A 57,671-nucleotide genomic window follows, 5' to 3' on the forward strand; every position below is an offset into this window, starting at 1 on the left:
CCCGCCGCCGGACGTACGCCACGCCCAGCGCGGGCAGGACACCGGACGCCGCGATGAGCAGGGCGGTCGTGCCGGTGGGCGGAACGCCGCCGAGTACGACGGCCACAGCCGCCCAGAGCACACCGAGTACGGCCACGAACGCCAGGTGCCAGGCCTGCTCGGAGCCGCGAGCACGCCGGGTCGCGAGGCGGGCGAGCGTGGCGGCCGGCATGGTGTGCGCCGCCGCGTGCAACAGGCCAAGGACGGCGAGGAGCAGCGGGCCGAAGACGAGCATGCACAGCAGACCGGCGGCGGCGAGTCCACCGCCGGACCCCGCGCCGTGGGTGTCGTCGTCGAACGTCCCGACCCACCAGATCGCGCAGGCCACCGCCAGCTGCGCCGCGCAGACCGCCGCGGCCGCGTTCAGTTCGGCGTTCGCCCAGCTCAGTCCGGAACGCTTGGGCCGCCATGTGTCTCCCCACCCCATGGGGCGAAAGATACGTGGGGGTGCGCGGGAGGGGCACGGGAGGGGCAAGGCAGGGGTTGCACCCCTTCCTATCTGACGATCCGTCAGCTTCAATGGTTGATGTGATGGGACACGCAGGGATGGCGGCCGCCGCCGTCCGCTACCTCAGGTCGGCCGGGGCCCCCACCGTCGCGGGGCCCGTCGAGGCGTTGCCACGCCCGGATCTGCGCGCGGTCGGCGACGACGAACGGGCGCCGGTCGATCAGGCCGAGTTCCGCCGCGTGCTGGGGAACTTCGCGACCGGCGTGACCGTGGTGACCGCACCGGCCGGCGATGGCGAAGACAGGGTGGGCCCGGCCGGTTTCGCCTGCCAGTCCTTCTCCTCCCTCTCCCTCGACCCTCCGCTGGTCTGCTTCATGGTCGGCCGTGCGTCGACGACCTGGCCGCGGATCGCCCGCGCGGGCGTCTTCTGCGTGAACGTCCTCGGCGCCCACCAGGGCGAACTGTGCCGCGGCTTCGCGGTGAGCGGCGCGGACAAGTTCGCCGGGGTCGTGTACGACGCGGCGCCCGTCTCCGGCTCGCCCCGCCTCGCGGGGGCCGCGGCCTGGATCGACTGCACGATCCACGCGGTGCACACGGGCGGGGACCACCTGATAGTGGTCGGGCGGGTGAACGCGCTCGGCACCGGGGGCGGCGCCGACGACATGGCACCGCTGCTGTTCCACAAGGGGCGCTTCATCTAGCAGTGCTTCGTAAGGGCTCTGGTTCTGCTTGTGGTGAGGGGGCGGCGGCAAGTGGTGCAGGTGCCGGTCCAGCAGCGCAGCAGGTCCCGGAGGGCGTCGAGGACCTGGTAGAGGGTCAGGCCGGGGTGTGGGCTTTGGGGTCGAGGCGCCGGAGGGTGAGGAAGGCCTGGGCGGCGGTGACGAGGGTGACGTGGTGGTGCCGGCCGCGCCAGATGCGGCCTTCGAAGTGGTCCGGTCCGAGTCCGTGTTTGAGTTCGCGGCAGTCGTGCTCGATACGCCAGCGCATCTTCGCCCACCGCACCAGGTCCTCAACGGGTGTGGTGGCGGGCAGGTTCGATATCCAGTAGCCGGTCGGGGCGTCCTGGCAGGCGGGCCACTCCATCAGCATCGTGCGTGCGGGCAGGACACCGTCCCACTGGTAGTGGCCGCCGCCCGTCTCCTGGGCGGCGGCCGGGGATTGCTTGCCCGCGGGCCGCGCCATGAACACGGCGCACCGTGAGCTCATCCGCCCTTTACTGCCCTACCGCCAGGTCACCTCGGCGAACCCGTCCGTGGTGATCTCGGCCGCGTCAAGGGAGAGGGATCGTGGCGGGGTTCAACAGCGCGGCAGGTCAGGACCAGTCGGTGCAGGAGTTGAGCTTGGTGTCTCCTTCGAAGCGCGCCACCTCGACCCCAGTGGCCCAAATGCCGTACTCATCCTGGGCGGTGGTGCTGAGTGTGAGGGTGTTGCCCGAGCCCGTGGTGAGGGAGTGCCACTTCCACGTCCTGGTTGCATCGCTCCCGACCTCCTTGCTGAGGAAGCGGACCCGTACGTGGTGCCCGTCGGCGGACGTGTCCGTAACCGACAGCGCGATCTTGAACTCGTCGTACATCCAGTTGTCCCCTGAGGGATAAGTCGCCCCCATGCTGCCTCGCGCCCCGGTCGTCGAGCAGCTGGCGGTCTCCGTCGCCGCGGACGCCTGACCGGTGAACGCGATCGTGACCACAGCCGCCGCGGCGCAGGAGGTGGCTATGCGCGTGCGAGTTCTCATATTGCTTCTGCCTTTTGGTTGCCGGTGGCCCCGATCCCCCTCGGACGGTGGCCTGCCGGTGATCGACGCCGATGGTTACCTAGACGCTTGGGCAACTACAATCCATATACCGCACAGTTGACCGATATTCAGCCATTTCACTTGCTGTGGGCGGACAGCTCGAGAACCTTGCAGGCGGACAGGTGAGCCCCCTCTCCGCGGACAGCCGATCTCCCTCTCCGTGGACTTAGTCATGTCGATTTCGAACAGATGATCCCCCCCCGGGGGTTGGTTCAGTACTGCCTGACAGTGAGACCGACCGCACCCCGAGGGACCGTGAAGAAGTCTGACCGGAAGATCATGGAGATCTTCCGGGCTCTGGACGCCACCGAGCGCGCGGATTCGGCGTCTGCGCTGGTGGGGGCGACCCGAAGACCGTGCGCCGGTACGCACGGATGAGGGACACCGGTCACCCGGTCACCGGCCCCGTTCGATGACCGAAAGTGATCGTTCCGGCAGGTCGATGAGTGCGCGGGCTTCCTCGGGGTGCTAGCGCACGAGCAGGCTGCTCGCCCACGCCGACCGGGTCGGGCGGCGCGGCGCCTCGATGGGCTGCTCCGCCTCCTGGTCCTCTGCCGTCCGGGCGGCCTGGGCGCGGTCGTTGCGGGCGGCGGTGAACTCGCTCGGGGGCCGCTCGTCGGCGACAGCGTCGACGTCCGGATGTGGTCGTAGAGCGTCCCGGAGGACCGGGCGGCCACTCTTCCAGAGCCATCAACGGCAACCGTCTACCAGCCACACCCGGCCCTCCCGGACCGCCTCATATTCTTGAGGACGGTCCATGAACGCCACCGGCTGTCGTCGGCCGCCGGCACCTGGGAGCGTCTGCTGCGGCAGGTCCAAGCGGCGGCCGACGCCGCAGGCGGGATCGCCTGGGACCACGCGGTGGACTCCGGAGGACCAGACACGCTCCATCCCGTCGGCCGCGGTCAGGCCAGGGCCGTCGCCATGCGAACCGGTCGCCGACGGATCACCAGCGCCATCAGCGCCGCCGCCGCGCACAGCGCGCCCGAGGCGTACCAGACGACGTTGTACGAGCCGAACGTGTCCCGTGCGACGCCGCCGAGGAAGGCGACGAGGGCGGCGCCGACCTGGTGCGAGGCGAGGACCCAGCCGAAGACGATGGCGCTGTCCTCGCCGTACTGCTCGCGGCACAGGGCCAGGGTGGGCGGGACCGTGGCGACCCAGTCGAGGCCGTAGAAGACGATGAAGAAGATCATCGGGGGGTGCACGGTCGGGGCCAGGAGTATCGGGAGGAAGAGCAGCGAGATGCCGCGCAGCGCGTAGTACACCGCCAGCAGCCGACGGGGGTCGAAGCGGTCGGTGAACCAGCCCGAGGCGACCGTGCCGACCACGTCGAAGACGCCGATGACCGCGAGAAGCGAGGCGGCGGCCGTGACGGGCATACCGTGGTCGTGCGCCGCGGGCACGAAGTGCGTCTGGACCAGACCGTTCGTCGAGGCGCCGCAGATCGCGAAGGTGCCGGCCAGCAGCCAGAAGGGGCCGGTGCGGACCGCGGAGGCCAGGACCGTGACCGCGCGGCGGGCCGCGCCCGGGACCGGCTCGGGCTTCGGCACGAACTCCTTCGCCCCGTACGGCTTCTGGCCCACGTCCGCCGGGTGGTCCCGCAACAGCAGCCATACGAAGGGCACGACCGCGAGGGCCGCGAGGGCCACCGTCACCGCGGCGGGACGCCAGTCGTGCTCCGTGACGATCCAGGAGAGCAGCGGGAGGAAGATCAGCTGGCCGGAAGCCGAGGCCGCCGTCAGGATGCCCGTCACCAGACCCTTGCGCTCGGTGAACCAGCGATTGGTGACCGTCGCCGCGAAGGCGAGCGCCATCGAACCGGAGCCCAGGCCCACCAGCAGGCCCCAGCAGAGCAGGAGTTGCCAGGCCGCCGTCATCCACACGGTCAGCCCGGAACCGAGCGCGATCACCGTCAGGGCGACCGCCACCACACGCCGGATGCCGAAGCGGTCCATCAGCGCGGCCGCGAACGGCGCCGTCAGCCCGTACAGCGCGAGGTTGATCGAGACGGCCGCGCCGATCGTGCCGCGCGACCAGTGGAACTCCTGGTGCAGCGGATCGATCAGCAGCCCCGGCAGCGAACGGAAAGCCGCCGCACCGATGATCGTCACGAAGGTGACGGCGGCGACGAACCACGCGCGGTGGATACGGGGGCGGCCCGGGACAGAGGGCTCCTGTGTGGGGGTGATGGCATCGGTTGTCTGGGTCACGTCATAGAGCTTCCGGGATCGGGACCCGTCGAACCACTGGCCCGAGGGACAGCATTCGCTAGGATCGAGCCATGGCCGAACAGCAGGCACCCTCGTACAGCGCACACGCTCGTACGGCGCCCTCGCAGAAGGCACACGCGCACACGGCGGCGCCCTCGCAGAAGGCACAAGAGCACACGGCGGCGCCTTTGGAGGAGGCACACGCGCACACGACGCCGTCGCAGCAGGCACCCGCACCGGCAGCGGCCCCCCGGCAGCTCGGGCCCTCCAGGCACCGTGTCGTCGTCCTCGCGCTCGACGGGCTGCTGCCCTTCGAGCTGGGCATCCCGCAGCGCATCTTCGGCAAGGCGCGCGACACGCAGGGACGGCCCCTGTACGACGTCGTCACCTGCTCGGTCCGGCCGCCCGGCCCGGTCGCGACGGACGCCGACTTCGCCGTCCTCGTCGCGAACGGCCCGGAGGCGCTGGCCGCCGCCGACACCGTCGTCGTCCCCGCCTCGTACGAACGCGGCCCCGTCCACGAAGAAGGCGTGCTCACCCCCGAACTGGCCGCCGCCTTCGCCCACATCCGCCCCGGCACCCGCCTCGTCTCCATCTGCACCGGCGGCTACGTCCTCGCTGCCGCCGGCTGTCTCGACGGCCGCCCGGCCACCACGCACTGGATGCACGCCGAGCACTTCCAGCAGCTCTTCCCCAAGATCAAGGTCGACGCCGATGTGCTCTTCATCGACGACGGGGACGTCCTCACCTCCGCCGGTGTCGCGGCCGGGATCGACCTGTGCCTCCATCTCGTACGCCGCGACCACGGCGCCGCCGTCGCCAACGAGGTGGCCCGCCGCACCGTCGTACCGCCGCACCGCGACGGCGGCCAGGCGCAGTACATCCAGCGCCCGGTGCCGGACGCCCAGGCGGCCACCACGACCGCCGCCCGCGCCTGGGCGCTCGGCCGCCTCCACGAGCCGATCCAACTGCGCGACATGGCCGAGCAGGAGTCGATGTCCGTGCGCACCTTCACGCGCCGCTTCCGCGAGGAGGTCGGCGTCAGCCCCGGGCAGTGGCTCACCCAGCAGCGCGTCGAACGGGCCCGGCACCTGCTGGAGTCGAGCGACCTGTCGATCGACCAGGTGGCGCGGGACGCCGGCTTCGGCACGGCCCAGTCGATGCGGCAGCACCTACAGGCGGCGCTCGGTGTCACTCCCACCGCATATCGGCGCACGTTCCGGTCCGGGACGGGGGCCGGCGGGGCTTCCGACAACGCCCTTGTTTCCTCGGGGGGCTGAGCGCTCACCGGCGCTCGCCATGCTCGTCGCCCGGCGGCTCTCCCCCAGTGCGCCCACGGCGGTGAGCAGCAGTGTGAGTCCGACGCCCGCCAGGATCGCGGTCGAGGGCGCCACGAAGTGGAGCAGGGCGCCCGCGAGGGAGCCGGTCGCGGCGTAACCCGCGCCCACGGCCGCGTACATCACCGAGTAGCCCGCGGCCAGCGCGCTCGGCGGAAGGATCTCGCGCAGCGACAGGTTGCGGGTGAGCATGGCGCCCGCCTGCAGCACGCCCGCGAGGACGAGCGCCGCCGCCATCCAGGCGAGGGCCGGTATCAGCGCGACCAGCACCACGCACGCGGACATCGCGCAGAGCAGCAGCACGCTCCGGGTGCGCAGTTGGCCCGGCCAGTCGCGCAGCCCGTACAGGAACGCGCCCGCCGCCGAGCCCAGCGACAGTCCCGTGAGCAGCGGGCCCGCCCAGCCGACGCCCGTGCCGCGCTGTTCGAGGAGGGCGGGCAGGACGAGTTCGGCGAGGGCGAGAAGGGAAAGACCCGCGGCGCCCGTCACGTACGCCGGCCAGGCCCTCGACAGGATCCGTGCCATCGACTCGCCGTCGCGGTCCCCCTCGTCCGCGGCCCAGCCCGCGGGCAGCATCCACAGGCCCGCGACCGACGACGCCATCAGGGCGGCCGCGAGCAGCAGCGGGATCCTGGGGGCGACGCCCAGCGCGAGGCCGGTCACCGCCGACGGGGTCAGGGACCATATGCCGAACGTCAGCATCGACTCGGCGGACAGGGCCTGGGCCACGGCGCGCTTCGGGACCATGGCGGTGAGCAGGGCGCGCAGGCCGCCGGGGGCGGCGGAGGGGGCAGCGCCGGCGAGGGCGGCGAACGCCGCGAGTATCGCCGGGTGCGCGTGCGGGAACGCGGCCAGGCCCGCGAAGCCGGTGGCGCCTCCCGCCAGGCCTGCGGCCAGTTGGGGGCGGGCTCTGTGGGGGCGCATGCGGGTGCCCAGGAAGGGGGCACCCGCGATTTCGCCGATCACGTACGCCGCCGCCAGGGCTGCGCCGAGGGGGTAGCCGCCGGGGCGCTCGCGGGTCAGGAACACCAGGGCCAAGGGGGCCATGGCTACCGGCATGCGGGCGCCGATGGCCACGACGGCCCAGGCCAGGGCCTGTTTTGAGGCGACGTCTCGGTAGGTCATTCGATGACGGTACGGGGCGGGGCTGACAGGGGCCCATGGGATTTCCCGGCCTGTGGACAACCTCGCGCGCAGCGGCCGGCTGAGGGGTCTTCTCGCCGCCTCCGCCCCTACCCGTCCCGTCCCTGGGGGCACCGCCCCCAGACCCCGTATCGCGCTTCGCGCTCGTCCTCAAACGCCGGGCGGGCTGAAAATCAAAACGTCAGCACCGCCCTCGCCACCCTCCCCTCATGCGCGTCCTGGGCCGCCTTGTCGAAGTCCTCCACCGGGTAGGTGGCCGTCACCAGTTCGTCCAGAAGCAGGCGGCCCTCCCGGTACAGGTCCGCGTACAGGGCGATGTCGCGCTGTGGGCGCGACGAGCCGTAACGGCAGCCGAGGATCGACTTGTCCAGGTACATGGAGGAGACGAGGAAGGAGGCCTCGGCCGTCGCCGGGGGGACGCCGAGGAGGACCGCTTGGCCGTGGCGATTCAGCAAGTCGATGGCCTGGCGGATGAGTTCGGTCCGTCCGACGCACTCGAAGGCGTGGTCCGCCCCCTGGGGGAGGATGTCCTTCACGCCCTCCGTCGAGGTCAGGAAGTGCGTCGCGCCGAATCGGCGGGCCACCGACTCCTTCGCCGGGTTGGAATCGACGGCGACGATCTTCAGTGCTCCCGCGATCCGCGCGCCCTGGATGACGTTGAGGCCTATGCCGCCGGTGCCGATGACCAGGACGCTGTCGCCGCGGTCCACGCGGGCGCGGTTCAGGACGGCGCCGACGCCTGTCAGAACGCCGCAGCCGATCAGCGCGGCGGACGTCAGAGGGATGTCCTTCGGGATGCGGACCGCCTGGACCGCCTTCACCAACGTCCGTTCCGCGAAAGCCGAATTGGACGCGAACTGGTACAGCGGCCGGCCGTCCCGCGCGAACGGCTGCTGCGGCATTCCGATGGCCTTGCGGCACATCGTCGGCCGCCCCCGGTCGCACTCGGCGCAGGCCCCGCAGTTGGCGAGCGTGGACAGCGACACATGGTCGCCGGGCTCGACATGGGTGACGCCCGCGCCCACCGCCTCCACCACACCCGCGCCCTCATGGCCGAGCACCACAGGAACGGGGAACGGTATGGTCCCGTCCACCACAGACAGGTCGCTGTGGCACAGCCCGGCCGCGGAGATCGCGACCCGTACCTCCCCCGGCCCCGGATCCCGTACCTCCAGATCGTCCACGACCTGGGTCTGCTTCCCGTCGAAGATCACGCCTCGCATCGCGACTCCCTCAGCCCTTCGGCTCCCTAGGCAGGCCGAGCACGCGCTCGGCGATGATCGTGCGCTGAACCTCGTCCGAACCGCCGTAGATGGTGTCGGCCCGGCTGAACAGGAACAGGTGCTGGAACGCGTCCAGTTCGTACGGTGCCGCCGCCGACCAGTCCGCCGGGCCCACGGCCGCCCCGGCCCCCCGCACCTGCGCCGCCAGCTCACCGAGCCGCCGGTGCCAGCCGCCCCACAGCAGCTTCGCCACGCTGGGTGCCCCGGCATCTCCGGGGCTGCCGGAACTCCCCAGCGTGCGCAGGGCGTTCCAGCGCATCGTGCGCAGCTCGGCCCACTGGCGTACGAGCCGGTCGCGTACGACGGGATCGGCGGCCGCGCCGGTCGCGGTGGCCGTCTGCACCACGCGCCCCAACTCCTCGGCGAATCCGATCTGTTGTGCCAGCGTCGACACGCCTCGCTCGAAGCCGAGAAGGCTCATCGCGACGCCCCAGCCATTCCCTTCGCCGCCGACCACGTGCTCGGCGCGGGCCAACGCGCCGTCGAAGAAGACCTCGTTGAACTCGCTCGTGCCGGTCAGCTGGCGGATCGGGCGGACCTCGATGCGGCCCGGCTGGTCCATCGGGACGAGGAGGAAGGACAGGCCGCGGTGGCGGGTGGAGCCGGGTTGCGTACGGGCGAGCACGAAGCACCAGTCCGCCTCGTGGGCGAGGGATGTCCAGATCTTCTGGCCGGTGACCCGGTAGGAGTCGGTGTCACGGTCGCGTACGGCAGCGGTGCGCACGCCCGCCAGATCCGAACCCGCGCCCGGCTCGCTGTAGCCCTGGCACCAGAGTTCCTCGCCTTGGGCGATGGGGGGCAGGAAGCGGGCCTTCTGTTCCTGCGTTCCGTGGGCGACGAGGGTCGGCGCCAGGAGGTTCTCGCCGATGTGGCCCGAGCGGGAGGGAGCCTTCGCCCGGGCGTACTCCTCGGCCCAGACGACCTGTTGGGTCAGGCTGCCTCGCCGGTTGCCGTACCCGTCCTCGTCCCAGCCGAGGCCGATCCAGCCGTCCCGGCCGAGCTCTCGTTCCCAGTCCCGACGGGCGGGGGCACCGGTGAGGTGCGCCTGCAGCCAGGCCCGCGCCTCACCCCGGAACGCCTCGTCCTCCGGGCCGAATCCGAACTCCACGGTTGCCGCCTCTACGTTGGCCGACTGGACGTCTCTCGCCTGGGCGCCGAAGGTGAGGGCTTGGCTTGGGGCAGGTCGTGCAGCCCGGCGCTTACGGGGTGCCGACTGCGCCCACCCGCGCCGCCCCAGCGGCACGATTGCCCGCAGCCAAGGCGGCCACCAATCCACAGCTACGACGACCGCCCCACCCCTTACGCATTCGGCCGCGCCCGCTCTGACGCCGCCCTCGCCATCGCCTCCACCCGCTCCAGCAGCGGCATCGGATCCACCCCCACGGTCCCCGGCAGGAAGTCCGCGATCTTCTCGGGGGTCCAGGTGCCCTCGGCGTATCCGGCGCGCAGTTCCCGGGGCTGGGCCCACACCGCGATCTTGGGGCCGGCGATGGTGTACACCTGCCCGGTGATCCGTTCCTCCCGAGCACGGTCCGACAGCAGGTAGACCACCAGCGCGGCCACATCCTCCGGTTCGCCGATCTCCTTCAGCTCCATGGGGACGTTCGCCGACATGCGCGTCCGCGCGACGGGGGCGACCGCGTTCGCCGTGACCCCGTACTTGTGCAGGCCGAGCGCAGCGCTCCGGACGAGGGAGATGATTCCGCCCTTCGCGGCGCTGTAGTTGGCCTGCGACACCGACCCCTGGTGATTGCCGCTGGTGAAACCGATCAGCGTCCCGGAGCCCTGCTTGCGCATCACCGCGGAGGCGGCGCGGAAGAGCGTGAACGTGCCCTTGAGGTGGGTGGCGACCACCGGGTCCCACTCCTGCTCGGACATGTTGAAGAGCATGCGCTCGCGCAGGATGCCGGCTACGCACACCACTCCGTCGATGCGCCCGTACGAGGTCAGCGCCGCGTCGACGACCCGCTGCCCGCCGGCCATCGTCGAGATGTCGTCGGCCACCGCGACCGCGTCACCGCCCGCCGCCTCGATCTCCTTGACTACGGCGTCGGCGACCGAACTCGTCGGCTCCGCGCCCTCGATGGAGACGCCGTAGTCGTTGACCACGACGCGCGCGCCCTCGGCCGCCGCGGCCAGGGCGACGGCACGGCCGATCCCCCGCCCCGCCCCCGTGACGGCGATGACCTTGCCTGCCAAGAAGTTCCCCACGCCCGGCCCCTTCCCGCAGTTTCTGACGGTCCGTTAGATTCAACTCGGATTCTACGACCCGTCAGATACCTGGAGACAAGCCCCCGGGGAGGACTCATGTCACTGCCGACGCTTCATCCGGAGTTTCACGAGATCGCCAAGCGCGTGAACAACTGGGGGCGTTGGGGGTCCGACGACGAGATCGGGACCCTGAATCTCATCACCGATGACGTCGTACGGGAGGCCGCCGCCTGCGTCCGCAGTGGCCGCCGCGTCCCCCTCGCCCTTCCCCTCCAGCAGGACGGCGTACAGACCGGCATGATCCCGGGGCGCGTCAATCCGCTGCACGCCATGGTGCAGATCAACCAGGAGCTCTTCGGGCCGGGCACCGTCGCCTGCAGCGACGACGCCGTGACCATGGGGCTCCAGGCGGCGACCCACTGGGACGCGCTCACCCATGTCTCCCACTCCGGGAAGCTCTACAACGGCCGCCCGGCCGAGACGATCACCCCGCACGGCGGCGCCGAGTTCAGCGGGATCGACAAGCCGCGGCACATCGTTTCGCGCGGCGTGCTGCTCGACGTCGCGCGAGCGCGGGGCATGGACCGGCTGGACGGCGGACATGCCGTGACACCCGAAGACCTGGACGCGGCAGAGGAGTTGGCGGGGACGCGGGTACGGGCGGGCGACATCGTCCTGGTACGGACCGGGCAGATCCAGGTGTATCTCGCGGGCGACAAACACGGATACGGGTATCCGTCACCCGGGCTGTCCGTCCGCACCCCGGAGTGGTTCCACGCGCGCGATGTCGCGGCGGTCGCGAACGACACCCTCACCTTCGAGATCTTTCCGCCCGAGATCGAGGACCTCTGGCTGCCCGTCCACGCGCTCGACCTGGTCGAGATGGGGATGCTGCAGGGCCAGAACTGGAATCTCGAAGAGTTGTCCACAGCCTGTGGAGAAGAGGGGCGCTACACGTTCCTGCTGTCGGCGATGCCCGAACCCTTCGTGGGCGGCACGGGCACACCGGTGGCGCCGGTCGCCCTGCTGTAGAAGCTCTGCGGCACAGGCCGCTCAGGAGAGGGCCGTCCGATCAGGCCCACCCGGGGCAGGGCCGACTGGACAAGCCCGTCCGGGAGAAGGCCGACCGGACAAGCCGGCCCGGAAGAGGGTCGGCTGGCGGCGCGTCACTGCTCGCCCCGAGCACGGCACCGCGCGCCGCCATCCGGCTCCGGCGTACCCGCCCTGCTCCTCCTGGCCCTGTAGGAGCCGACGCCGAATCGCGACCCACACTCGCCGAGGGCTCCCGTCACCGAAACCCTCGCCGTCCCCTCGCGGCGAATCGCTGAACACAAGCGTGATCAAACGGACACGTCACGTCAACACCCGTTCGGGGAATTATCAGTTTACGTCCCATTTATGACAGCACGCACAGAAGCACTCCCCGGCGCATTCAGCCACAACCGAGGTTCTGTACACGGGTTTCGTGCATACATGCATGAACCCGTGCGCCCACCACAGAGTCCGCTGCCTAGACAGCCTCGTACGCGAAATCCTCGCACGCCGGATATGCGGCCCCCGCCGAAGCTCCCGGCGTGCAGCGGTCCACCTCGCACCAGATGCGCTTGCCGGCGCCCTCGGGGTTCCATCCCCAGCGGTCCGCGAGGCCGTCGACGAGTTCCAGGCCGCGGCCATTGGTTTCGTCGCCCTCGGCATGCCGGGGGCACGGGGGCCGGGCGCTGGAGTCGGCCACCTCCAGGCGAACGGTGGCGGCCTCGGCCCCGCCCGGCAGGGACAGCCGCAGCACGGCCGGACAGCCGGTGTGCACCACGGCATTGGTGACGAGTTCGGAGACGAGCAGGATCAGCGTCTCGGCGAGCGGTTCATCTGCCCCTATCCCGGACCCGGCGAGCCGCGAACGGGCCCACCTCCGGGCTCGCCCCACCTCTTCGGGGTCAGGCCGGATCTCCAGCTGCACTTGAAGCACCTGCACCGCTCACACCATCCGAACCGGCGGACACATCGCCTCGCGCCTCACAAGGGCCACGATCGTAGCCATTTTCTGCATGGCCAGAACAAGGATCACGGAACGTGATTCCCTTGCGAGACAGCATGGTTGACGTACAGTCACCCCAACAAGCGCTTCGGGCATATTCCAGCGCGAAGGAGTACGCGTGCGGCATACTGTGCGACGCTCGCCACGGGGTGCCGAACAGGCAGGCACGGGGGTCCGCCCTGCCTTGCGAGCGGCATGCATCGCCGGGTCCGGCGCCGCCTCAGGGGCAACACCGGGATGGCTCAGCCTCAGAACCACTCGCATCCCACACAAGGTACCCGAGCACGGCGCCGACTCCAGGCCGTGACAAGTCACGCCTAGGACACAACCCGATATCAACGCTCCGTAATTCCGGTATGCCACGATCCGTGACATTCGTGTGCGCCCTTCGCGCGACGTGCCTGCACAGAGCCCCTTCAGCCCGCTCCGGCCAAGAGATCGCCCGCCAACACATCCTCACTCTCTGTCACTCCACCCGCACGCTGCGCTCGCACCCATGCCCTCTTGAGGTACAGATGGACATCGGACTCCCAGGTGAAGCCCATGCCGCCATGCACCTGGAGGCAGTCGCGGGCGCCACACACGGCGGCCTCGTCGGCGAGCAGCCGGGCCGCGGCGACATCCGTCGGGTCGGCGGTCACGGCGGCCGCGTAGACGGCCGCGCGCGCCACCTCCACCCGCACCAGCATCTGGGCGCACAGGTGCTTCACCGCCTGGAAGGCCCCGATCGGCTGCCCGAACTGCTCCCGCGTCCGGGCGTGTTGCACGGCCAGCTCGCAGGTACGGGCGGCGCCGCCGAGCTGTTCGGCGGCGGTGAGAAGCGAGGTGAGGAGTACGGCGTCGGGGTCGGCCCCCATGGATACGCCGGACGTGCGCACCCGGTGCAGCGGCGTCAGCGGGTCGACCGACCGCATCGGCTCGGCGCCGGTCGCGTCCCCTCGTACGACATCGGCCTCGGTCAGCCACTCCACCAGCCCCCCGTCGACGGCGGCCACCACGGTCTCGCCGGTGGCCGCCCCGTCCACCGCGCCCGCCGCGAGGTGCGTCGCGATCAGCGGGCCGGGCAGCAGCACCCGCCCTGCCTCCTCGAAGGCCAACACCGCTTCCGGCAGTCCGAGTCCGACCCCGCCGTCCGCCTCCGGCAGCCGCAGCGCGAAGAGCCCCGCCTCGCCGAGCTCGCGCCACAGCACCCGGTCGAGCCCCGGCGGCCCGTCGTCCGCGGCGGCCCGCAGCCGCTCCCGGCCGAAGCGCGCGGTCAGCAGCTCCCGTACACCCGCCTTCAACGCCCGTTGATCATCCGTGAGTTGGAAATCCACTTCGGAGAGTTCACCGCCCCTTGGGAAGGCCCAGGATCCGCTCGGCCACGATGTTCTGCTGGATCTGCGAGGTACCGGCCGCGATGGTGTACGACAGTGACGAGAGCCGGTCCAGGGTCCACTCCCGCCCGAGGTCGAGCGCATCGGGGCCGAGGACCTCGGCGGCGGCGTCGTACAGCTCCTGACGCGTGTGCGAGTACCGCAGCTTGAAGACCGAGCCGCCGACTCCGGGCACTCCGCCCGTCCTCTGCGACTCGCCGACGTTCCACTGCGTGAGCCGCCACAGGGCGCGGAACTCGGCGTTCAGCCGGCCGAGCCGGCGGCGCAGCGCGGGATCGTCCCAGCGGCCGTTCTTTCGAGCCTCGCGGGCGAGTTCGCCCAGCACACGCCGGCAGGCGACGACCTCTCCGACGAAGGCGGTACCGCGCTCGTACGACAAGGTCACCATGGTCACCCGCCAGCCGTCGTTCTCGGCGCCGACGCGGTGGGCGACCGGGATGCGCACCTCGTCGAGGAAGACCTCGGCGAACTCGGTGGAGCCCGCCAGCGTTCGCAGCGGCCGGACGGTGATCCCGGGCGCGTCCATGGGCATGGCGAGCCACGAGATGCCGCGGTGCTTGGGGGCGGTGGCGTCGGTGCGGACCAGCAGCTCGCACCAGTCCGCGACCTCCGCGTGGGAAGTCCAGATCTTGGACCCACTCACTACGTAGTCGTCGCCGTCCCGCCACGCGCGCGTGCGCAGCGCCGCGAGGTCCGAGCCGGCGTCCGGCTCACTGAAGCCCTGGCACCAGACCTCCTCGCCGCGCAGCACGGGCGGCAGCCAGCGCGCCCGCTGTTCGGCACTCCCTTGGGAGGCGATGGTCGGCCCGGCGTGCAGCAGCCCGACGAAATTGGCCCCTACGTAGGGAGCGCCCGCCTTTTCCGTCTCCTCCAGGTAGATGAGGTGCTGCGTCGGGGTGGCGCCCCGGCCGCCCGCGTCGACGGGCCAGTGCAGGCCCGCGTAGCCGGCGTCGTACAGCATCCGCTGCCAGCCGAGGTCGTAGGCCCGTCTGCCCGGCCAGTCGTCGGGGGACGGCTTCGGGGGCAGTGACGGGAGCACCTTGGCGAGCCACTCGCGCAGCCGCGCGCGGAACTCCTCCTCTTCCGGGGTGTACGCCAGGTCCACTAGAGGCCCCTGTCCACTAGAGGTCCAGTTCCAGCATCCGGATCGCGTTGCCGCGCATCAGCTTGTGGACGGTCTCGTCGTCGAGGCCCTTCACATGGTCGAGGGCGACCTCCTTGGTGTTCGGAAAGGTCGAGTCGACGTGCGGGTAGTCGGTCTCGAAGGTCGCGTTGTCGCGCCCCACCACGTCCAGGGACGCGACGCCGTGCTTGTCGCGGAAGAAGCAGCAGAAGATCTGCCGGTAGTAGTACGTCGACGGGGGCTCAGGGATCAGGTCGCGGACCCCGCCCCAGGCTCGGTGCTCCTGCCAGACGTCGTCGGCGCGCTCCAGGGCGTACGGGATCCAGCCCATCTGCCCTTCGGAGTAGGCGAGTTTGAGGCGCGGGAACTTCACGAGGACCCCGCTGAACAGGAAGTCCATCATCGAGGCCATCGCGTTGTTGAAGGACAGCGACGCCTGGACGGCGGGGGGCGCGTCCGGGGAGGCGGCGGGCATCTGGCTGCTGCTCCCGATGTGCATGTTCACGACCGTGCCCGTCTCCTGGCAGATCGCGAAGAAGGGGTCCCAGTAGCCGGAATGGATGGAGGGCAGCCCCAGGTAGGTGGGGATCTCCGAGAAGGTCACGGCCTTCACGCCACGGGCCGCGTTGCGCCGGATCTCGGCGACCGCGAGGTCGATGTCCCACAGCGGGATCAGGCACAGCGGGATCAGCCGGCCGCCGCTGTCGCCGCACCACTCCTCGACCATCCAGTCGTTGTACGCGCGCACGCAGGCCAGGGCCACCTCCTTGTCGTGCGCCTCGGCGAACGTCTGCCCGCAGAAGCGGGGGAAGGTGGGGAAGCAGAGGCTGGCCTCGACATGGTTGAGGTCCATGTCCTTGAGGCGCTCGACGGGGTCCCAGCAGCCGCGTCGCATCTCCGCGCGCGTGATGCCCTCCAGGGTCATCTCGTCGCGGTCGAAGCCGACGGCGGCGATGTTGCGCTTGTACGGGAACTTGAGGTCCTCGTAGATCCACCAGTCGGTCGGCGGCCCTTCCGGGTCCATCGTGATCTGGTACTTGCCGCCGACGTAGGCGAGTTCTCCGATTCCGGCGGTGAGGGGCTGCGGCCCGCGCTCGCGGTACTTCTGCGGGAGCCAGGTCTCGAAGAGGTGTGCGGGCTCGATCACATGGTCGTCGACGCTGATGATGCGGGGCAGTTCGGTCATGGTTCCCCTCCGCCTGGCGTACGTTTCTGATGACCCGTCAGATTCATCTGCACAAGCAGGCTAGCCCCGCGCCTATGGACCGACAAGGCGGCGAGCCCTACGCTCTGGCCACGATCTGACTGCCCGTCAGTTACAGGGGGTAGAAGTGAACGACACCGCACACGCCCTGAGTTCCGCGCGTACGCTCTGGGAACTGGTCGCGCGCCGCGCCGACCTCACCCCCGACCGGCCCGTCCTCCTCCAGGACGACCGCTCCCTGAGCTTCGGCGAACTGCGCGACCGTGCCGAACGGGTCGCGGCGGGCCTGTACGACATGGGCGTACGCTCCGGCACCGTGGTCGCCTGGCAGCTGCCCACCCGGATCGAGACCGCGCTGCTGTCCTTCGCGCTGGCCCGTCTCGGCGCCGTACAGTCCCCGGTGATCCCCTTCTACCGCGACCGCGAGGTCGGCTTCGCGCTACGGGAGTCCAAGGCGGAGTACTTCGCCGTACCGGGCGAATGGCGCGGCTTCGACCACACGGCGATGGCGCGGCGACTCGGCGCGAAGGGCGTCTTCGAGGCGTACGACACGCTGCCGGACGGCGACCCCGCCGTGCTCCCCGCTCCTCCCGCGGACGGCACCTCCGTCCGCTGGGTCTACTGGACCTCGGGCACCACCTCCGACCCCAAGGGTGTGCTGCACACGGACCGTTCACTGATCGCGGGCGGCTCGTGCCTGGCGCACGCGCTGCGCCTGACGGCAGACGACGTGGGCTCGATGGCCTTCCCGTACGCGCACATCGCCGGGCCCGACTACACGGTGATGCTGCTGCTGTACGGCTTCCCGGCGGTGATGTTCGAGCACTTCGCGCTGCCGGCCGCACTGGAGGGCTATCGCAAGCACGGCGTGACGGTGGCGGGCGGCTCGACGGCCTTCTACTCGATGTTCCTCGCCGAGCAGCGCAAGCAGCAGGGTCAGCCGGTCATTCCGACTCTGCGGCTGCTGGCGGGCGGTGGGGCGCCGAAGCCGCCGGAGGTCTACCACTCCGTCGTACGGGAGATGGGCGTACAGCTCACCCACGGGTACGGGATGACCGAGGTCCCGATGATCACGATGGGTTCGCCGGACGACACGGTCGAGAACCTGGCGACTACGGAGGGCAGGCCCCCCGAGGGCATGGAGATACGGATCGTGGACGGGGAGGGGGCGTCACAGCCGTACGGCGTCGACGGCGAAGTACGGCTGCGCGGGGAAGCCGTCTGCCAGGGGTATCTGGATCCGGCGCAGACGGCGGAGGCCTTCGACGCGGACGGGTTCCTGATCACCGGGGACGTCGGGCATCTGACGGAGAGCGGGCACCTCGTCCTCACCGGCCGCCTGAAGGACATCATCATCCGCAAGGGCGAGAACATCTCGGCCAAGGAGATCGAGGACCTGCTGCACCGGCACCCGGACGTCGGGGACGTGGCCGTGGTCGGGCTGCCCGACGCCGAGCGCGGGGAGCGGGTCTGCGCGGTGGTCGAACAGCCGCCGGGAGCCGGCGAGTTGACCCTGCCGTTGATCACGTCGTATCTGCGCGCGGAAGGGCTGTCCGTGCACAAGCTGCCGGAACAGCTGGAGGTGGTGGACGCCCTTCCGCGGAACGAGACCCTGCGGAAGGTGCTCAAGTACCGGCTCAGGGAGCGCTATTCACAGTGATTCACTCCGGCACCGTGAAGTAGCGGGCGAACGCGCTCACGATCTCCGCCTCGCCGATCCGGCCGTCGGAGTCCGAGTCGAGGGAGGCGGCCGCGACGCCGGCGATGTCGCCGCGCACACCGAGGGCCCTCAGGACGCGCTCGGTCTCCTCCACCGTGGCCGCGCCGTCCCCGTCGGTGTCCGCGACGGCGAGTGCGGCGTGCAGGAAGGGGCGGGCGATCTCGGCGAACCGCTCGGGGTTGTCGCGCAGCCGCTTCACCGCGCCGCTCACGAACTCCTCGCGGGTGATCCGCTGGTCGCCGTCCCGGTCCGCTATCCCGGCCATGCCCTGCCAGAACGCCTCGGCGCCGACATACAGGGCCTGACCCTTGTCCGACCGGGCCGTCGTACCGAACTCGGTGAGGACCGCCTTGGTCGCGGCGTTGAAGTCCTCCCGGTCGATGTAGCCGTTGCCGTCCTGGTCGAAGCCGGCGAACCGGGCGGCAATCCTGCGCTCGTACTCGGTGCTGACCATGCTGTGTTCGGACCGCCTTACATCTCCGCCGGTCTCTCCGCCGGACTGGGGGTTCATCTCGGACGGAGCGTACGACGCCGCGGCCGTCGCGGGAGCGGGAAAACGACGCTTGTACCAAGACTGCGGGAATTCTGGGACAACTGTGTGGCGATGTGTCGCGGAGCGTGTGGGAGGAGTCACGCCGACAGGGGACTCGACTCGTCGGCGACGGCCGTGGGGACGTCCGGGTACACGTCGAAGAGACGGCGGACGCCGAGGGCCGCGAGGACGCGGTTGACGTGGGAGCCGTCGACCGCGCCCTGGGCAGGCAGGATCAGGCGCAGCCGGCCCTGGCAGGAGCGGATGAGGCGGCGGGTGGCGATGAGCACGCCGACGCCGCTGGAGTCGCAGAACAGAACCTCGGAGAGGTCCAGGACGAGGCTGCGGCGGCCGTCGGCCACCGCGTCGTGCACCCGCTGGCGCAGCACCGGGGACGTCACGAGATCCAGCTCGCCCGACACCCGCAGCACGGCCCACTCGCCCTCTTCGCCGTCGGTCACCTTGAGCGTCACCGCCACGCCTCTCGCTCGCCTCACCACCGGAAACGGAAGCAGTCCCTACGCTTCCCTCCAGCGCGGCTGCCCCGCCGCCGTTCCATGAAACACCGGTCCGCGGATGAAGAAACGTCGGTCCACGGTCGAAATTGTGCAGAGAGCGAACTATTTCAGACGTGTACGGTCTGATTCGATCGTATTCGATGGGGAAGACGATGGGCTTCTACCATCCACGGCCTCTCCAGGGGCGCGCATTGACGTAAAGGGGCGTGCGCTGTCAGAGGTGCCGACTACATTCGAGACACCAGTGCGCACAGGCTGGACGGCAGCACACAGGCCGAGCAAAGGGACAGGCGCCGGGCACGACCAGGGGTGAGGGGGCCGCATGGCGAAGAAGGACGCACCGCCCCGCTGGGACCGCAAGATGCAGCAGCGGCTCGCACGCGGGGAGGCGGCCGCGCTCGGTGAGTTCTACGACCGGTTCGCTTCGCTCGTGCACGGCCTCGCCCACCGCGTGCTCGGAGACGAAAGGGCCGCCGACGGCATCACCCGCGAGGTGTTCGCCCACGTCTGGGAGAACCCCGACGCGTACGACCCCAAGCAGGGCCCGATGCGTTCCTGGGTCGCCACGCTGACCCACCGCCTCGCCGTCCAGCGGCTGCGCGCGACCGAGACCGCCGCGCTCGCCCGGGGCGGCCACGGCACCACCGAGGAGCTGGAGCGGAAAGTGCGCAGCGCGTCCGTCGCCGCCCGCGCGGACTACATCGTCACGTCCATGCCCGCCCCTCTGCGCGCCGCCCTGGAGCTCGCGTACTTCCAGCGCCGTGACTACCGCCAGGCCGCCGCCGACCTCGGCGTCACCGAGGACGAGGCCCGCCGCCGGCTCCGCCTCGGCCTCCAGCTCCTGTCCACCGCCCACGACGCCGGCCCCGCCGGCGCACCGCCCGAATACGGGGGTGCGCGGTGAACGGAGGAGCGGACCGGTTCGAGGCGTTCGACGAGCGCGACGGGCATGAGGAGCGGGGGCATGAGGGGTACGAGGAGGACGGGTACGAGGAGGGCGCTGCGTACGAGGGGCAGGCGGGCGCCTGGGGTGGTGGCGTAGAGCCGGAGGGGCTCTCGGCCCATGGAGGCGAAGGGTCCCAGGGACCTCAGGGACCCCGGGGACCAGAGGGGCCGGGCGGGTCCGCCCAAGGCAACGATGAGGAGCCGGGGAAGCCCCCGCGCATACCGCTGCCGCGTTCCTCCGTCGAGGACACCGGGCGGCCGTTGCCCGAGCCTGCCTCTCCCGGACCGGCGCCGCTCGTCCTCGAACACCGGGTGCTGAAGTCACTGCTCGGCGCCTGGGCGCTGGCCGCCTGCTCGGCGGAGGAGACCGCGGCCGTCGAGGTGCACCTCGGGGACTGCGGCTCCTGCGCGGACGAGGCGCTGCGGCTGCGCGAAGCGGTCAGGCTGCTGCATCCGCCCGAGAGCCTCGACCTCGACCCGACGCTGCGCACCCGGGTCCTGCAGGGCTGCCTCGACCGGCGCCCGCCGAGGATTCCGGTGCCCGAGTGGGCGGCTCCGTACGACGCGGAGACCGCGCGGCTCGACGCGCTGCTGCAGGACATCGGCGGTGCCGAGTGGCACGCGCCCGTGCGGCTGCGCTGGTTCGACGGCGCGCGGCCCGTGAGCCGTCGTACGACGGTCGCGGGAGTCATCGCGCATCTGCTCAGCGTCGACGGTCTGGTCTCCGTCGCGCTGGGCCTGGAGGATCCGCTCGGCCCGACCGGCCCGGCCTCCGAGGACCCGACCCCCGAGGGGCGCACCGAGGCGTACTGGCGCGGCTCGCACTTCCCGCCCACCCGGTCCGTGCGCGGGCCCTGGCGGGAGCAGAGCCACAACCTGGTGCGAACGGTGTCGTTCGCGGGCGGCGGTTCCGGGCGGCTGAGCGTGCCGTACGGCGGCTTCGAACTGCCGCTGCGGGACTCGATGCTGGACCGGGCCTTCGAGTGCTGGGTGCACGCGGGGGACATCGCCGACGCGGTGGACTATCCGTACGAGCCGCCGGCGCCCCGGCATCTCCACCGGATGATCGACCTCGCGGCGCGGATGCTGCCGGGGTCACTGGCCGCCCGTCGCCGGGCGGGGCTGTCCGCCGCGCCGGCGCGGCACCTTGTGGCGGCGGGGGCGCCGGGGCGCAGCCTGCGGCTCGAGATCGAGGGGTCCGGGGGCGGGGACTGGCTGATCCCGCTCGACTCTCCCGGCGCGGTGGGCTCCGCCGAGCGTGAGGTGGCTCACGTCGCGCTGGACGGGGTGGAGTTCTGCCGGCTGGCGGCGGGGCATGTGTCGCCCGAGGAGGCGGCCGCCGGGCAGGACGGGGACCGGGAGGCGATCAGGGAGGTCCTGTTCGCGGCGGCGTCACTGAGCCGGATGTAGGTGGCCGTGGCCGTCGGGTGGTTTTCGCCCCCCGCCGCCCCTGCCCTCCCCCAAGCTCTCGGCTTCGCTCGAGCAGGGGGACCCCCATCGTCCCTGGGGGCCGCGCCCCCGGACCCCCGCCAAAAGATTGCGCAGTTCCCCGCGCGCCTGAAGGGGCGCGGGGGGGGGCGAACAACCCCTACGCGAACACCACCGTGCGGCGCCCGTTCAGCAGGATGCGGCGCTCCGCGTGCCACTTCACCGCCCGCGCCAGCGCCTGGCACTCCACATCGCGTCCGATGGCGACCAGCTGATCGGGAGTCACATTGTGGCCCACCCGCTCGACCTCCTGCTCGATGATCGGCCCCTCGTCGAGGTCGGCCGTCACATAGTGCGCGGTGGCACCGATGAGCTTCACACCCCGGGCGTGCGCCTGGTGGTACGGCTTCGCGCCCTTGAAGCTCGGCAGGAAGGAGTGGTGGATGTTGATGATCCGGCCGCTGAGCTGCTTGCACAGGTCGTCCGACAGCACCTGCATATAGCGGGCGAGGACGACGAGTTCGACGTTCTCCCCGCGAACCAGCTCCAACAGCTGCGCCTCGGCCTCCGCCTTCGTGTCCTTCGTCACCGGAATGTGGTGGAAGGGAATGTCGTACGAAGCCACGAGCTCGGCGAAATCCGTGTGGTTGGAGACCACGGCGGCGATCTCGACCGGCAGCGCGCCGATCCGCGCGCGGAAGAGCAGGTCGTTGAGACAGTGGCCGAACTTGCTGACCATGATGACGACCCGCATCTTGTCCTCGGCCCGGTTGATCTGCCAGTCCATGTGGAAGGAGTCACCGATCGCCGCGAAGCTCGCGCGCAGCTTCTCCACCGTCACCGGCGGGACCGCCGAGAAGTGGACCCGCATGAAGAACAGTCCCGTGTCGTGGTCGCCGAACTGCTGACTGTCCTCGATGTTGCAGCCCGTCATGAAGAGGTAGCTCGACACGGCGTGCACGATGCCCGGCTTGTCCGGGCACGAGATGGTCAGGACGTACTGCTCGGCGGCGGGTGCGGCCCCGCGGACGGACTGCTCGTTCATGCAGGACAGGGTCCCATACGGGCCGCCTGGGGAGGACGACTGTCCCGCCACGCGGACGCCCTCCGGGATCGCCCGAGAACCGCTACGCCGACCGCGTCAGGATCCGCAGCACTTCGAGCGTCCGCGGCGGGGCGTCGGGATCCTCCCCGTCGCTCGCCGCCAGACGCACGTGCGCGTCCCGGGCGGCGCGGACGGCCTCCGGCCAGGCGTGGTGGTCGAGATACGCGGAGACGGGTGCGTCGGGCCCGACCTGGTGCATGATCCGCAGGACGCGCAGCACGGCGGTGTCGACGAGGGCCGCCTCCTGGGAGTCCCGGAAGATCGTGCCGACGTACTTCTCGGCGGACCAGTTGTCCAGCCAGGTGTCCTCGACCAGGCGGTACACGGCGTCGGTGACGTCCCCGTACCCGTCGACACCGGCGAGCCAGACGTCACGTTGGAAGGCGAGGTCGGAGAGCATGTGCAGCGCGGAGCGCACATTGCTGCGCCAGCGCCACCACGGCATGTCGTTCAGTGGCATGCCGCCCATGGTGGATGAGCGACGGCCGCGACGGGAAGAGTTCTCCGAACCTTGCACGGTCACCGATCGTACGTTCCCTGTGAAAAACAGATCATCCGCCCCCGCAATTCACCTCTAGGTCACCCCCCGTTGACCACGGGTCACTCCCGGGTTAGCGATGTGACGGAATCGTGCTTGTCCATGACCGGCAGGCGACGTACACGCAGCAGCTCACCCGTCCTCCCCCGGCCCGTCAAGGCCACGTTGCTGTCCGCGGGCGCGCTGGCCGCGTGTGCGTCGATCGCCGTCGGATGCGGGGTCGTCCCTGGTGCCACGGGGGGCTCCGGGGACGACCCCGTCACCGTCATGACCTGGGCGCCCGAGAAGACGGCCGCGACCAACAAGCCCGGCATGCCCGCGATGGCGAAGGCGTACGCGCGCTGGGTCAACTCCCGCGGCGGCATCAACGGCCACAAGCTCAAGGTCCTCACCTGCAACGACCACAACGACTTCGTGGACGCCGCGAAGTGCGCCCAGAACGCGGTCGACGAGAACGTCGTCGCGGTCGTCGGCTCCTACAGCCAGCACGGCCGGACATTCCTCGCCCCGCTGGAAAGCGCCGGCATCCCCTACATCGGCGGCTACGGCGTCACCGACGACGAGTTCAACAGCCCGCTCTCCTACCCCGTCAACGGTGGCGAGCCCGCGCTGCTGGCCGGCCTCGGCGAACAGCTCGGCAAGGACTGCGGCCCGGTCGCGCTCGTACGCCCCGACACCACCGCGGGCGACGAGCTCCCCGTACTGCTCAACTCCGGCCTGAAGTCGGAGGGCCATACGTCCGCCGCGGACCAGCGGGCCGCCGACGACGCGACCGAATACTCACGGCAGACCCAGCAGGCGCTCGAGCGCGCGACCAGCGACCCGCTCAAGCGGGGCTGTGTGGTGCCCGCGCTCGGCGACCGCACCGACACCTTCATGGACTCCTTCCGGCGCGACCGCGAGAACTACCCGAAGGTGCGCACAGGCACCGTGCTCGGCAGCGTCGACCAGTCGCTGATCGACGCCACCGGCGGCAAGTCGAGCCCGTACGAGGGCTCGTCCGTCACCGGCTGGTACCCGAACTCGAACGACCCGCGGTGGGACGCGATGCGCAAGGTGATCAAGGAGCAGGCCTTCGGCGACAACCGGATCGACCCCGCGGACGCCGGAGTGCAGACCACCTGGATCGCGTACACCGTGCTGAAGGCGGCCATCGAGTCGCTCGGCGACGGAGAGGTGTCCGCGCACGCGATCCGGCGCGCCCTCGACGACGGCCTCAAGGTGACCACGGGCGGGCTCACCCCGACGCTCAGCTGGCGCTTCGAGGACCTGATAGCGGCCGTCGACTTCCCGCGCCTCGTCAACGCGGACGTGACCTTCCAGGTCGTACGCCAGGGTCAGCTGGCGTCGGCACGGCGCGGGTTCGTCAATGTGTCGAAGACTCTGGAGAACGCGGACTGAGGGCCGCCACGCTCCTCGGGGTTTCCCGAGGAGCCCGCCAGCGGTTCAGAGCTGGGTCCGCGACCGCTGCGTCAGTCCGTACTTGGACGCGATGGAGTTCCACAGCCTGGCGGCCTTCTGCTTCTCCGCGGACGCCGTGCCGCTGGCCCGGTTGCCCGCCTGGGTCTGCCCGGTGGTGCGGGCGTGGCCGTTCCTGCAGCCCTTCTTCCCGGCGACCTGATCGGCCCAGGCCGCGTAGTGGTTGTCGGCCGACGCCGAGGCCTTCCAGCCGTTGGTGAGCGCCGTGGTCAGCTCGGCGTGGCTGGGGAGCTTGTCGACCGAGAGGGCGGCGAGCCGGGTGACGAGCTCGCCGCGCTGCTTGGCCGCGTCGCGCAGATCACTGGCCGCCTGGTCCAGGTTGTCGCACGTCTTCACGTCCGCCACGGCGTTGATCACCGAGTCGCGGCTGCTGCTGCTGTCCGCCAGGAGCTTGTCCAGCTCGACGGCCTGCGCCTTGACCGGGTCGGCGGCCGGCGAGGCCGAGCCTCCCGTGGCGGGGGCCGTGGCCGACACGGTCTTGCTGCCGTCGTCCTTGCTGTCGGAGCCACCGCCGCCGCTGAGCAGCGAGCCGGCGCCGATGCCGAGCACGGCGATGCCGATGCCGACGGCCGCGATCAGCGGAACACGCGAACCGCTGCGGCGACCGCGTCCGCCGCCACCGTCGCCGTCGGACACACCGCCACGCCGTGCGGCGGCCCGGCCTCCCGGCGCGCCGGGGGCGTGCGCCCCGTAGGGAGCCTGAGCGCCGTACGCGGCCTGCGCGCCGCCGTGCGGGTCGAAGCGCGGCATCTGCTGCGTCGACGCGGGGCCCTCCGGTTCGCTGCGGAACAGGCTGTCGAACTCCGCCGGGGGCTGCCGGTCCTCCGGCGCGCCCGGGCGTATCCCGTACGGCGCCCCGGCCGGCTGCGCGGGCACGGGGGCGATGAACTGCGTGGCCTCGGCGTCCGGGTGCGCGGCGGCGGGCAGCGGCCCGGCTCCGGGGCCGCCCTGCGGCGCCTGCCCGAGGAACTGCGTCGCGTCGGCCGGCACCTCGGGCGGCAGCGCACCCGGGCCCACCGGCGGGATGTACTGGGTGGCACCCTCGTCCGCCGCGGCGGGGACGGGCGCTATGAACTGCGTCGCCCCCTCGTCTCCAGCCGGGGCGGGCGGAATGTGCGGAATGTACTGGGTCGCACCGTCACCGGCGGCAGGCGGCAGCGTCGCGGGCTGCGCGGCGGGAGGCAGGGAGGGCGAGGATCCGGGGGTGCCGTACGCCTCGGCCGCCTGCGGAAGAGCGTTCCCTGGGGCGCCGTACTCGTCCGCCGCCTGCGGAAGGGCGTTCCCGGGGTGCGAGGGCTGCGAAGGCTGCCCGGCCTGCCGGCCCTGCTGGCCCTGGGCCGCATACCCGCCGTATCCGGCGCCGTGCGCGCCCTGCGCCTCCGGCGCGAAACCGTCCTGCGCGCCGTACGACGGCGCCTGCGCGCCCTCGGGCGGCAGCGGCCCGGCAGCGGGCGCCTGCTGCGGCGCGAAGCCCTGCTGCTGGTAGCCGTCCACACCCGGCTGCTGCTGCGCCGCCCAGCCCTCGGAGGCGCCGGGGGTGCCCCAGTCCGGGGCGGGGGCGGTGGACTGAGGCGGCTCGGCGGCCCCCCACGTCTGGGTTCCGTTCGCCGGCGCTCCCCAGCCCTGGCCGGGCTGCGGGGCGGGGGCGGCCGGCTGCTCGGGGCCCCACGGCTGACCCCAGGCCTGGCCGCCCGCCGGGGTCGTACGGTCGCCCGTCATACCCGGCAGCAGCGGCTCGCCGCCGTCGGAGGGCAGCACGATGCCTTCGTGCGCGGGCCGCGCCGAGGGCTCATCGCCCTGTCCACTCTGCGTCACCGGGACTCCTACTAATGGGGGACCTTCGGAATCGTCGGCTCACGCTACCGGGTCCCGACAACCCGGTGCCACGCAGCGCAGGACGTGACCTCCGCCCCTTGTGACCGGGGTAACAAAACCGCCCCCCGGTGCGCTGTACATGTCTCCTCCCACTCCCGGCGCCCACGTTTCCCTGGCGTTCACGCCCGCGCGGGTCGTATGTTCACGCCCGCGCGTGCGGCCCTTCTTCCACGCCCTCTCACACCCGTACGTTCAGGCCGCCGCCTGCAGCTCCAGGCGCGCCCCGAACTCCCGTACCACCGGCTCGTCCCGGTACGGCTCCAGGCGCTGCTGGAACTCGTCGAGGTACTCGGCGCCCCGGTTGGAGCGGAGGGTGCCCAGCAGCTCCACCGCGCGCAGGCCCGTGTGGCAGGCCTGTTCCACCTCGCGCTGCTGGACCTGCGCCGTGGCGAGCAGCACGAAACCGATCGCCCGGCGGCGGGCCCGTGACTCGGGGTGCCCGGCGAGGGACTCCTCCGCGCACCGCGCGGCGGCCTCCGACTGGCCCAGGTCCCGGTGGCAGTGCGCCAACTCGTCGGCCAGATAGGCCTCGTCGAAGTGCGCGATCCACGTCGGGTCGTCCCCGGAGGCCGGGTCGGCCGACTCCAGGGCGGTGACGGCACGCCCGGACGCCACTTGGGCGGAACGCGCGTCGCCCATCAGCGCGTGCCCGCGCGCCTCCGCGGCGTAGAACATCGACTCCGCGCGCGGTGTCACCCGCCCGCGCGCCCCCTCCTGCGCCGCGCGCGCCAACTGCGCGATCTCGCGCGGGTTGCCGAGTTGGGCCGCCAGGTGGCTCATCGAGGCCGCGAGCACGTATCCGCCGTACCCGCGATCCCCGGCCGCCTGCGCGAGCCGCAGCGCCTGGATGTAGTACCGCTGGGCGAGCCCCGGCTGGCCGGTGTCGATGGCCATGTAGCCGGCGAGTTCCGTCAACCGCGAGACCGCGGCGAACAGTTCGCGCCCGACCGCCTCCCGGTAGGAGCCCGCGAGCAGCCCGGAGACCACGCTGTTGAGGTAGTGCACGACGACCGGCCGTACATGCCCGCTGCCGTACTGGTGGTCCAGGTCGACCAGCGCCTGGGTCATCGCGCGGACCGCCGCCACGTCCGAGTGGCCGACGCGCGGGCCCGCCGAGCGCGCCACCTGCGAGTCCGGCGCGGAGATCAGCCAGTCCCGGCTCGGCTCGACGAGCGCGGAGGCGGCGACGGACGAGCCGGAGAGGAAGTCCCTGCGGCCGACGTCGCTGCGCCACAGCTCGCAGACCTGCTCGATGGCCCCCAGCACGGTCGGCGAGAACTGGAGTCCGACGCCGGACGCGAGGTTCTTGCCGTTGGCCATGCCGATCTCGTCGATCGTGACCGTACGGCCCAGCTTGCGGCCGAGCGCCTCGGCGATGACCGCCGGAGCCCGTCCGCGTGGCTGCTGCCCGCGCAGCCAGCGCGCCACGGACGTCTTGTCATAACGCAGATCGAGACCGTGCTCCGCGCCGCACATGTTGACCCGGCGGGCCAGCCCGGCGTTCGAGCAGCCCGCTTCCTGAATGAGCGCCTGCAACCGTTCGTTCGGCTGCCTGGCGACGAGAGGCCTTGCGGCCATGGCGTACCCCCTGTGGCTGCGGTGCCTGCCCACGCACCGAGTTGACGTGTCTTCACCGGCCGCCCGCACCGAAAGAAGTCGGCCATGAAGATCAATGCCCCGCCGACATACCGAAGATGCGAGACATATGAGGATTGCCGGGGTAAAGGCGGTTGCCCGACCCCTACCCTGGTTACCCGCACCCCGCTGCCGTTGCCCACGCGCGCCCCCACACGTGCACCCATGCGCCCCACTTGCGGAATCGATGCTCCTCCCCCGCGCGCGTGTCCCCCGTAACCCGAGGTGGACCGGGGAGTTGAGTTCAGCGTGGAAGAGACCATCGCAGGCACCAAGACCGCACAGATCCCCAAGCAGCGCGGCGAATCGCTGCAGGAAACCGCCGTGCGCTATGCCGAGGAGCGCCACTGGGACGTGTTCCCGGGCACCTGGCTGGAAGCCGTCGACGGGGTGCAGCACTGCTCCTGTGGCGAGCCCGCGTGCGCCGCACCCGGCGCGCATCCGGCGCGCGAGGACTGGGCGACTCAGGCGACGGGCAGTGCGACCGTCGTGCGCCGGATGTGGTCGAAGCAGCCGGTGGCGTCGATTCTGTTGCCCACCGGACGGACGTTCGATGCGGTCGAGGTCCCCGAGACGGCAGGCTGTCTCGCGCTCGCCCGGATGCGACGCATGGAGCTGACCCTCGGCCCCGTCTCCTGCACTCCGGACCGGCGCATGCACTTCTTCGTACTCCCCGGTGCCGCCGCGAAGGTCCCCGACCTGGTCCGCAAGCTCGGGTGGCCGCCCTCCTCCCTCGACCTCGTCACCCTCGGGGAGGGGGCGTACGTCGCTGCCCCACCGACCCGGTTCGGCTTGCGCGGGGCGGTGCAGTGGGCCTGCCGGCCGACGCTCGCGAATCGGTGGCTGCCGGATGCCGAGGAGTTGATCTCGCCGCTTGCCTATGCGTGCGGGCGGGACCGGTAGAGCCGGATCGGCCCCGTCCTGCCCTGCGGGTTCGTCGTGGCTGGTCGCGCAGTTCCCCGCGCCCCTGAAGACGGGGGCGCTTCCCCTTAGGGTGCTTGCATGACCGACGTAGCTGGGCAAGCCGTACCCGCCGTACGTGTGCGCGGGCTCTGGAAGCGGTTCGGGGAGCAGGTCGCCGTCGCCGGAATCGATCTGGAGCTGCCCGCGGGCCGGTTCATCGGACTCGTCGGTCCGAACGGGGCCGGGAAGACCACCACCCTCTCGATGGTGACCGGGCTGCTCAGGCCCGACCAGGGCACCGTCGAGGTCGTCGGTCACGACGTGTGGCGCGACCCGGTGGAGGTGAAGGCCCGCATCGGCGTGCTGCCCGAGGGACTGCGGCTCTTCGAGCGCCTCTCCGGGGGCGAACTCCTCGCCTACACCGGCCGGTTGCGCGGTCTGCACGGCGCCGAGGTCGACAAGCGCGCCACCCAGCTCCTCGACGTACTCGACCTCGCGGGCGCCCAGCACAAACTCGTCGTCGACTACTCCACCGGCATGCGCAAGAAGATCGGCCTGGCCTGCGCCCTCCTCCACAACCCCGAAGTCCTCTTCCTCGACGAGCCGTTCGAGGGTGTCGACCCGGTCTCCGCGCAGACCATCCGCGGCGTCCTGGAGCGGTACACCGGATCGGGCGCCACGGTCGTCTTCTCCTCCCACGTGATGGAGCTGGTCGAGTCGCTGTGCGACTGGGTCGCCGTCATGGCCGCGGGGAGCATCCGCGCACACGGCCCGCTCGCGGAGGTGTGCGGCAGCGCGCCCTCCCTCCAGCAGGCCTTCCTGGAGCTGGTCGGCGCGCACGGCCGCCCCGCCGGGACCGATCTCGACTGGCTGGGCGGCGGGGCTGCCCGATGAGCGCCAACGCCGCCGTCTCCGCCGCGTCGATCACCCCCGTGGTCGTACGGCTGAAGCTGTCGCTCCTGCGCAACGGGCTGCGGCAGTCCGCCGGTCGGCGGGCCGCGTACGTCACTTCCGTCGTCCTCGTCCTGCTCTTCGCCGCCCTCCAACTGCTCGGCCTGATCGCGCTGCGCGGCAACGCGCACGCCACCGCCGTCGCCGTGCTGCTCATCGCGGTCCTGGCGCTCGGCTGGGCCGTGATGCCGCTGTTCTTCCCCAGCGGCGACGAGACGCTCGACCCGACGCGCCTGGTGATGCTGCCGCTGCGCCCGCGTCCGCTGGTGCGGGCGCTGCTCGCGGCCTCGCTGGTCGGCATCGGGCCGGTCTTCACCCTGTGCCTGCTCATCGGTTCCGTCATCTCCGTGGCACACGGCGCGGCGGCGTACGTCACCGCCGTCGTCGCCGTCGTCGTGGCCCTGCTCGTCTGCGTGGCCCTCGCACGGGCCGTCGCGGCCGCCAACATCCGTCTGCTGTCCAGCCGCAAGGGCCGCGATCTGGCGGTGCTCAGCGGTCTGGTGATCGCGATCGGCGCGCAACTGGTCAACTTCGGTGCACAGCGGCTCGGTTCGTCGGGCGGCCTGTCGAAGCTCGACCCGGTGGCGGACGTACTGCGATGGCTGCCGCCCGCCTCGGCGATCGGCGCGGTGGACTCGGTGAGCGAGGGGTCGTACGGGGTGGGCATCGCCCAACTCGTCCTCGCCGTGGCCGCGCTGGTCGGGCTGCTCGCGCTGTGGTCCCGTCATCTGACCCGGCTGATGACCTCGCCGGACGGGTCCACGTTGCAGGCGGCCGAGCCCGCCGCGCGGGAGCGGGGCTCGTCGGGGCTCGGCCGGCTGCTGCCGTCGGGCCGCACCGGAACGGTCGTGGAGCGCAGCCTGCGCTATGTGTGGCGCGACCCGAAGACCAAGGCGGCGTGGGTGACATCGCTGGCGATCGGCCTGATCGTGCCGGTCTTCAACGCGCTCCAGGGCACCGGCTCGATCTATTTCGCGTGCTTCGCGGCGGGGATGCTCGGGATCCAGATGTACAACCAGTTCGGGCAGGACACGTCCGCGTTCTGGATCGTCGCGATGACGATCTCGTCCAGCCGGGACGCCTACGTCGAACTGCGCGGGCGCGCGCTGGCACTGCTGGTGATCACCCTGCCGTACGCGACCCTCGTGACCGTCCTGACGACCGCGATGCTCGGCGACTGGCCCAAGCTGCCCGAGGTGCTCGGTCTCTCCTTCGCGCTGCTCGGCGCGATGCTCGCCACCGGAGCGTGGTCCTCGGCGCGCTTCCCGTACTCGATACCCCAGGAGGGCTACAAGAACGTCGCCCCCGGCCAGACCGGACTCGCCTGGATCTCCATCTTCGGCGGCATGGTCTCAGCGGCCCTGCTCGCCGCCCCTGTCATCACTCTCACCATCTGGCTGAACGTCACGGCGGACGGCGACGAGTGGACCTGGCTGCTGCTGCCACTGGGCGCCGGGTACGGCGCGCTGATCACGCTGCTGGGGCTACGACTGGCGGCGCCTCGGACGGCACGGCGGCTGCCGGAGATCTTGGCGGCGGTCAGCAAGGGGTGATCCACACGTCTCACCCTGCGGACAATCGTGCCGATGGGGGGGCATCCCGTACGCACGGGCTCGTCGTCCCGTCCCTACGCCCCCGGGGCACGAGTTCCCGCCGGGTCGCGTAGGGATCGATGCGTAACTGCATGTCGTCGACATCTGATTCGCCAAGCATGCGGGGAGGCGCCGGCACCGGATTCGGCCGCACCACCAGGCTGAACACGTCGGCCGGCCCATGCGGAGTGCGGTGAGCTGGGCGTCCAGGGGTAGGCGGGCGAGCGGTGGGGGGTGTCCTGGGGCGTGGTTCGTGGGGCGGGCGGGGTGGAAATCCGGCGTACAACGATTTCGTCCAATCTTTGGGGAACGAGGTGTGGGCTGGGTCACGTTCGAGTTGAATGATTACGAGTGAGCGAACTGTCGCGCCGTACGTGCGGACGCAGCCTGCAGGGGGTCCAGGTGAGTGCTTCCCGGCGTAGTGGGACCACCGATGAGCTGGGGCCTGATGAGCCCGAGCGGGATGGTTCGGATCTGCTTGCCGCGCTGCTGGACGGGATGGACGCGGCGCTCTGTGCCTTCGATGCCGATGGGGTCGTGACCCACTGGAATCGAGAAGCCGAGCGGATTCTGGGGTGGACCGCGGCCGAGGCCGTGGGGCGGCAGGGGTTCGCCGGGTGGGCCGTGCGGACCGCGGACGCCGAGGAGGTCGAGGGGCGGTTGCTGTCCGCCATGCAGTCTCCCGGGCGGCAGGTGCATGAATTCGCCCTGCTCACCAAGGACGGGGGGCGGGTGCTCGTACGGACGCAGTCCGCCGCCGTGCGGGGCCCGGACGGGAAGCCCGCGGGGGTGTACTGCGCCTTCAGCGAGGTGCACGCGCAGATCGATCTTGAACGGTCCATCGCGCTGAGCGAGGCGTTGTTCGAGGACGCCAGCTGGGGCGTGGTGCTCGTTGACGCCGATCTGCGGCCGGCCGTCGTCAATGCGCATGCGGCGCGGGCTCTGGGGACCGGGCGTACGTCCGTGCTCGGGCGGCCCCTCGGGGACCTGCTCTCCCAGGGCGTGGAGGAGCTGGAGAGCGCGCTCACCCATGTGCTCGCGGAAGGCGCGCCGCCCGCGCCCGCCGAGATGTGGGTGAGTGTGCGGACCACGGAGGGCGAGAAGCGGCGGTGCTGGCGCAGCGGGTTCCTGCGGCTTGCCTCGCCGCTCGCGGAGGAGCCCGTACCGCTGGGTGTCGGGTGGCTCTTCCAGGACGTGACCGAGGCCAAGCAGACCGAGCAGGAGGCGGCGCTGCTGCGGTTCCGGGCCAATCAGCTGCACCGGGCGGCGCGGGCCGCGGCCGAGTGCGAGGACCCGGCGGAGGTCGCCACCGTCCACCTCGACTTCGCGCTCGCCGGGTTCGCCGACCACGCGCTGATCGACCGCGTAGCGGGTGGTTCGGCCTGGGACGGCGAGGGGCCCGTGCGGCTCGTACGGGCCGCCGCCACGCCCTCCGGCGCGCCGGGGCCGAGTGTGCTCACGGGGAAGGCGGGGCTGCCCGTCCGGTACGCGGAGGGGCATCCCGCGTTGCAGTGCGTGGAGCGCGCCGGGTCCGTACGGGCCAGCGCGGGTGCTGCCCCTGCCGAGCAGGCGCGTGAGTGGGCCGTGGCGCGGCAGTGGCCGCCGGACTCGGTGCATGCACTGTGCGCGGTGCTGCGGAGCCGGGGGCGGACGCTGGGGGTCGTGACGTTTCTGCGGGGTGCGGGGCGCAGCCAGTTCGAGCGGGCGGACGCCACCTACGCGGAGGATGTGGCCGTACGGATTGCCATGGCGCTGGACCTGGAGGGTGTGCTGGGGCTTGGGTGACGCGGTTGCCCGAGGCCCGCTCGGGTGACGCGGTTGGCCGAGGCCCGCTCAGGTGACGAGGTTGGCCAGGGGCCAGGCCGGCTCGGGTGACGCGGTTGGCCGGGGCCCGCTCGGGTGACGCGGTTGGCCGAGGCCCGCTCGGGTGACGCGGTTGGCCGGCGCAAGAGCTGGGCTCGGGGCAGGTGCGCTGGCCGGCGCTTGCGGGGCGCCGGTCCCTGTGGGACGGATGCCGCCCCGGGCGCCCCGCATGCCCACAGCCATGACGGCTGAAGGCCGGCTCAGCGGCGGTAGAAGATTCGGTCCCCGTATTCCGTCATCACGCGGCCGTTCCACTCGTGGCCGCCGTCCACGTTGCCCGAGCGGAGGAGGGGCGGCTCGATGCCGCGGTCGGCGAGGGAGCCGGCGGCCGTGGCCATGACGGCCTGGAGGAGGGCCGTGGTGACGACGGTGGAGGCGGGGGCGAAGGGGGCCTCGATCGCGTCGAGGGTGAGCTCCGCGTCGCCGACCGCGATCTTCGAGTCGAGGACGATGTCGCAGTGGTCCTTCAGGTACGTCCCCGAGACATGCCGCGACTTCGTCTCGGAGGCGTAGGCGACCGAGGTGACGCCGATGACCTTCACCCCCAGCGCGCGGGCGTTCATGGCCATCTCGACGGGGAGCGCGTTGCGGCCGGAGAGCGAGATGATCACGAGTACGTCGCCGGAGCGGACCGGGCTGGAGTCCAGGACGGCGCTCGCCAGGCCGTCGACGCGCTCCAGGGCGGAGCCGAGCGTCGCGGGCATGACGTCGACGCCGACGACGCCCGGCACGGCGAGCAGGTTCATCAGGGCGAGGCCCCCCGCGCGGTAGACGATGTCCTGCGCGGCGAGCGAAGAGTGTCCGGCGCCGAAGGCGAAGAGCCGTCCGCCGTCGGCGACGGTGTCGGCGATCAGGGTTCCGGCCGCCGCGATGTCCCCGGCGTCCTCGTCCCGCACCCGCTGCAGCAGGCCGATCGCGGCGTCGAAGAACTGCCCGGCCAGCTTGCTGTCGCTCATCGGCGAAGCCCCTTAGAAGTCTCGTCGGCGTCGGGTGGGCGTCGTGTCGCGGATCACGTTGCGGTCTGGACCAGTGCCCTGTCAATACGGCCCGCGGGGGCGACACTGGGCTCGGGGCGCCGCGCCACATCCGCCCCGGCCGAGCCCCGGGCCCGTACAGCCGCAGAGGCACTCGTAACCGCGTGGTTTCAACAGCGAGGCACGGTTGTCAGTGGTATGCGTCAGAATTGGTTTCAGGGCCAGCGCACACGCCGGTGAGCCATCGCGTCTCCGGCAGAGCTAATCGAGGGGCACGAATGTCCGGACTGATCGACACCACGGAGATGTATCTCCGCACCATCCTCGAGCTGGAGGAGGAAGGCGTGGTCCCCATGCGCGCCCGGATCGCGGAGCGGCTCGACCAGAGCGGACCGACGGTCAGCCAGACGGTGGCGCGGATGGAGCGCGACGGCCTGGTGGCGGTCGCCAGCGACCGGCACCTGGAGCTCACCGAGGAGGGGCGGCAGCTGGCCACGCGTGTCATGCGCAAGCACCGCCTCGCGGAGTGCCTGCTCGTCGACGTCATCGGTCTGGAGTGGGAGCAGGTGCACGCCGAGGCGTGTCGCTGGGAGCACGTGATGAGCGAGGCCGTCGAGCGGCGGGTCCTCGAGCTGCTGCGCCACCCGACCGAGTCGCCGTACGGGAATCCGATCCCGGGCCTGGAAGAGCTGGGCGAGAAGGACGGCGCCGACCCGTTCCTGGACGAGGGCATGGTGTCGCTGGCCGAGCTCGACCCGGGGCTCGACGGCAAGACCGTGGTCGTACGGCGTATCGGTGAGCCGATCCAGACGGACGCGCAGCTGATGTACACGCTGCGGCGGGCGGGCGTGCAGCCCGGCTCCGTGGTGAGCGTGACCGAGTCGGCGGGCGGCGTCCTCGTGGGCAGCGGCGGCGAGGCCGCGGAGCTGGAGGCGGACGTTGCCTCCCATGTGTTCGTCGCCAAGCGCTAGCACCGGCAGCGACGGGGCGCCGGGCGTCGGCACCTGATCATCGCCGGACGCCGACTCCCGTGTGATCGGCGCCCGGCACCGGTACCCGCGAGGGGCAGCTCCCGGGCGCCGGCCGTGGGGGCCGGCATCCGCCGTCCCCGCGGTCGGCACCCGGGCGCACGCCGGCTACCTCCACGTCGGCCCCGGGCGCACGCCGGCTACCTCCACGTCGGCCCCGGGCGCACGCCGCGCATGCTCGCCCACGTGATTCGGAGCATGTCAACTCCCGCGACACCAGAGGCAGTTGTGATGAATCCGCGACCCCACTGAAACCAAGATTCAGTGTGCGGAATCGCAGCGCCGGGACCATTTGCGTGCGAGGCTGTCGCGTGAGGCATATGACCTGAGGGCTCTTGACCGTGTCCGAGAGCGATGGTGCGCGGTCGGGGAGGGGGCGGGGAGGATGTGCCGCAGATGTGGAGAGGGCCCCGGCGCCAGATGGCGCCGGGGCCTGTCCTCCCCTGTGCTGACCCGGAGCCCCGAGCTCTCAGGGTCATTCCCCTCGGACCGTTTTCCCCGAGCGGTCCGCCTCCCGCTGAAGATCTCCCCTCGGCGGCGGCGGTCAATCCCAGAACATGGTCACTCGAATGAGGGGTGTTGCAGCCAGGAAGGCCATTTTCGAAACCTCATTCGATAACGTGGCGGTGCAGTAGGGGTACGCGTAGAGCAGCACCGGTAGCAGGAGCAGCGGTAGGAAGCGGTACGAGTGGACCGGCCGGTTCGAGCGGGAGCGAGCCGGTCCGAGCGAGCTAGGGGGGTGCCATTACCGATGGTGCGGCGCATCGACGTGACGGGAGCGGGCGGCGTACGCCTCGCTGCGTGGGAGTTCGCCGATCCTCCGAAAGTGGATCCCCCCAGGGCCGACGAGGCCTCGGGAGCCCCCGGAGTGCTGTTACTGCACGGCCTGATGGGCCGCGCCTCGCACTGGGCGTCCACCGCCCGCTGGCTCTCCGAGCGGCATCGTGCCGTCGCCCTCGACCAGCGCGGTCACGGCCAGAGCGACAAGGCACCGGAGGCGGAGTACACGCGCGAGGCGTACGTCGAGGACGCCGAGGCCGCGCTCGAGCAGCTCGGCCTCGCTCCGGCCGTTCTCATCGGCCACGCCATGGGTGCGCTGACCGCCTGGCAGCTCGCCGCGAAGCGGCCCGATCTCGTGCACGGGCTGATCATCTGTGACATGCGGGCGTCGGCGTTAGGGGCCGCGTCGCAGCGTGAGTGGGAGGACTGGTTCAAGGCCTGGCCGGTGCCCTTCGCCACGCTCGCCGACGTACGGAAGTGGTTCGGCGAGGACGATCCCTGGGTGGAGCGGCCGAATCCGTCCCGAGGGGAGTTCTACGCCGAGGTGATGCACGAGTCCCCGGACGGGTGGCGTCCGGTCTTCCAGCCCGATCAGATGCTCAAGTCCCGGCAGACGTGGGTGTACGACGCCCACTGGGAGGAGCTCGCGCAGGTGCGGTGCCCGGCGCTCGTCGTGCGGGGGCTGGACGGGGAGCTGGGGCGGGCCGAGTCGCAGGAGATGGTCCGGGTGCTGCCGAACGGGCAGTACGCGGAGGTGGCCGAGGCGGGGCACCTTGTGCACTATGACCAGCCGGAGGCTTGGCGGACGGCGATCGAGCCGTTTCTGGACGGGGTCCTTACGGGGCGCTGAGCACTTCTCGTTCGTTGCCCGGCGCCGTCATCTTCTCGGAAAACCCCTTGAAGTGCCCGGACTGGGTTCCTAGGGTGATTGTTACTTCGGAGAGGAGGTGGTTCGGCAGATGTATGAATACCGGACGGAAGAGGTGGCTGCGGGCTAGTAGCCCGTCACCACACTCAGTGCGGTGCCGGACCAGCGCGCGAGCTCTGCGCGCAGCCGGCCGAAATTCCACGCAGTCACCCGACCCGCGAGCTCGCCGGTACGTCCGGCCGGCTCCTCCGCCGTGAGGCGGGGGGACCCGAGCTCGCGGGTCGTCTGCGTTTCAGGTGTGGTGTGAGGTGGGGCACAGGTGCATCGGCCGCCCCGCAGTACTCTGGGGCCATGCTTCCGATGCTCGTTCGACGCCGCCACGTGGACTACGTGCGCGTCACGAGCATGGGCTGTCGGCGTTCTGCCTGACCCAGCCCCCTTGTGCGCTTCTCGCACCGTTTCACTCTTCCACTTGGCACCCGCGGCCCCGCCCCACCCTTGGCGGCTGCCCGGGCCCCGTACACCTGCGGACGCGACTCATGACGACGAACACGTCTTCTCAGCACCAGCAGCACCAGTACCAGCAGCTTCCGATCATTGATCTCTCCGCGGCCGACCGCGGCCCCCGGGCCCGTGCCGTCATGCACGCGCAGTTGCACAGCGCCGTGCACGACGTGGGGTTCTTCCAGCTTGTCGGGCATGGCGTGACAGAGGCCGAGACTGGCGCTCTGCTTCAGGCCATGCATCGGTTCTTCGCGCTTCCCGAAGTCGATCGGCTCGCGATCGACAACGTGAACTCGCCGCATTTCCGGGGGTATACGCGTACGGGCGACGAGCGGACGGGAGGGAGTCGGGACTGGCGGGATCAGCTCGACATAGGGGCTGAGCGGGCGGCCCGGACGCCTGGGCCGGGTGAGCCCGCGTACTGGTGGCTGGAGGGGCCGAATCAGTGGCCGGATGCCTTGCCGGAGCTGCGGGTCGCCGCGCTGGCCTGGATCGACCGGCTCAGTGCCGTCGCGGCGCGGCTGCTGCGTGAGCTGCTCGTCGCCATTGGCGCGCCCGGCGACTTCTACGAGCCGATCTTCGGGGAGCGGGCTCATCCGCATCTGAAGCTGGTGCGGTATCCGGGGAGTGCGGGTGACGGCGGCGATCAAGGGGTCGGCGCGCACAAGGACTACGGGTTTCTGACGCTGCTGCTGCAGGACCAGGTGGGTGGGCTTCAGGTGCAGCGGGAGGACGGGCTGTTCCATGATGTGCCGCCGCTGCCGGGGGCCTTCGTCGTCAATCTGGGTGAGCTGCTGGAGGTGGCCACCAGCGGGTATCTGATCGCGACCAATCATCGGGTGGTCAGTCCGGCCGGGGCCACCGAGCGGTTCTCCGTGCCCTTCTTCTACAACCCGCGGCTCGACGCGCGGGTCGAGCCGTTGCCCTTCCCGCACGCGTCCGCCGCGCCCGGGGTGACGACGGATCCGGCGAATCCGCTCTTCGCCGAGTACGGCAGGAATGAGCTGAAGGGCAAGTTGCGGGCGCATCCGCTGGTCGCCGCCCGTCATCACGCGGAGCTGCTCACGCCCGCGTGATGACCGGCGTACGGAGGGGACCTTTCTCCTCGGCGCGACCTGGTTCTCGGTACGACCGATTCTCAGTGCGTCGGTACGACCTGGTTCTCGGTGCGACCGATTCTCAGTGCGCGATGTCCTCGTAGCCCTCGATTTCCCGGGGGCTGCGCGAGCCGGGGCCCACGTAGCGCGCGGAGGGGCGTACGAGACGGCCCGTGCGCTTCTGTTCCAGGATGTGCGCCGACCAGCCCGCGGTGCGGGCGCAGGTGAACATCGAGGTGAACATGTGGGCCGGGACCTCGGCGAAGTCGAGGACGATGGCGGCCCAGAACTCGACGTTCGTCGCGAGGACGCGGTCCGGACGGCGGGCGTGGAGTTCGGCGAGGGCGGCCTTCTCCAGGGCTTCGGCGATCTCGAAGCGGGGGGCTCCGAGGTCGCGGGCGGTGCGGCGCAGGACCCGCGCGCGCGGGTCCTCGGCGCGGTAGACGCGGTGGCCGAAGCCCATGAGGCGTTCGCCCTTGTCGAGGGCCTGCTTGACGTAGGCCCCGGCGTCTCCGGTGCGTTCGATCTCCTCGATCATGCCGAGGACACGGGAGGGCGCGCCGCCGTGCAGCGGGCCCGACATGGCCCCTACGGCGCCCGAGAGCGCCGCCGCGACATCCGCGCCCGTCGACGCGATGACGCGGGCCGTGAACGTGGAGGCGTTCATGCCGTGCTCCGCCGCGGAGGTCCAGTAGGCGTCCACGGCCGCCACGTGCTTGGGGTCCGGCTCTCCGCGCCAGCGGATCATGAACCGCTCCACGACGGACTGCGCCTTGTCGATCTCGTGCTGCGGGACCATGGGCAGGCCCTGGCCGCGGGCGGACTGGGCGACGTAGGAGAGGGCCATGACGGCGGCGCGGGCGAGGTCCTCGCGGGCCTGCTGCTCGTCGATGTCGAGGAGGGGCTTGAGGCCCCAGACGGGTGCCAGCATGGCGAGCGCGGACTGGACGTCGACGCGGATGTCGCCGGAGTGGACGGGGATCGGGAACGGTTCGGCGGGCGGCAGGCCGGGGTTGAAGGCGCCGTCGACGAGCAGCCCCCAGACGTTGCCGAAGGAGACGTGGCCGACCAGATCCTCGATGTCGACGCCTCGGTACCGGAGTGCGCCGCCCTCCTTATCCGGTTCGGCGATCTCCGTCTCGAACGCGATGACTCCCTCGAGTCCGGGTACGAAGTCGGACATCAGGCGGCTCCTCGTGATGTGTGCGACAGATGGTGTTGTGGGGGTGTGCGTGGCGTACATGCTGCTTGTGGTGTACGTGGTGTTCGCGACCATGTGTCAGGAGTGGGTGGCGGTCGATGGTCGTTCGTCCGCCGGTCCGGTTCCACGGTCGTTCTCGAAGACTTTCGAAGGCTCTCGGGAGCCTTTCGAAGGGTCCTCGCCGACTCGCGGTCCGAAGCGGTCACCCCGGTGATGCCCCGTGCGGCTGGCGGTCATCCCAACCGGAACGGCAGCAGCACGATATCCCTGAGTGCCACCGTTGGGGAGAGTGTGCGGCACTGAGTGCCACGCAGTGATGAAGCACACGCCCGCCGAAGGCGGGGGCGCATACGGCAGGATGACCGCGTGAACGACCGCTTCCCGGATGAATCCGCTGCCGAGCCCATCGTCCAGCGCGCGGCCGAGGCCGCCGACGCCGACGCCGAAGAACTCGCCGCCGACCCCGCCGCGATGCGCGCGCACTACCGCGCCGAGGGTCTGGACGAGGCGGACCTCGCCCCGCACCCGATGGACCAGTTCGCCCGCTGGTTCAAGCAGGCGGCGCAGGCCGCGGTGCACGGTTTCGTGCACGAGCCGAACGCGATGGTCGTCTCCACCGCGGACGCCGAGGGCCGGCCCAGTGCGCGCACGGTGCTGCTGAAGCAGTACGACGAGCAGGGCTTCGTCTTCTACACCAACTACGACTCCCGCAAGGCCCGCGAGCTGGCCGCCAACCCGTACATCTCGCTGCTCTTCCCGTGGCATCCGCTGGCCCGCCAGGTCATCGTCACCGGCACGGCGCGGCGCACAGGACGCGACGAGACCGCCGCGTACTTCCGCACGCGCCCGCACGGCTCCCAGCTCGGCGCCTGGGCCAGCGCCCAGTCCTCGGTCATCCGCTCCCGCGCCGAACTGGACTCCTCGTACGCGGAGTTGAGCGCCCGCTACCCGGAGGGCGAGCAGGTACCGGTCCCGCCGCACTGGGGCGGTTTCCGTATCGCCCCGCAGGCGGTGGAGTTCTGGCAGGGCCGCGAGAACCGCCTGCACGACCGGCTCCGGTACGTGGCGGAGCCCGACGGCAGCTGGCGGGTGGAGCGGCTCAGTCCCTGAGGCCGACGCCTCAGCCGAGCGCCTCCTCCATCAGCGAACCCCACTGCTCCACCACCCGCTCCCGGCGCCCCCCGTCGTCCGTGAGGAGGTTGGCCAGGCCCAGGCCCCGGGCCATGTCCAGCAGCCCCTGGACCGTCTCGCGCACGCCGGGTCGGGACTCGTCGGCGCCGAGGAGGTCGACCGCGATGCGGTGGGTCTCGCGGCCGACGCGGGCCTCCAGTTCGGTGACCCTCGGGCGGAGTTGGTCCTCGTTGGAGGCGGCGACCCAGAGGTGCAGGGCGGCGCAGAAGAGGGGGCCGGTGTAGAGGTCGACCAGGGCGGCGACGACGGCGCGGCGGTCGGCGGCGCCGTCGGGGAAGAGGGCCCGCAGGGCGGTGGAGCGTTCCTCGGCGACGTACTCGACCGCCGCTGTGAAGAGGTCCTCGCGGGTCGGGAAGTGGTGTTGGGCGGCGCCGCGGGAGACGCCGGCGCGTTCGGCGACGACGGAGACCGTGGAGCCCGCCCAGCCGTGCTCGGCGAGGCAGGCCACGGCGGCTGCCAGGAGCCGCTGCCGGGTGGCCCGGCTGCGGTCCTGCTTGGGGACATGCGGAAGACGCGCGGCGTGCTCCGTCGTGCTCACACCACCCATGTGGGGTCCCGTCGTTCGAGGAAGGCCGTCATCCCCTCGCGGGCCTGTGCGGAGGAGAACAGCCGGGCCGAGAGCGCGGTCAGTTCGGCCGCGTCCCGGTCGAAGGTCTCCAGCACCTTAGCCGTGAGCAGCTCTTTCGTCTCGGCGAGGCCTTGGGGGGACGCTCGGCGCAGGCCGTCGAGGATGGGGGCGAGTACCTCGTCGACGTCGTCGCCACTCGCCGTGAGCAATCCGCTGCGGACCGCCTCAGCGGCGTCGAAGCGTTCGCCGGTGAGGTAGTAGCGGGCGAGGGCTCGGGGGTCGGTGCGGGGCAGCAGGGGGAGGGAGATCACGGCGGGTGCGACGCCGATGCGCACCTCCGTGAAGGCGAAGGTGGCCTCCGTGGAGGCGGCCGCGAGGTCGCAGGCGCCCAGCAGGCCGAGTCCGCCCGCCCGTACGTGTCCGGTCACCCGGGCCAGCACGGGTTTGCGCAGCTCGACGATCTGCCGCAGCAGTCCGACGAGGGCGTCCGGATGCGGCGGATCGCGCAGGTCGGCGCCCGCGCAGAACGTGTTCCCGGTGTGGGTCAGGACGATGGCGCGTACGTCGCCGTCCTTGCCGCACCTGGTGAGCGCGTCCGCCAGTTCGCCGACGAGGACGGCCGAGAGGGCGTTGCGATTGGCGGGCGAGTCGAGGGTGAGGGTGGTGATGGCGCGCTCGCGCGCCATGTGTACAACGGTCATGAGCGGCCCCGCAGTTCCCGTCGCAGGATCTTCCCGGAGGCCGCCCGTGGGACGCCCTCGATGAAGGTGACGGCACGGACCCTCTTGTACGGGGCGACGCGTTCGGCGACGTACATCATGACCTCCCCTTCGGAGAGGTCGGTCGCGGACGGCTGGCGGACCACATAGGCGTGGGGGATTTCGTTGTTGTCCTCGTTGTAGGCGCCTATGACGGCTGCGTCGGCAATGCCGGGGTGGGTGAGCAGCAGCGCTTCGAGTTCGGCGGGGGCGACCTGGAAGCCCTTGTACTTGATGAGTTCCTTGACGCGGTCGACGACGAACAGCCAGCCCTCGGCGTCCACGTGGCCCACGTCTCCGGTGTGCAGCCAGCCGTCGGGGTCGATCATCGCGGCGGTGGCGTCGGGACGGCCCAGGTAGCCCTTCATGACCTGAGGGCCGCGGATGGCGATCTCTCCGGCCTCGCCGACACCCAGCTCCTTGCCGGGGTCGTCGAGGGAGACGATGCGCATCTCGGTGCCGGCGATGAGCCTGCCGACCGTCCCGGGGGGCGCGTCCGGGGTGTTCAGGGGCACCAGGTGGGTGCAGGGCGAGAGTTCCGTCATGCCGTAGCCCTGGCCGATGGGCGGCAGCCCGAGCCGCTGCGAACAGGCCTGTGCCAGTTTCGCGTCCAGGGGCGCGGCGGAGGAAATGACGTGCCTCAGGGACGACAGGTCGTACTGGGCGACCGCCGGGTGCTTGGCGAGGGCGAGGACGATCGGCGGGGCCACGAACAGCACGTTGATGCGGTGCTTCTCGATGGCCGCGAGGAACGTGTCCAGCTCGAAGCGGGGCAGTACGACGACGGTGGCGCCCTGCCGCAGCGGTGCGTTCATCAGGGCCGTCAGCCCGTAGATGTGGAAGAACGGCAGTACGGCGAGGATGCGGTCGCCTGGGCCCAGGGGCATGGACGGCACGAGCTGCGCCAGGTTGGTGGCTATGGACCGGTGAGTGAGCATCACGCCCTTGGGGATGCCGGTCGTCCCGGAGGAGTACGGGAGGGCCGCGACGTCGGCCACGGGGTCGATGTCGATCCGCGGTTCGGGCGCGGTGGTGGCGAGCAGGTCGATCAGCGAGCGGTGCCCGGGCGCCTGGTCGCAGACGAAGATCTCCCTTATACCGCCCGCGAGTTCGGCTGCCGCGCGGGCGGTCTCCAGGAGGGGCGACACGGTGACGATCCAGGTGGCCGCGCTGTCGCGCAGCTGCTTGGCGAATTCCTCGGGCGTGGCGAGCGGGTGCACGGTCGTGACCGACGCCCCCGCGCGCGTGGCGGCGTAGAACGCCGTCGGGAAGGCGATGGTATTCGGACTGTGCAGGGCGAGCACATCGCCCTTGCGGACGCCCGCGTCGGCGAACGCGGCGGCCAGCAGCCGGTGGAAACGGTCCAGTTGTTCGTACGTGAGCGTGGTTCCATCGACGCCGTCGACGAGCGCGGGCGTGCCGCCGCGCTCGGTGGCACGGCCGAGGACGGCGTCGTGGATGGGTTCCTCGACGGCCGGGACGTCTGCGTACTGGCTGCGGAACACGGTTCCTCCTAGAGCGGCTCGAGCGGCTCGCTAGTACGACTTGGGCAGGCCCAGGGTCTGGTGGGAGACGTAGTTGAGAATCATCTCCCTGCTGACCGGTGCGATACGAGACACGCGCGACGCCGTAATCAGTGAGGCGATGCCGAATTCGCGGGTGAGGCCATTGCCGCCGAGGGTGTGCACGGCCTGGTCGACGGCCTTCACACAGGCTTCGGCGGCCGCGTACTTGGCCATGTTGGCGGCCTCTCCGGCGGCGATGTCGTCCCCGGAGTCGTACAGGAACGCCGCCTTCTGCATCATCAGGCGGGCGAGTTCGAGCTCGATGTGGGACTGCGCCAGGGGGTGCGCGATCGCCTGGTGGGCGCCGATGGGCGCCTTCCAGACGGTGCGTTCGCGCGCGTACTCGACGGCCCTGGAGAGCGCGTAGCGGCCCATGCCGATCGCGAACGCGGCCGTCATCACCCGCTCCGGGTTGAGCCCGGCGAAGAGCTGGAGCAGGCCCGCGTCCTCGTCGCCGACGAGCGCGTCGGCGGGCAGCCGTACGTCGTCCAGGGTCAGCTCGAACTGCTTCTCCGCGCCCTGGAGTTCCATGTCGATCCGGCGCCGCCCGAAGCCGTCGGCGTCGCGCGGGACGATGAACAGGCACGGCTTGAGGCGGCCCGTCCGCGCGTCCTCGGTGCGTCCCACGATGAGCGTGGCGTCGGCGATGTCGACGCCGGAGATGAACACCTTGCGGCCGGTGAGGACCCAGGTGTCGCCGTCGCGGCGCGCCGTGGTGGTGATCCGGTGGGAGTTGGAGCCCGCGTCGGGTTCGGTGATGCCGAAGGCCATGGTGCGGGTGCCGTCGCTCAAGGGCGGCAGCCACTCCCGCTTCTGCGCCTCGGTGCCGAAGCGGGCGATCACCGTGCCGCAGATCGCCGGGGACACGACCATCATCAACAGCGGGCAGCCCGCCGCTCCCAACTCCTCCAGCACGATGGACAGTTCGGCTATGCCGCCGCCCCCGCCGCCGTACGCCTCCGGCAGGTTGACGCCGAGGTAGCCGAGCTTGGCCGCCTCGGACCAGAGTTCGTCCGGGTGGGCCCCCTCGGCGACGAGCTTGGTGAGGTATGCGCGGCCGTAGCGCTTGCCGAGGGCGGCTACGGCGGAACGGAGGGCTTTGTGCTCTTCGGTTTCGGTGACGGGGCTCATGAGGTCTCCTGAACAGTGCGGCTGGTTCGTGGCTGATCGCGCCCACGCGGCGGAGCCGCATGGTGTTACAGTCCCGCGCCCCTAAAGGGGCGTGTCGTGCTGAACCACAGCTAGAAGGGCGCCGACCTCGACCTGTTGGCCGGGGACTGCATGAAGGGCCGTGAGCGTGCCCGAGGCGGGCGCGGAGATCTTGTGCTCCATCTTCATCGCCTCCAGCCACAGCAGGGGCTCTCCGGCCCGTACAGCGGCTCCTGCGGCCAGCCCCTCCGCCACCCGGACCACCGTGCCGGGCATCGGTGCGAGCAGTGAGCCGGGGGCACGCTCCGCGGCCGGGTCGGGGAAGCGGGGCAGCGCGGTGAGAGCGGTCGCGTTCACGAAGACCTGGTCGTCGTAGCCCGAGACCTCGAACTTCCGTCGTACGCCGTCCACTTCGAGCACGACCAGACGGGCGTCGGCGTGCACCACGCGCACCCCCTCGGCGGTCAGGCCCTCGCGGGTGTGCCGGTAGTGGACTTCGTGCTCGGTGCCCGCCATGAGGTAGCGCTTGGTCTGGGGCTGCGAGGGCAGGTTCCGCCAGCCGCCGAACCTGGAGCGCCCGTGCGCGTCCGCGAGGGCGGCGGCCAAGGGGGCGTGCGGGTCGGGGGCAGGTGTCGTCAGATCGGTGAGGTGGCGCTCGTAGAAGCCGGTGTCCATCCGGGCCGACGTGAACTCCTCGTGCCGCAGCGACCGTACGAGCAGGTCCCTGTTGGTGACCGGGCCGTGGATCGTCGCCCCCTCCAGGGCGCCCGACAGCCGGCGGAGGGCTTCCGCGCGCGTGGGGGCGTGGGCGACGGCCTTGGCGAGCATCGGATCGTAGTGGATACCGATGGGGTCGCCGTCGGTGTAGCCGGTGTCCAGGCGGATGCCGTCCGGGACGGTGAGGCGGTGCAGGGTGCCGGTCTGCGGGGCCCACGCGCCGGCCGGGTCCTCCGCGTACAGGCGGGCCTCGACCGCGTGACCACGCGCGCGTGGAGGGTCGTTGTCGAGCGCCGCGCCCTCGGCGACCTGGATCTGCAGGGCCACGAGGTCGATGCCGAAGACGGCTTCCGTGACGGGGTGTTCGACCTGGAGGCGGGTGTTCATCTCCAGGAAGTGGGCCTTGCCGTTCGCGACCAGGAACTCGACCGTTCCGGCGCCCACGTAGTCGACGGCGCGGGCGGCGCGTACGGACAGGTCGTACAGCGTCTCCGTGAGGTCGCCCAGCCCCGGTGCGGGAGCCTCCTCGATGACCTTCTGGTGGCGCCGTTGGAGGGAGCAGTCGCGGGTGCCGAGTGCCCACACCGTGCCGTGCGTGTCGGCGAGGATCTGCACCTCGACGTGCCGGCCGCCCTCCGCATAGGGCTCGACGAAGACCTCCCCGTCGCCGAAGGCACTGAGCGCCTCGGCACGGGCGGCCGTCAACTCGGCGTCCAGCTGTGCCAGTTCCCTGACAACGCGCATACCGCGCCCGCCGCCGCCCGCGGCCGCCTTCACCAGCACGGGGAGGTCGTCGGCCGTCACCTCCGACAGCGTTTCGATCCCCATCAGCTTCTTGGCGCGCGTCTTCGAGGCCATCGCCTCGATCGCCTCGGGCGGCGGCCCGATCCAGACGAGGCCCGCGTCGAGGACGGCCCGTGCGAAGTCGGCGTTCTCGGACAGGAAGCCGTACCCGGGGTGCACGGCGTCCGCGCCGGCGCTCAGGGCCGCCTTCACGATCAGGTCGCCGCGCAGATACGTCTCCGAGGGCGCCGCCCCCGGCAGCCGTACCGCCGTGTCGGCCACGCGCGCGTGGAGGGCGTTCTCGTCGGCGTCCGAGTGCACGGCGACGGTTCGGATTCCCCACTCACGGCAGGTGCGGAAAACACGGCACGCGATCTCGCCGCGGTTGGCGACGAGCACAGAAGTGATCACTGGATCCCTCACATCCGGAAGACGCCGAAACCACCGCGCGCGCCCTCGTACGGCGCCGTGTGGATCGCGGACAGGCACAGGCCGAGGACGGTGCGGGTGTCGCGCGGGTCGATGACCCCGTCGTCGTACAGCCGCCCGGACAGGAACATCGGCAGGGACTCCGACTCGATCTGCTGCTCCACCATGGCGCGCAGGGCGGCGTCGGCGTCCTCGTCGTACGGCTGCCCCTTCGCCGCCGCCGACTGCCGGGCGACGATGGACAGGACGCCCGCGAGCTGCTGGGGGCCCATGACGGCCGACTTGGCGCTGGGCCAGGCGAACAGGAAGCGCGGGTCGTACGCCCGCCCGCACATGCCGTAGTGACCGGCCCCGTACGAGGCCCCCATGAGCACGGAGAGATGCGGGACGCGCGAGTTGCTCACGGCGTTGATCATCATCGCGCCGTGCTTGATGATGCCGCCCTGCTCGTACTCCTTGCCGACCATGTAGCCGGTGGTGTTGTGCAGGAAGAGGAGGGGGATGTCGCGCTGGTTGGCCAGCTGGATGAACTGGGCGGCCTTCTGGGACTCGGCGCTGAAGAGCACCCCTTGGGCGTTGGCGAGGATGCCGACGGGGTAGCCGTGGAGCGTCGCCCAGCCGGTCGTGAGGCTCGTCCCGTACAGGGGCTTGAACTCGTCGAAGTCCGAACCGTCGACGATGCGGGCGATGACCTCGCGCGGGTCGAAGGGTGTCTTCAGGTCGCCGGGGACGATCCCCAGCAGCTCGTCCTCGTCGTACTTGGGCGGGGCCGCCGGGCCCGGATCTACGTGTGCCTTGCGGTGGTTGAGCCGGGCCACCACGCGCCGGGCCTGCCGCAGCGCGTCCTGCTCGTCGACGGCGAAGTAGTCCGCGAGACCCGACACGCGCGCGTGCATCTCGGCACCGCCCAGCGACTCGTCGTCGCTCTCCTCGCCGGTGGCCATCTTGACCAGCGGCGGCCCGCCCAGGAAGACCTTGGCCCGCTCCTTGACCATGATCACGTGGTCGGACATGCCGGGGACGTACGCGCCTCCGGCGGTGGAGTTCCCGAAGACCACCGCCACGGTGGGGATTCCGGCCGCGGACAGCCGCGTGATGTCGCGGAAGATCGCACCCCCAGGGATGAAGATCTCTTTCTGGGACGGCAGATCGGCGCCGCCCGACTCGACGAGGCTGATGCAGGGCAGCCGGTTGGCGAGGGCGATGTCATTGGCCCGCAGCGCCTTCTTCAGACTCCAGGGGTTGCTGGCACCGCCGCGCACGGTCGGATCGTTCGCCGTGATCAGGCACTCGACCCCTTCGACCACGCCGATGCCGGTGACGAGCGAGGCGCCGACCGCGTAGTCGCTTCCCCAGGCCGCGAGCGGCGACAGCTCCAGGAAGGGCGTGTCCGGGTCGAGCAACAGCTCGATCCGCTCCCGCGCGAGCAGCTTGCCGCGCTTCCGGTGCCTGGCGACGTACTTCTCGCCGCCGCCCGCGAGCGCCTTGGCATGCTCGGCGTCCAGCTCGGCAAGCTTGGTGAGCATGGCTTCGCGGTGGGCGGTGCAGTCGGGACTGTTGATGTCGAGCGCGGAGGAGAGGACGGTCACAGGAGGGTCTCCGGTATGTCCAGGTGGCGGGAGCGGAGCCATTCGCCGAGGGCCTTGGCCTGGGGGTCGAAACGGGCCTGGGAGGCGACGCCTTGGCCGAGGATGCCTTCGACGACGAAGTTGAGGGCGCGGAGGTTGGGCAGTGTGTGACGGACAACTTTCAGATGACAGCTTTCAGTTATCAGATTCTGAAATCTGTCAGTTGTCAGTTGATGAGCCATCCACCGCCAGGCGTCGTCCGATCGCGCCCACACACCGACGTTGGCGTTCCCGCCCTTGTCCCCGCTCCGGGCCCCGGCGATGAGCCCGAGGGGAGCGCGGCGGGTCGGTCCGGTCAAGGGCAACGGCTCAGGCAGCGGCGGCTCTTCGGGCGTCTCCAGTACGCGGGTGTCCTCCACCGGAGCCACACGGACCCGTCGCCCGTCGTGGAGGACCGCCCCGTGGTCCACAGCCCCATGGGGGACGTACACATCCTCGAAGACCCCATAAGGCGAGCCCGTCCCAGGTGGCGCCATCACATGGAATCCGGGATAGCTCGCCAGCGCCAGCTCGATGGCGGCGCCGCTGAGCGCCCGGCCCACCGCGTTCTGGTCCGCGTCCCGCACGACGAGCCGGAGCAGCGCGCTCGCGGTCTCCTCGGTGGGGGCGTCGGGGTGGTCGGTGCGGGCGAGGTCCCAGCGGACCTCCGCCGGGCGGGACTTGGCGGCGTCGAGCGCGGCCTCCATCTGGGCCCGTACGAGGGCGGCCTTCTGCTCGATGTCGAGCCCGGTCAGGACGAACACGACCTCGTTGCGGAAGCCGCCGAGCCGGTTGAGGCCGACCTTGAGGGTGGGGGGCGGGGCCTCGCCGCGCACGCCCTCGATCCGTACCCGGTCGGGGCCCTCCTGGGTGAGACGGACCGAGTCCAGCCGGGCGGTGACGTCCGGGCCCGCGTACCGGGCGCCCTGTGTCTCGTACAGGAGCTGGGCCGTCACCGTGCCGACGTCGACGAGGCCTCCGGTGCCGTCGTGCTTGGTGATGACGCTCGTGCCGTCCTCGTGGAGTTCGGCGAGCGGGAAGCCGGGGTGGCGCAGGGTCGCCGGGTCGTGGTCGGCGAAGAAGGCGTAGTTGCCGCCGGTGGCCTGGGTGCCGCACTCCAGGACGTGCCCGGCGACGACGGCGCCCGCGAGCCGGTCGTACGCGCGCGGCCCCCAGCCGAAGTGGGCGACGGCGGGCCCGGTGACGAGCGCGGCGTCCGTGACCCGCCCCGTGACGACGATGTCCGCGCCCTCGCGCAGGCACGCGGCGATGCCCGCGCCGCCGAGATAGGCGTGCGCGGCAAGACTCCCCGGGTGCCGGTGCGTCAGGTCGTCGCCCTCGACGTGGGCGACGCGTACCGGGATGCCGAGCCGGTCGGCCAACTCGCGTACGGCGTCGGCGAGTCCGGCGGGGTTGAGGCCGCCGGCGTTCGCGACGAGGCGTACGCCCCGCTCGTGCGCGAGGCCGAGGCACTCCTCCAGTTGACGCAGGAAGGTCTTGGCGTATCCGCGTTTCGGGTCCTTCAGCCGGTCGCGGCCCAGGATGAGCATCGTCAGCTCGGCGAGGTAGTCGCCGGTGAGGACGTCCAGCGGGCCGCCGGTGAGCATCTCGCGCATGGCGTCGAAGCGGTCGCCGTAGAAGCCGGAGGCGTTGCCGATGCGCAGCGGTGGTACGGCGGTCACCCTGCGGCTCCCTTCGGCGCGCGGCCGGCGCCCGGCGGCCCCGCGAAGGCCTGCGCGATGTCCAGCCAGCGGTCGGCGTCGGGACCCTCTGCCCTCACGGCGAGGTCGGCGCGGTTCGCCCGCTGGGTCACCAGCAGGCAGAAGTCGAGGGCGGTCCCGGTGACCCGCTGGGCGGCGTCCGCCGGGCCGTATGTCCACAACTCGCCCGAGGGGCTGACCAGTTCGACCCGGAACTCCTCGCCTGGCGCGGTGAGCCCCCGTACCCCGAAGGCGAAGTCACGGGCCCGCACCCCGATGCGCACCACATGCTTCAGCCGGTCCGTGGGTGCGCGCACCACACCCAACGTGTCGGCCACGTCCTGTCCATGGGCCCAGGTCTCCATAAGGCGGCCGGTGGCCATAGAGGCGGCCGACATGGGTGGGCCGTACCAGGGAAACCGGGTTCCGGTGGGTGCCGCGCGCAGGGCTTCCTCCAGCGCGGCCCGCCCTTCCCGCCACGCGGCGAGCAGCCGCGCGGGCGGCAGCGCGGCCCCCTCCGCCGCACCGTCGTCCACGAAACCGTCGGGCGAGGCGAGCGCCTTCTCGACCTCCTTGGCGAAGGCTTCGGCGTCGGTCACGGCAAGCAGCGCGGCGCGGTCGGTCCAGGCGAGATGCGCGATCTGATGGGCGACGGTCCACCCGGGAGCGGGTGTCGCGAGCGCCCATCGCCCCTCCCCCAACTCCCCCACCAGCCGGTCGAGTTCCTCGCTCTCCCGGTGCAGATCGTCGATCACGGACGACGGGTCGGACACGATGCGCTCCCCTCGGGGCACGACGTTGCGTGTCCGGGAGCATGGCAGTGGTCACATAAACAAGCAAGCATGCTTGCATTAATTGGCGCAGATGCAGCCACCGATACCTCCCGCCGACGAGACCCGGGCGACTTCGCCATGCACAGGTCACACCGCTACGCTCTGCCGCCATGCTTCCCTCTCCGCCGCCCCACCCCGGCCCCGACGCCGCCGTCTACCGCTTCGGAATGCGCCGGCTCCGGACCGGACTGCCGGGCACGCTGATCGCGCTCCTCCTCGCACCGCTCCCGCTCGTCGTCACGGCGGGCAAGGGCGGGGCGGGGGCTGGGCAGTGGATCTTCGCGGGGGTGTGGCTGTTGCTCTGGGGCGGGCTCGGGGCGCTGATGACGTACGCGCTGTGGGCGGGGCGCGGGACGCTGCTCGCCTTCGACGCGTACGGAGTGTGGTGGCGGCACAGCCGGGAGCGGCAGACGGTGGTGCCTTGGCAGTCGCTGGCCGGAGTCGGGCTGTACTGGGCACACAAGGGCAACGCCAAGGCCAGCCAGAAGATCATGAGCCTTGAACTGTGCCCGTACGGCGACGTCGACGCGTCCGACCCGCTGCTCAAGCCGCTCGTCGTACGGGAGGAGCCGCTGCGCCCCGGCCTGCCGGACCGCCGCTACCGGATCGGGATCCCGATGTACGCCAGCCGCCAGTGGGGGCGCGAACTCGCCCAGGCCGCCTACGAGCGGGCGCCGCAGCTGTGGTTCGGCGAGCACGAGCGACCGTACGGCTATATGCGCACTTTGCAGCGCATGAGCTGAGCGGGCGCGATTCGGCCGACAGGCCGGTCAGCCGGCTCGGCCGTGGGCCGGTCGATCGGCTCGGCCGTGGGCCGGTCGATCGGCTCGGTCGTGGGCCGGTCAGCCGCCGGTCCCCAACTCCCCTTCCAGCCCCTTGGCCTTCCCCCGCCCCACCTGGGTCCGCACCGCACCCATGCTCGCCGCGATGACCAGGGCGATCGCCAGGGCCTCGGTCGCCGAGAGGGCCTGGTTCAGGACGAAGAAGCCGGCGGTGGCGGCCACTGCCGGTTCGAGGCTCATCAGGATGGCGAAGGTGGAGGCGGGCAGGCGGCGCAGGGCGAGGAGTTCGAGGGTGTACGGGAGGACCGAGGAGAGGACGGCCACCGCGGCGCCCAGCGCGACCGTGGTCGGGACGAGCAGCTTCGAACCGGACTCGACGATCCCCAAGGGCAGGAACGCCACCGCCGCGACCACCATGGCGAGGGCGAGCCCGTCGGCCTGGGGGAAGCGTCGGCCCGTACGCGCACTGAAGATGATGTACGCCGCCCACATGGCGCCGGCGCCCAGGGCAAAGGCGACACCAATGGGGTCGAGGCTGCTGAAGCCTCCGCCGCCGAGCAGGAAGACGCCGCAGAGGGCGAGGCCGGCCCAGATCAGATTCACGGCGCGGCGGGACGCGAGGACGGAGAGCGCGAGCGGGCCGAGCACTTCGAGCGTGACAGCGGTGCCCAGCGGGATGCGGGCGACCGCCTGGTAGAAGAGGCCGTTCATCGCGGCCATCGTCACGCCGAAGACGAAGACCGTGCCCCAGTCGGCGCGCGAGTGCCCGCGCACCTTGGGGCGGCACACCGCGAGCAGCACGATCGCGGCCACCAGCAGCCGCAGCGTCACGACACCGAGGGCGCCGACCCTTGGCATCAGGGTCACCGCGAGGGCACCGCCGAACTGCACGGAGATGCCTCCGGCCAGGACCAGGCCCACGGGTCCGAGGGAGCCCCGTCGGCGCGGGCCGCCCGCCGCAGACGCGCCCGCCGTCGGCACGGATGCCGTGGCGGGGGTGGCCGGGGCCGGGGAGGACGGGGCGGCGCTGGGGGTGTTCACGGGGCCTTCCAGGGAATCGGCTCAGGGTTCGTTCATCGTGGTGTACCTGCGAGTCCAGGGTAATGGACTCCGTCAGGTGTGTGAACCCGTTGCGCAACTGTCCTCGGGATGCTGGGGGTGGACAGGGGTCGGTGCGGCCCGTCGGGCGCCCGTCCAGAGTGCCTCGTCGCGGAAGAGAGGGCGGCCGTCGGAGAGGTGGCCAGGGACGGCCCGCGGCAGGTGGTGGTCCGGAACGGGTTCGGGGATGTGGGCGGTGGCCTCGCCCGCCGGGAGGGTGCCGGCGTACGGGTACCAGCCGTCCGCGAGGGGGTCGGGAGCGCCGTCGGCCGAGTGGCGGCCCGGCCAGGGCACCGGGACGCCGTAGGAGTACATCGGATCCCCGGCGGGCACTCCGACCGGAGCCTCCACCGCGAAACCACCGGGGAAGCCCACCGGCGCGTCCACCGCGAACCCACCGTCGTCGGGGCTCGCGGACGTCAGCGGCGCGCCATGTACAGGTCCAGCGCCTTGTGCAGCAGGCGGTTGAGCGGGAAGTCCCACTCGCCGAGGTACTCGACGGCCTCGCCGCCCGCGCCGGCCTTGAAACGGAGCAGGCCCAGCAGGTGGTTGGACTCCTCCAGCGTGTCGGTGATGCCGCGGAAGTCGTATACGGCGGCGCCGAGTTCGTGGGCGTCGGTCATCATGCGCCACTGGATGGCGTTGTTGGGCTGGACCTCGCGCTTGCGGCTGGTGGAGGCGCCGTAGGAGTACCAGACGTGGCTGCCGACGGTGAGCATCGTGGCCGCCGCGAGGACGTCGCCGTCGTGGTGGGCGAGGTAGAGCCGCATCCGGTCGGGGTCCTCGGCCGTCAGTACGGTCCACATGCGCTGGAAGTAGGGCAGCGGGCGCGGGATGAACCGGTCGCGTTCGGCGGTCTCGGCGTACAGCTCGTAGAAGGCGGGCAGATCATCGTGGCCGCCCCGCACCACCTTCACACCGGCCTTCTCGGCCTTCTTGATGTTGCGCCTCCACTGCTGGTTGAGACCGCGCTGGATCTCCTCCAACGAACGCCCGGCGAACGGCACTTGGAAGACGTACCGCGGCTGTCCCGCCGCGAAGCCGTCCTCGCCGCCCGGCTCGGTCCGCCGCCAGCCCATGCGGCGCAGTCGCTCCGCGACCTCGATGGCGCCCGGCTCGTACGTCGTGGCCTCCACGTCTCCCAGCCGCCGTGCCGCCGGATCGGCGATCGCCGCCTTGACCGCGTCCGCGCTCCATCGGCGTTCGACGACGGGCGGCCCCATCTTCACCGAGAACGCGCCCCGCGCCTTGAGGTGCGCCAGCATGGGTTCGAGCCAGCGCTCGGCGAGGTCCGCCGCGTGCCAGTCGATGACCGGCCCCTCGGGCAGATACGCGAGGTACCGCTTCACCTTCGGCAGCGGGCGCAGCAGCACCAGGCCGACGCCGACAAGTCGCCCGCCTCCGCCTCCGCGATGGCCGTCGCCGTCGTCGTCGAACCACCCCAGGCTCTCCGCCCGCCAGTCCGGCTTCACATCGCCCCATGACGGCACCTGCATGTGGCTGGCCGAGGGCCGCGTCCTGACGAACGCCAGGTGTTCTTCACGGGTGATCGTCTGAAGGCGGAGGCTCATGCGCACTGCTCCTCGGGGTCCTGAGGGTTCTCGGGTTCTCGGGTTCTCGGGCTCTCGGGTTCTCGGGCTCTCGGGTTCTCGGGCTCTCGGGCTCTCGGGCTCTCGGGCTCTCGGGCTCTCGGGCTCTCGGGCTCTCGGGTTCTGGGGTCCGCGGGTCTGCGGGTCTGCGGGTTCGGGGGTCTCGGAGCCCCGGAACCCCGGAGCCTCGGAGCCCCGAAGTCCCGAAGCCCCGGAGTCCGCAGATCCTCGACCCGGTGGACCTGCCAGCGTACTTACGGGTGTCTTTCCGTCAGCGCCTCCGCCAGTACCTCGGCGAGGTGTCGCCCCCTCCGCCCCGCCAGCTGCTCCAGTTGGGTGCGGCAGGAGAAGCCGTCCGCCAGGATCACCGCGTCATCGGTGGCCGCGCGGACGGCTGGGAGCAGTTGCTCCTCCGCGCAGGCCGTCGACACCTCGTAGTGGCCCTTCTCGAAGCCGAAGTTCCCCGCCAGGCCGCAGCAGCCGCCCGTGAGGGTGCCGGTCAGGCCCGCCGCCTCGCGCAGTCGGCGGTCGGCGGCGTCGCCGAGCACCGCGTGCTGGTGGCAGTGGGTCTGACCGACCGCCGGGCGGTCCAGGCGGGGCGGGGTCCAGTGCGGGGCATGGCGTTCCAGCGCCTCGGCGAAGGTCAGCACCGCAGCCGCCAGACGCGCCGCGCGAGGGTCGTCGTGCAGCAGCTCCGGGAGGTCGGTGCGCAGGGCGGCGGCGCAGCTCGGTTCCAGCACGACGACCGAGGTGCCGTCCATCTCCAGGTACGGCTCCATCAGATCGAGCGTGCGGCGCAGCACGGCGCGGGCGCGGTCGAGCTGGCCGGTCGAGACGTACGTCAGTCCGCAGCAGACGCGTTGGCGGCGCCGCAGGAGCTCATTGAAGCCGAGGGAGCCGACGGAGCCCGACCCTCCGTCCCCGATCCGCCCGAACCTCATCCGCGTCGTGGGCGGCAGCAACACCGTCAGCCCGGCCGCCTCCAGGACCCGTACGGCCGCTCGCCCCACCGACGGTGACAGGTACTCGGTGAACGTGTCGGGCCACACCACGACGGTGTCCCCTCCGAACCCCGGGAACGCGTCCCGTTCCCCGCGCCGCGCGTCCCGCACGAACGCCCGCACCCGATCCCGGAACCTCCGCGACCACCACCGGCTGAACGTCTCGTGCGCCACCCGCGGAATCTCCCGCTCGGGCGCGATCCCGCCCAGCCGCTTGGCCACGGCGGCCAACGGAGGCACTGACGCAAGGGAGTTGACCAGCCGAGCCGAGTGCGTCCGGGTCACCGCCGCCAGCCAGACCGGCAGCCACCCCATCGCGTAGTGCGCGGCCGGGCGCCGTCGCCCTTCGTAGTGGTGGTGGAGGAACTCCGCCTTGTACGTGGCCATGTCGACGCCGACCGGGCAGTCCGACTTGCACCCCTTGCAGGAGAGGCACAGGTCCAGCGCGTCACGGACCTCGGTGGACCGCCAGCCGTCCGTCACGACCTCGCCGGCGAGCATCTCGTGCAGCAGCCGGGCCCGCCCGCGCGTGGAGTGCTCCTCCTCGCCGGTCGCCCGGAAGGAGGGGCACATGACGCCGGCGCCCGCCGGCACGGGAGCGCGGCACTTGGCGACCCCCACACATCTGCGCACCGCCGCCGAGAAGTCCCCGCCGTCCGCCGGATATCCGAACACCACGTCCACCGGCTCCCGCGGCAGCACCGCGAACCGCAGGTTCTCGTCCAGCCGGTGGGGCCGTACGAGCATCCCGGGGTTGAGCAGGTCGTCCGGGTCCCAGATGCCCTTGGCCCGCTCGAAGAGGCCCACCATCTCGGCGCCGTACATCGTGGGCAGCAGCTCCGCACGTGCCTGCCCGTCCCCGTGCTCGCCGGACAGGGAGCCGCCGTGGGAGACGACCAGTGCCGCGAGCTCCTCGGAGAAGCGCCGGAAGCGGACCACGCCTTCGGAACTCATCAGGTCGAAGTCGATACGCACGTGAATGCAGCCGTCGCCGAAGTGCCCGTACGGCGTGCCGCGCAGGCCGTGGGCGGACAGCAGGCCTCTGAAGTCCCGGAGATATCCGCCCAGCCGGGCGGGCGGCACCGCGCAGTCCTCCCAGCCGGGCCAGGCCTCGCTGCCGTCCGGCATCCGGGTTGCCGTACCACTCGCGTCCTCGCGGATGCGCCACAGGGCACGCTGCCCTGCCGGGTCGGTCACCACGAGGGCGTCCGTCACGTCCGCCGCGCGCACGATCGTGTCCGCACGCGCGCGTGCCTCCGCCTCCGACGCGCCGCCCGTCTCCACGAACAGCCAGGCCCCGCCCCGGGGCAGTCCCGAACCGGCCGGCACGAGATCCGCGGCCATCCCCTCCACCGTGAGCGGCCTGTGCGGCAGCAGCCCCGCGGCCGCCTCCGCCGCCGCGCTCTCGTCCGGGTACGCCAGCACGGCCAGCGCCCGCGCGGGCGGCGCCTCCACCAGTCGTACGACCGCCTCGGTCAGCACCCCCCAGGTGCCCTCGGAGCCGCAGAAGGCGCGGGCGACGTCCGCGCCCTTCTCGGGCAGGAGGGCGTCCAGCGCGTACCCCGAAATGCGGCGAGGGAGGTCCGGGAAGCCGGTGCGCAGGCGTGCCAGCTCGCCCTCCACCAGGGCCCGGAGGCCATCGGGGGCACCCGCCCAGTCCTGGCCGAGGCGCACGGCGGCCCCTTGACCGGTGATCACCGACAGCTCCCGCACACTGTCCGCCGTCGTGCCCCAGGCCACCGAGTGGGAGCCGCACGAGTTGTTGCCGATCATCCCGCCGAGGGTGCAGCGGCTGTGGGTCGAGGGGTCGGGGCCGAAGCGCAGTCCGTGCGGGGCGGCGGCGTCCTGGAGGCGGTCCAGTACGACACCGGGCTGGACCACGGCCGTACGGGTCTGCGGGTCGAGCGACACGATCCGGTTCATGTGACGTGTGAAGTCCAGGACGATGCCCGTGCCCGTGGCCTGCCCGGCGATCGACGTGCCGCCGCCGCGCGGCACCACCGGCACGCCGTGCGCGCGGCACACGGCGAGGGCCGCCGCCACGTCGTCGGCGCCGCGCGGGGAGACGACGCCGAGCGGGACGCGCCGGTAGTTGGACGCGTCCATGGTGGTCAGCGCCCGCGCGGTCGCGTCGAAGGCGACCTCACCCCGCACCGCCTGC

The 57,671-nt window shown here is 71.4% G+C and carries 47 protein-coding genes and 1 pseudogene (2 of these 48 cut by a window edge); 16 read left to right on the forward strand and 32 right to left on the reverse strand.

Features of this window, described 5'->3' with window-relative positions; genetic code table 11:
* Positions 1–466, reverse strand: partial view of a hypothetical protein gene (locus tag ACZ4RZ_RS32280; RefSeq protein ID WP_467749971.1) — the start only. It extends 503 nt beyond the left edge of the window; the window shows 466 of its 969 coding nt (coding positions 1–466); the start codon lies at positions 464–466; its stop codon lies off the left edge, out of view.
* A gap of 104 nt (positions 467–570) precedes the next feature.
* On the opposite strand from ACZ4RZ_RS32280, the gene ACZ4RZ_RS32285 reads away from it, so the two are divergent.
* Positions 571–1,188 (forward strand): flavin reductase family protein, encoded by a 618-nt coding sequence (locus ACZ4RZ_RS32285; protein ID WP_467749973.1) that lies wholly within the window; start codon positions 571–573, stop codon positions 1,186–1,188.
* A gap of 115 nt (positions 1,189–1,303) precedes the next feature.
* Here the strand turns inward: ACZ4RZ_RS32285 and ACZ4RZ_RS32290 are convergent.
* The 3 genes and pseudogenes from ACZ4RZ_RS32290 to ACZ4RZ_RS32300 all read right to left on the reverse strand — a co-directional run.
* A pseudogene (locus ACZ4RZ_RS32290) lies at positions 1,304–1,732 on the reverse strand (IS701 family transposase); the annotation flags it as partial.
* Positions 1,733–1,799: 67 nt separating this feature from the next.
* The gene (locus ACZ4RZ_RS32295; protein ID WP_467749975.1) at positions 1,800–2,219 is read right to left on the reverse strand and encodes a hypothetical protein; all 420 of its coding nucleotides are present in this window, start codon (positions 2,217–2,219) and stop codon (positions 1,800–1,802) included.
* A 965-nt stretch (positions 2,220–3,184) separates the two neighbouring features.
* Positions 3,185–4,492, reverse strand: a complete 1,308-nt coding sequence (locus ACZ4RZ_RS32300; RefSeq protein WP_467749977.1) for an MFS transporter — start codon at positions 4,490–4,492, stop codon at positions 3,185–3,187.
* Between the two features lie 71 nt (positions 4,493–4,563).
* Here ACZ4RZ_RS32300 and ACZ4RZ_RS32305 point away from each other — a divergent pair, with 71 nt between their 5' ends.
* Positions 4,564–5,772: a GlxA family transcriptional regulator gene (locus ACZ4RZ_RS32305; protein WP_467749979.1), complete on the forward strand. Its 1,209-nt coding sequence runs from the start codon at positions 4,564–4,566 to the stop codon at positions 5,770–5,772.
* On the opposite strand, the gene ACZ4RZ_RS32310 is transcribed toward ACZ4RZ_RS32305, so the two are convergent.
* The 4 genes from ACZ4RZ_RS32310 to ACZ4RZ_RS32325 form a co-directional block, all read right to left on the reverse strand.
* Positions 5,665–6,954 carry an MFS transporter gene (locus ACZ4RZ_RS32310; protein WP_467749981.1) on the reverse strand — a complete coding sequence of 430 codons (1,290 nt, stop codon included), beginning with the start codon at positions 6,952–6,954 and terminating at the stop codon, positions 5,665–5,667. The genes ACZ4RZ_RS32305 and ACZ4RZ_RS32310 overlap by 108 nt on opposite strands.
* 191 nt (positions 6,955–7,145) lie before the next feature.
* The gene (locus tag ACZ4RZ_RS32315; RefSeq protein ID WP_467749983.1) at positions 7,146–8,195 is read right to left on the reverse strand and encodes a Zn-dependent alcohol dehydrogenase; all 1,050 of its coding nucleotides are present in this window, start codon (positions 8,193–8,195) and stop codon (positions 7,146–7,148) included.
* Between the two features lie 10 nt (positions 8,196–8,205).
* Positions 8,206–9,363: an acyl-CoA dehydrogenase family protein gene (locus ACZ4RZ_RS32320; RefSeq protein ID WP_467749985.1), complete on the reverse strand. Its 1,158-nt coding sequence runs from the start codon at positions 9,361–9,363 to the stop codon at positions 8,206–8,208.
* A gap of 191 nt (positions 9,364–9,554) precedes the next feature.
* Complete coding sequence (locus tag ACZ4RZ_RS32325) at positions 9,555–10,466, reverse strand: SDR family oxidoreductase (RefSeq protein WP_467749987.1); 912 nt, start codon at positions 10,464–10,466, stop codon at positions 9,555–9,557.
* A 96-nt stretch (positions 10,467–10,562) separates the two neighbouring features.
* Between ACZ4RZ_RS32325 and ACZ4RZ_RS32330 the strand changes: the two genes are divergently transcribed.
* A complete protein-coding gene (locus tag ACZ4RZ_RS32330; protein WP_467749989.1) occupies positions 10,563–11,498 on the forward strand; it encodes a cyclase family protein in 936 nt (311 codons plus the stop codon).
* Positions 11,499–11,976: 478 nt separating this feature from the next.
* Here the strand turns inward: ACZ4RZ_RS32330 and ACZ4RZ_RS32335 are convergent, their stop codons facing one another.
* From ACZ4RZ_RS32335 to ACZ4RZ_RS32350, 4 genes are all read right to left on the reverse strand, one after another.
* On the reverse strand, positions 11,977–12,438 hold the full coding sequence (locus tag ACZ4RZ_RS32335) for an ATP-binding protein (protein ID WP_467749991.1): 462 nt from the start codon (positions 12,436–12,438) through the stop codon (positions 11,977–11,979).
* 479 nt (positions 12,439–12,917) lie between these two features.
* Positions 12,918–13,817 (reverse strand): acyl-CoA dehydrogenase family protein, encoded by a 900-nt coding sequence (locus ACZ4RZ_RS32340; protein WP_467749993.1) that lies wholly within the window; start codon positions 13,815–13,817, stop codon positions 12,918–12,920.
* 10 nt (positions 13,818–13,827) lie between these two features.
* The gene (locus tag ACZ4RZ_RS32345; RefSeq protein WP_467749995.1) at positions 13,828–14,982 is read right to left on the reverse strand and encodes an acyl-CoA dehydrogenase family protein; all 1,155 of its coding nucleotides are present in this window, start codon (positions 14,980–14,982) and stop codon (positions 13,828–13,830) included.
* Between the two features lie 16 nt (positions 14,983–14,998).
* Positions 14,999–16,186, reverse strand: a complete 1,188-nt coding sequence (locus tag ACZ4RZ_RS32350) for an amidohydrolase family protein (protein WP_467749997.1) — start codon at positions 16,184–16,186, stop codon at positions 14,999–15,001.
* A 145-nt stretch (positions 16,187–16,331) separates the two neighbouring features.
* Here ACZ4RZ_RS32350 and ACZ4RZ_RS32355 point away from each other — a divergent pair, with 145 nt between their 5' ends.
* Positions 16,332–17,864, forward strand: a complete 1,533-nt coding sequence (locus tag ACZ4RZ_RS32355; protein ID WP_467749999.1) for a class I adenylate-forming enzyme family protein — start codon at positions 16,332–16,334, stop codon at positions 17,862–17,864.
* A 1-nt stretch (position 17,865) separates the two neighbouring features.
* Here ACZ4RZ_RS32355 and ACZ4RZ_RS32360 read toward each other — a convergent pair whose 3' ends face one another.
* Both ACZ4RZ_RS32360 and ACZ4RZ_RS32365 read right to left on the reverse strand, forming a co-directional pair.
* On the reverse strand, positions 17,866–18,378 hold the full coding sequence (locus ACZ4RZ_RS32360) for an EF-hand domain-containing protein (protein ID WP_467750001.1): 513 nt from the start codon (positions 18,376–18,378) through the stop codon (positions 17,866–17,868).
* A 176-nt stretch (positions 18,379–18,554) separates the two neighbouring features.
* Positions 18,555–18,935 carry an STAS domain-containing protein gene (locus ACZ4RZ_RS32365; RefSeq protein ID WP_467750133.1) on the reverse strand — a complete coding sequence of 127 codons (381 nt, stop codon included), beginning with the start codon at positions 18,933–18,935 and terminating at the stop codon, positions 18,555–18,557.
* Positions 18,936–19,296: 361 nt separating this feature from the next.
* On the opposite strand from ACZ4RZ_RS32365, the gene ACZ4RZ_RS32370 reads away from it, so the two are divergent.
* Positions 19,297–19,878, forward strand: a complete 582-nt coding sequence (locus tag ACZ4RZ_RS32370) for a sigma-70 family RNA polymerase sigma factor (protein ID WP_467750003.1) — start codon at positions 19,297–19,299, stop codon at positions 19,876–19,878.
* Positions 19,875–21,329 carry a maleylpyruvate isomerase N-terminal domain-containing protein gene (locus ACZ4RZ_RS32375; protein WP_467750005.1) on the forward strand — a complete coding sequence of 485 codons (1,455 nt, stop codon included), beginning with the start codon at positions 19,875–19,877 and terminating at the stop codon, positions 21,327–21,329. Before ACZ4RZ_RS32370 ends, ACZ4RZ_RS32375 begins: the two co-directional genes overlap by 4 nt.
* Before the next feature lie 178 nt (positions 21,330–21,507).
* On the opposite strand, the gene purU is transcribed toward ACZ4RZ_RS32375, so the two are convergent.
* Complete coding sequence (gene purU, locus ACZ4RZ_RS32380; protein WP_467750007.1) at positions 21,508–22,392, reverse strand: formyltetrahydrofolate deformylase; 885 nt, start codon at positions 22,390–22,392, stop codon at positions 21,508–21,510.
* Positions 22,393–22,474: 82 nt separating this feature from the next.
* A complete protein-coding gene (locus ACZ4RZ_RS32385) occupies positions 22,475–22,975 on the reverse strand; it encodes an SCO4402 family protein (protein ID WP_467750009.1) in 501 nt (166 codons plus the stop codon).
* Between the two features lie 117 nt (positions 22,976–23,092).
* On the opposite strand from ACZ4RZ_RS32385, the gene ACZ4RZ_RS32390 reads away from it, so the two are divergent.
* Positions 23,093–24,391, forward strand: a complete 1,299-nt coding sequence (locus tag ACZ4RZ_RS32390; RefSeq protein WP_467750011.1) for an ABC transporter substrate-binding protein — start codon at positions 23,093–23,095, stop codon at positions 24,389–24,391.
* 45 nt (positions 24,392–24,436) lie between these two features.
* Here the strand turns inward: ACZ4RZ_RS32390 and ACZ4RZ_RS32395 are convergent, their stop codons facing one another.
* Both ACZ4RZ_RS32395 and ACZ4RZ_RS32400 read right to left on the reverse strand, forming a co-directional pair.
* Positions 24,437–26,284: a hypothetical protein gene (locus tag ACZ4RZ_RS32395; protein ID WP_467750013.1), complete on the reverse strand. Its 1,848-nt coding sequence runs from the start codon at positions 26,282–26,284 to the stop codon at positions 24,437–24,439.
* Positions 26,285–26,536: 252 nt separating this feature from the next.
* On the reverse strand, positions 26,537–27,922 hold the full coding sequence (locus ACZ4RZ_RS32400) for a transcriptional regulator (protein ID WP_467750015.1): 1,386 nt from the start codon (positions 27,920–27,922) through the stop codon (positions 26,537–26,539).
* 306 nt (positions 27,923–28,228) lie between these two features.
* Between ACZ4RZ_RS32400 and ACZ4RZ_RS32405 the strand changes: the two genes are divergently transcribed.
* The 4 genes from ACZ4RZ_RS32405 to ACZ4RZ_RS32420 all read left to right on the forward strand — a co-directional run bounded on the left by ACZ4RZ_RS32405 (position 28,229) and on the right by ACZ4RZ_RS32420 (position 33,210).
* On the forward strand, positions 28,229–28,882 hold the full coding sequence (locus ACZ4RZ_RS32405; protein WP_467750017.1) for a bifunctional DNA primase/polymerase: 654 nt from the start codon (positions 28,229–28,231) through the stop codon (positions 28,880–28,882).
* 99 nt (positions 28,883–28,981) lie between these two features.
* Positions 28,982–29,776 carry an ABC transporter ATP-binding protein gene (locus ACZ4RZ_RS32410; protein WP_467750019.1) on the forward strand — a complete coding sequence of 265 codons (795 nt, stop codon included), beginning with the start codon at positions 28,982–28,984 and terminating at the stop codon, positions 29,774–29,776.
* Entirely contained in the window at positions 29,773–31,386 is a 1,614-nt protein-coding gene (locus tag ACZ4RZ_RS32415) for a transporter (protein WP_467750021.1), read from the forward strand. The genes ACZ4RZ_RS32410 and ACZ4RZ_RS32415 overlap by 4 nt, the downstream gene beginning before the upstream one ends.
* A gap of 441 nt (positions 31,387–31,827) precedes the next feature.
* A complete protein-coding gene (locus ACZ4RZ_RS32420) occupies positions 31,828–33,210 on the forward strand; it encodes a PAS domain-containing protein (RefSeq protein WP_467750023.1) in 1,383 nt (460 codons plus the stop codon).
* A 278-nt stretch (positions 33,211–33,488) separates the two neighbouring features.
* Here the strand turns inward: ACZ4RZ_RS32420 and ACZ4RZ_RS32425 are convergent, their stop codons facing one another.
* Positions 33,489–34,244: an SIS domain-containing protein gene (locus ACZ4RZ_RS32425; RefSeq protein ID WP_467750025.1), complete on the reverse strand. Its 756-nt coding sequence runs from the start codon at positions 34,242–34,244 to the stop codon at positions 33,489–33,491.
* A gap of 296 nt (positions 34,245–34,540) precedes the next feature.
* Between ACZ4RZ_RS32425 and ACZ4RZ_RS32430 the strand changes: the two genes are divergently transcribed.
* The 3 genes from ACZ4RZ_RS32430 (at position 34,541) to ACZ4RZ_RS32440 (ending at position 38,518) form a co-directional block, all read left to right on the forward strand.
* The gene (locus ACZ4RZ_RS32430; RefSeq protein WP_467750027.1) at positions 34,541–35,233 is read left to right on the forward strand and encodes a metal-dependent transcriptional regulator; all 693 of its coding nucleotides are present in this window, start codon (positions 34,541–34,543) and stop codon (positions 35,231–35,233) included.
* Positions 35,234–36,041: 808 nt separating this feature from the next.
* Positions 36,042–36,920 (forward strand): alpha/beta fold hydrolase, encoded by an 879-nt coding sequence (locus ACZ4RZ_RS32435; protein ID WP_467750029.1) that lies wholly within the window; start codon positions 36,042–36,044, stop codon positions 36,918–36,920.
* 557 nt (positions 36,921–37,477) lie between these two features.
* Positions 37,478–38,518 (forward strand): isopenicillin N synthase family dioxygenase, encoded by a 1,041-nt coding sequence (locus ACZ4RZ_RS32440; RefSeq protein ID WP_467750031.1) that lies wholly within the window; start codon positions 37,478–37,480, stop codon positions 38,516–38,518.
* 103 nt (positions 38,519–38,621) lie between these two features.
* On the opposite strand, the gene ACZ4RZ_RS32445 is transcribed toward ACZ4RZ_RS32440, so the two are convergent.
* A complete protein-coding gene (locus ACZ4RZ_RS32445; RefSeq protein WP_467750033.1) occupies positions 38,622–39,722 on the reverse strand; it encodes a citrate synthase 2 in 1,101 nt (366 codons plus the stop codon).
* Positions 39,723–40,211: 489 nt separating this feature from the next.
* Here ACZ4RZ_RS32445 and pdxH point away from each other — a divergent pair, with 489 nt between their 5' ends.
* A complete protein-coding gene (pdxH, locus tag ACZ4RZ_RS32450) occupies positions 40,212–40,850 on the forward strand; it encodes a pyridoxamine 5'-phosphate oxidase (protein WP_467750134.1) in 639 nt (212 codons plus the stop codon).
* A gap of 10 nt (positions 40,851–40,860) precedes the next feature.
* Here pdxH and ACZ4RZ_RS32455 read toward each other — a convergent pair whose 3' ends face one another.
* From ACZ4RZ_RS32455 to ACZ4RZ_RS32490, 8 genes are all read right to left on the reverse strand, one after another.
* A complete protein-coding gene (locus tag ACZ4RZ_RS32455) occupies positions 40,861–41,478 on the reverse strand; it encodes a TetR/AcrR family transcriptional regulator (protein ID WP_467750035.1) in 618 nt (205 codons plus the stop codon).
* Complete coding sequence (locus ACZ4RZ_RS32460) at positions 41,466–42,200, reverse strand: enoyl-CoA hydratase family protein (protein ID WP_467750037.1); 735 nt, start codon at positions 42,198–42,200, stop codon at positions 41,466–41,468. Before ACZ4RZ_RS32460 ends, ACZ4RZ_RS32455 begins: the two co-directional genes overlap by 13 nt.
* A complete protein-coding gene (locus ACZ4RZ_RS32465; RefSeq protein WP_467750039.1) occupies positions 42,197–43,762 on the reverse strand; it encodes a 4-coumarate--CoA ligase family protein in 1,566 nt (521 codons plus the stop codon). Before ACZ4RZ_RS32465 ends, ACZ4RZ_RS32460 begins: the two co-directional genes overlap by 4 nt.
* Before the next feature lie 30 nt (positions 43,763–43,792).
* Positions 43,793–44,953: an acyl-CoA dehydrogenase family protein gene (locus tag ACZ4RZ_RS32470; RefSeq protein WP_467750041.1), complete on the reverse strand. Its 1,161-nt coding sequence runs from the start codon at positions 44,951–44,953 to the stop codon at positions 43,793–43,795.
* Between the two features lie 81 nt (positions 44,954–45,034).
* A complete protein-coding gene (locus ACZ4RZ_RS32475) occupies positions 45,035–46,882 on the reverse strand; it encodes an acetyl/propionyl/methylcrotonyl-CoA carboxylase subunit alpha (RefSeq protein ID WP_467750043.1) in 1,848 nt (615 codons plus the stop codon).
* An 8-nt stretch (positions 46,883–46,890) separates the two neighbouring features.
* Positions 46,891–48,489, reverse strand: a complete 1,599-nt coding sequence (locus ACZ4RZ_RS32480; RefSeq protein WP_467750045.1) for an acyl-CoA carboxylase subunit beta — start codon at positions 48,487–48,489, stop codon at positions 46,891–46,893.
* Positions 48,486–50,189 (reverse strand): acyclic terpene utilization AtuA family protein, encoded by a 1,704-nt coding sequence (locus ACZ4RZ_RS32485; RefSeq protein ID WP_467750047.1) that lies wholly within the window; start codon positions 50,187–50,189, stop codon positions 48,486–48,488. The genes ACZ4RZ_RS32480 and ACZ4RZ_RS32485 overlap by 4 nt, the downstream gene beginning before the upstream one ends.
* Complete coding sequence (locus ACZ4RZ_RS32490; protein ID WP_467750049.1) at positions 50,186–50,980, reverse strand: TIGR03084 family metal-binding protein; 795 nt, start codon at positions 50,978–50,980, stop codon at positions 50,186–50,188. Before ACZ4RZ_RS32490 ends, ACZ4RZ_RS32485 begins: the two co-directional genes overlap by 4 nt.
* A gap of 170 nt (positions 50,981–51,150) precedes the next feature.
* Between ACZ4RZ_RS32490 and ACZ4RZ_RS32495 the strand changes: the two genes are divergently transcribed.
* Entirely contained in the window at positions 51,151–51,783 is a 633-nt protein-coding gene (locus ACZ4RZ_RS32495; RefSeq protein ID WP_467750051.1) for a hypothetical protein, read from the forward strand.
* 99 nt (positions 51,784–51,882) lie between these two features.
* Here the strand turns inward: ACZ4RZ_RS32495 and ACZ4RZ_RS32500 are convergent, their stop codons facing one another.
* From ACZ4RZ_RS32500 to ACZ4RZ_RS32515, 4 genes are all read right to left on the reverse strand, one after another.
* The gene (locus tag ACZ4RZ_RS32500) at positions 51,883–52,863 is read right to left on the reverse strand and encodes an EamA family transporter (RefSeq protein WP_467750053.1); all 981 of its coding nucleotides are present in this window, start codon (positions 52,861–52,863) and stop codon (positions 51,883–51,885) included.
* A 72-nt stretch (positions 52,864–52,935) separates the two neighbouring features.
* Positions 52,936–53,307, reverse strand: coding sequence for a hypothetical protein (locus ACZ4RZ_RS32505; protein WP_467750055.1), 372 nt, complete (start codon positions 53,305–53,307; stop codon positions 52,936–52,938).
* Positions 53,308–53,339: 32 nt separating this feature from the next.
* Positions 53,340–54,491 (reverse strand): lipid II:glycine glycyltransferase FemX, encoded by a 1,152-nt coding sequence (locus tag ACZ4RZ_RS32510; RefSeq protein WP_467750057.1) that lies wholly within the window; start codon positions 54,489–54,491, stop codon positions 53,340–53,342.
* A 272-nt stretch (positions 54,492–54,763) separates the two neighbouring features.
* A protein-coding gene (locus ACZ4RZ_RS32515; RefSeq protein WP_467750059.1) for an FAD-binding and (Fe-S)-binding domain-containing protein crosses the window boundary here: on the reverse strand, positions 54,764–57,671 show its 3' portion. 71 nt of this gene lie beyond the right edge of the window; the window shows 2,908 of its 2,979 coding nt (coding positions 72–2,979); its start codon lies off the right edge, out of view — the gene reads right to left on this strand; it ends in the stop codon at positions 54,764–54,766.

The sequence above is a fragment of the Streptomyces sp. NPDC027189 genome (assembly GCF_055566975.1).

Bases quoted from the DNA above. Each gene is read 5' to 3' on its own strand.
- purU (WP_467750007.1), bottom strand. From the start codon at position 22,392: ATGAACGAGCAGTCCGTCCGCGGGGCCGCACCCGCCGCCGAGCAGTAC.
- ACZ4RZ_RS32455 (WP_467750035.1), bottom strand. From the start codon at position 41,478: ATGGGTGGTGTGAGCACGACGGAGCACGCCGCGCGTCTTCCGCATGTC.
- ACZ4RZ_RS32445 (WP_467750033.1), bottom strand. From the start codon at position 39,722: ATGTCCGACTTCGTACCCGGACTCGAGGGAGTCATCGCGTTCGAGACG.
- pdxH (WP_467750134.1), top strand. From the start codon at position 40,212: ATGCGCGCGCACTACCGCGCCGAGGGTCTGGACGAGGCGGACCTCGCC.
- ACZ4RZ_RS32510 (WP_467750057.1), bottom strand. From the start codon at position 54,491: ATGAGCCTCCGCCTTCAGACGATCACCCGTGAAGAACACCTGGCGTTC.
- ACZ4RZ_RS32425 (WP_467750025.1), bottom strand. From the start codon at position 34,244: ATGAGCGACAGCAAGCTGGCCGGGCAGTTCTTCGACGCCGCGATCGGC.
- ACZ4RZ_RS32315 (WP_467749983.1), bottom strand. From the start codon at position 8,195: ATGCGAGGCGTGATCTTCGACGGGAAGCAGACCCAGGTCGTGGACGAT.
- ACZ4RZ_RS32460 (WP_467750037.1), bottom strand. From the start codon at position 42,200: ATGACCGTTGTACACATGGCGCGCGAGCGCGCCATCACCACCCTCACC.
- ACZ4RZ_RS32360 (WP_467750001.1), bottom strand. From the start codon at position 18,378: ATGGTCAGCACCGAGTACGAGCGCAGGATTGCCGCCCGGTTCGCCGGC.
- ACZ4RZ_RS32410 (WP_467750019.1), top strand. From the start codon at position 28,982: ATGACCGACGTAGCTGGGCAAGCCGTACCCGCCGTACGTGTGCGCGGG.
- ACZ4RZ_RS32350 (WP_467749997.1), bottom strand. From the start codon at position 16,186: ATGACCGAACTGCCCCGCATCATCAGCGTCGACGACCATGTGATCGAG.
- ACZ4RZ_RS32285 (WP_467749973.1), top strand. From the start codon at position 571: ATGGGACACGCAGGGATGGCGGCCGCCGCCGTCCGCTACCTCAGGTCG.
- ACZ4RZ_RS32430 (WP_467750027.1), top strand. From the start codon at position 34,541: ATGTCCGGACTGATCGACACCACGGAGATGTATCTCCGCACCATCCTC.
- ACZ4RZ_RS32310 (WP_467749981.1), bottom strand. From the start codon at position 6,954: ATGACCTACCGAGACGTCGCCTCAAAACAGGCCCTGGCCTGGGCCGTC.
- ACZ4RZ_RS32295 (WP_467749975.1), bottom strand. From the start codon at position 2,219: ATGAGAACTCGCACGCGCATAGCCACCTCCTGCGCCGCGGCGGCTGTG.
- ACZ4RZ_RS32370 (WP_467750003.1), top strand. From the start codon at position 19,297: ATGGCGAAGAAGGACGCACCGCCCCGCTGGGACCGCAAGATGCAGCAG.
- ACZ4RZ_RS32330 (WP_467749989.1), top strand. From the start codon at position 10,563: ATGTCACTGCCGACGCTTCATCCGGAGTTTCACGAGATCGCCAAGCGC.
- ACZ4RZ_RS32390 (WP_467750011.1), top strand. From the start codon at position 23,093: ATGACCGGCAGGCGACGTACACGCAGCAGCTCACCCGTCCTCCCCCGG.
- ACZ4RZ_RS32435 (WP_467750029.1), top strand. From the start codon at position 36,042: ATGGTGCGGCGCATCGACGTGACGGGAGCGGGCGGCGTACGCCTCGCT.
- ACZ4RZ_RS32305 (WP_467749979.1), top strand. From the start codon at position 4,564: ATGGCCGAACAGCAGGCACCCTCGTACAGCGCACACGCTCGTACGGCG.
- ACZ4RZ_RS32415 (WP_467750021.1), top strand. From the start codon at position 29,773: ATGAGCGCCAACGCCGCCGTCTCCGCCGCGTCGATCACCCCCGTGGTC.
- ACZ4RZ_RS32400 (WP_467750015.1), bottom strand. From the start codon at position 27,922: ATGGCCGCAAGGCCTCTCGTCGCCAGGCAGCCGAACGAACGGTTGCAG.
- ACZ4RZ_RS32495 (WP_467750051.1), top strand. From the start codon at position 51,151: ATGCTTCCCTCTCCGCCGCCCCACCCCGGCCCCGACGCCGCCGTCTAC.
- ACZ4RZ_RS32440 (WP_467750031.1), top strand. From the start codon at position 37,478: ATGACGACGAACACGTCTTCTCAGCACCAGCAGCACCAGTACCAGCAG.
- ACZ4RZ_RS32470 (WP_467750041.1), bottom strand. From the start codon at position 44,953: ATGAGCCCCGTCACCGAAACCGAAGAGCACAAAGCCCTCCGTTCCGCC.